This window comes from Hydrogenobaculum sp. Y04AAS1, from assembly GCF_000020785.1.
Lineage (GTDB): Bacteria > Aquificota > Aquificia > Aquificales > Aquificaceae > Hydrogenobaculum.
In genome coordinates this window covers 1,422,212-1,479,882 of sequence record NC_011126.1, presented here as the reverse complement: position 1 = coordinate 1,479,882, position 57,671 = coordinate 1,422,212, and the positions used below count along the sequence as shown (strand labels likewise).

Annotated in this window: 58 protein-coding genes and 2 pseudogenes (2 of these 60 running past the window's edge); 36 read left to right on the top strand and 24 right to left on the bottom strand. The window is 34.3% G+C overall.

The features are described from left to right. Positions 1-775, top strand: partial view of an LptF/LptG family permease gene (locus tag HY04AAS1_RS07905; protein WP_012514603.1) — the 3' portion only. Its footprint begins 95 nt before the window's first position; 775 of the gene's 870 nt are visible here — the last part of the coding sequence; its start codon lies off the left edge, out of view; the stop codon is at positions 773-775. 3 nt (positions 776-778) lie between these two features. On the opposite strand, the gene flgF is transcribed toward HY04AAS1_RS07905, so the two are convergent. Both flgF and HY04AAS1_RS07895 read right to left on the bottom strand, forming a co-directional pair. Further along, positions 779-1,540 carry a flagellar basal-body rod protein FlgF gene (gene flgF, locus HY04AAS1_RS07900; RefSeq protein ID WP_012514602.1) on the bottom strand — a complete coding sequence of 254 codons (762 nt, stop codon included), beginning with the start codon at positions 1,538-1,540 and terminating at the stop codon, positions 779-781. A 3-nt stretch (positions 1,541-1,543) separates the two neighbouring features. Continuing rightward, positions 1,544-3,148, bottom strand: coding sequence for a CTP synthase (locus HY04AAS1_RS07895; protein WP_012514601.1), 1,605 nt, complete (start codon positions 3,146-3,148; stop codon positions 1,544-1,546). A 49-nt stretch (positions 3,149-3,197) separates the two neighbouring features. Here HY04AAS1_RS07895 and HY04AAS1_RS07890 point away from each other — a divergent pair, with 49 nt between their 5' ends. After that, positions 3,198-3,836 carry a hypothetical protein gene (locus HY04AAS1_RS07890; protein WP_012514600.1) on the top strand — a complete coding sequence of 213 codons (639 nt, stop codon included), beginning with the start codon at positions 3,198-3,200 and terminating at the stop codon, positions 3,834-3,836. A gap of 1 nt (position 3,837) precedes the next feature. On the opposite strand, the gene HY04AAS1_RS07885 is transcribed toward HY04AAS1_RS07890, so the two are convergent. Genes HY04AAS1_RS07885 through HY04AAS1_RS07850 form a run of 8 tightly spaced genes read right to left on the bottom strand, consistent with a single transcriptional unit; the run spans position 3,838 to position 9,749 of the window. Continuing rightward, positions 3,838-4,125, bottom strand: a complete 288-nt coding sequence (locus HY04AAS1_RS07885) for a hypothetical protein (protein WP_012514599.1) — start codon at positions 4,123-4,125, stop codon at positions 3,838-3,840. Next, positions 4,122-5,357 carry a tRNA (N(6)-L-threonylcarbamoyladenosine(37)-C(2))-methylthiotransferase MtaB gene (gene mtaB / locus HY04AAS1_RS07880; RefSeq protein WP_012514598.1) on the bottom strand — a complete coding sequence of 412 codons (1,236 nt, stop codon included), beginning with the start codon at positions 5,355-5,357 and terminating at the stop codon, positions 4,122-4,124. The genes HY04AAS1_RS07885 and mtaB overlap by 4 nt, the downstream gene beginning before the upstream one ends. A 12-nt stretch (positions 5,358-5,369) precedes the next feature. Then, on the bottom strand, positions 5,370-6,353 hold the full coding sequence (gene moaA, locus HY04AAS1_RS07875) for a GTP 3',8-cyclase MoaA (protein ID WP_012514597.1): 984 nt from the start codon (positions 6,351-6,353) through the stop codon (positions 5,370-5,372). Then, entirely contained in the window at positions 6,322-6,741 is a 420-nt protein-coding gene (locus tag HY04AAS1_RS07870) for a molybdenum cofactor biosynthesis protein MoaE (RefSeq protein WP_012514596.1), read from the bottom strand. Before HY04AAS1_RS07870 ends, moaA begins: the two co-directional genes overlap by 32 nt. Positions 6,742-6,791: 50 nt before the next feature. Further along, positions 6,792-7,670 carry a F0F1 ATP synthase subunit gamma gene (locus tag HY04AAS1_RS07865; RefSeq protein WP_012514595.1) on the bottom strand — a complete coding sequence of 293 codons (879 nt, stop codon included), beginning with the start codon at positions 7,668-7,670 and terminating at the stop codon, positions 6,792-6,794. A gap of 30 nt (positions 7,671-7,700) precedes the next feature. Further along, a complete protein-coding gene (gene tilS / locus HY04AAS1_RS07860) occupies positions 7,701-8,621 on the bottom strand; it encodes a tRNA lysidine(34) synthetase TilS (RefSeq protein ID WP_012514594.1) in 921 nt (306 codons plus the stop codon). Beyond that, positions 8,621-9,295: a YggS family pyridoxal phosphate-dependent enzyme gene (locus HY04AAS1_RS07855; protein ID WP_012514593.1), complete on the bottom strand. Its 675-nt coding sequence runs from the start codon at positions 9,293-9,295 to the stop codon at positions 8,621-8,623. Before HY04AAS1_RS07855 ends, tilS begins: the two co-directional genes overlap by 1 nt. 1 nt (position 9,296) lies before the next feature. After that, the gene (locus tag HY04AAS1_RS07850; RefSeq protein ID WP_012514592.1) at positions 9,297-9,749 is read right to left on the bottom strand and encodes a hypothetical protein; all 453 of its coding nucleotides are present in this window, start codon (positions 9,747-9,749) and stop codon (positions 9,297-9,299) included. A 59-nt stretch (positions 9,750-9,808) separates the two neighbouring features. On the opposite strand from HY04AAS1_RS07850, the gene HY04AAS1_RS07845 reads away from it, so the two are divergent. The 4 genes from HY04AAS1_RS07845 (at position 9,809) to HY04AAS1_RS07830 (ending at position 13,336) form a co-directional block, all read left to right on the top strand. Next, positions 9,809-10,558, top strand: a complete 750-nt coding sequence (locus HY04AAS1_RS07845) for a dihydroorotate dehydrogenase electron transfer subunit (RefSeq protein ID WP_012514591.1) — start codon at positions 9,809-9,811, stop codon at positions 10,556-10,558. A 10-nt stretch (positions 10,559-10,568) separates the two neighbouring features. Further along, on the top strand, positions 10,569-11,744 hold the full coding sequence (locus HY04AAS1_RS07840; protein ID WP_012514590.1) for an iron-containing alcohol dehydrogenase: 1,176 nt from the start codon (positions 10,569-10,571) through the stop codon (positions 11,742-11,744). A gap of 69 nt (positions 11,745-11,813) precedes the next feature. Further along, positions 11,814-12,611, top strand: coding sequence for an ABC transporter permease (locus HY04AAS1_RS07835; protein WP_012514589.1), 798 nt, complete (start codon positions 11,814-11,816; stop codon positions 12,609-12,611). Further along, a complete protein-coding gene (locus tag HY04AAS1_RS07830; RefSeq protein ID WP_012514588.1) occupies positions 12,608-13,336 on the top strand; it encodes an ABC transporter ATP-binding protein in 729 nt (242 codons plus the stop codon). Before HY04AAS1_RS07835 ends, HY04AAS1_RS07830 begins: the two co-directional genes overlap by 4 nt. Here HY04AAS1_RS07830 and HY04AAS1_RS07825 read toward each other — a convergent pair whose 3' ends face one another. Further along, positions 13,337-15,340: a carbon monoxide dehydrogenase beta subunit family protein gene (locus HY04AAS1_RS07825; RefSeq protein ID WP_012514587.1), complete on the bottom strand. Its 2,004-nt coding sequence runs from the start codon at positions 15,338-15,340 to the stop codon at positions 13,337-13,339. It lies immediately after the preceding gene. A 97-nt stretch (positions 15,341-15,437) separates the two neighbouring features. On the opposite strand from HY04AAS1_RS07825, the gene HY04AAS1_RS07820 reads away from it, so the two are divergent. Further along, on the top strand, positions 15,438-16,973 hold the full coding sequence (locus HY04AAS1_RS07820) for an ATP-binding protein (RefSeq protein WP_012514586.1): 1,536 nt from the start codon (positions 15,438-15,440) through the stop codon (positions 16,971-16,973). A gap of 103 nt (positions 16,974-17,076) precedes the next feature. On the opposite strand, the pseudogene HY04AAS1_RS07815 reads toward HY04AAS1_RS07820, so the two are convergent. The 7 genes and pseudogenes from HY04AAS1_RS07815 to HY04AAS1_RS07785 form a co-directional block, all read right to left on the bottom strand. Beyond that, positions 17,077-17,457 (bottom strand): annotated as a pseudogene (locus tag HY04AAS1_RS07815) (flagellar biosynthesis/type III secretory pathway protein); the annotation flags it as partial. A gap of 65 nt (positions 17,458-17,522) precedes the next feature. Then, on the bottom strand, positions 17,523-17,774 hold the full coding sequence (locus HY04AAS1_RS07810; protein ID WP_012514584.1) for a Txe/YoeB family addiction module toxin: 252 nt from the start codon (positions 17,772-17,774) through the stop codon (positions 17,523-17,525). A 31-nt stretch (positions 17,775-17,805) separates the two neighbouring features. After that, positions 17,806-18,006 carry a hypothetical protein gene (locus HY04AAS1_RS08505; protein ID WP_012514583.1) on the bottom strand — a complete coding sequence of 67 codons (201 nt, stop codon included), beginning with the start codon at positions 18,004-18,006 and terminating at the stop codon, positions 17,806-17,808. A 522-nt stretch (positions 18,007-18,528) separates the two neighbouring features. Beyond that, positions 18,529-19,389: a hypothetical protein gene (locus HY04AAS1_RS07800; RefSeq protein WP_012514582.1), complete on the bottom strand. Its 861-nt coding sequence runs from the start codon at positions 19,387-19,389 to the stop codon at positions 18,529-18,531. An 86-nt stretch (positions 19,390-19,475) separates the two neighbouring features. Then, positions 19,476-20,447 (bottom strand): Rpn family recombination-promoting nuclease/putative transposase, encoded by a 972-nt coding sequence (locus HY04AAS1_RS07795; protein WP_012514581.1) that lies wholly within the window; start codon positions 20,445-20,447, stop codon positions 19,476-19,478. A 183-nt stretch (positions 20,448-20,630) separates the two neighbouring features. Beyond that, positions 20,631-20,881: pseudogene (locus HY04AAS1_RS07790) on the bottom strand (flagellar biosynthesis/type III secretory pathway protein); the annotation flags it as partial. A 410-nt stretch (positions 20,882-21,291) separates the two neighbouring features. Beyond that, positions 21,292-21,969 carry an ABC transporter ATP-binding protein gene (locus HY04AAS1_RS07785; RefSeq protein ID WP_012514580.1) on the bottom strand — a complete coding sequence of 226 codons (678 nt, stop codon included), beginning with the start codon at positions 21,967-21,969 and terminating at the stop codon, positions 21,292-21,294. Between the two features lie 31 nt (positions 21,970-22,000). On the opposite strand from HY04AAS1_RS07785, the gene rfbA reads away from it, so the two are divergent. The 5 genes from rfbA to alaS are packed head-to-tail and all read left to right on the top strand — an operon-like array spanning position 22,001 to position 27,887. Further along, entirely contained in the window at positions 22,001-22,885 is an 885-nt protein-coding gene (rfbA, locus tag HY04AAS1_RS07780; RefSeq protein ID WP_012514579.1) for a glucose-1-phosphate thymidylyltransferase RfbA, read from the top strand. Continuing rightward, a complete protein-coding gene (gene rfbC, locus HY04AAS1_RS07775) occupies positions 22,875-23,447 on the top strand; it encodes a dTDP-4-dehydrorhamnose 3,5-epimerase (protein ID WP_012514578.1) in 573 nt (190 codons plus the stop codon). The genes rfbA and rfbC overlap by 11 nt, the downstream gene beginning before the upstream one ends. Before the next feature lie 3 nt (positions 23,448-23,450). Next, positions 23,451-24,461: a dTDP-glucose 4,6-dehydratase gene (rfbB, locus tag HY04AAS1_RS07770; RefSeq protein WP_012514577.1), complete on the top strand. Its 1,011-nt coding sequence runs from the start codon at positions 23,451-23,453 to the stop codon at positions 24,459-24,461. Next, entirely contained in the window at positions 24,458-25,285 is an 828-nt protein-coding gene (gene rfbD, locus HY04AAS1_RS07765) for a dTDP-4-dehydrorhamnose reductase (protein WP_012514576.1), read from the top strand. Before rfbB ends, rfbD begins: the two co-directional genes overlap by 4 nt. Before the next feature lie 31 nt (positions 25,286-25,316). Continuing rightward, the gene (gene alaS, locus HY04AAS1_RS07760; RefSeq protein WP_012514575.1) at positions 25,317-27,887 is read left to right on the top strand and encodes an alanine--tRNA ligase; all 2,571 of its coding nucleotides are present in this window, start codon (positions 25,317-25,319) and stop codon (positions 27,885-27,887) included. 106 nt (positions 27,888-27,993) lie between these two features. Here the strand turns inward: alaS and HY04AAS1_RS07755 are convergent, their stop codons facing one another. The 3 genes from HY04AAS1_RS07755 to petA are packed head-to-tail and all read right to left on the bottom strand — an operon-like array spanning position 27,994 to position 30,473. Beyond that, positions 27,994-28,704, bottom strand: coding sequence for a cytochrome c1 (locus tag HY04AAS1_RS07755; RefSeq protein ID WP_012514574.1), 711 nt, complete (start codon positions 28,702-28,704; stop codon positions 27,994-27,996). Continuing rightward, a complete protein-coding gene (locus HY04AAS1_RS07750; protein ID WP_012514573.1) occupies positions 28,701-29,903 on the bottom strand; it encodes a cytochrome bc complex cytochrome b subunit in 1,203 nt (400 codons plus the stop codon). The genes HY04AAS1_RS07755 and HY04AAS1_RS07750 overlap by 4 nt, the downstream gene beginning before the upstream one ends. A gap of 18 nt (positions 29,904-29,921) precedes the next feature. Continuing rightward, on the bottom strand, positions 29,922-30,473 hold the full coding sequence (gene petA / locus HY04AAS1_RS07745; protein WP_012514572.1) for a ubiquinol-cytochrome c reductase iron-sulfur subunit: 552 nt from the start codon (positions 30,471-30,473) through the stop codon (positions 29,922-29,924). A gap of 156 nt (positions 30,474-30,629) precedes the next feature. Between petA and HY04AAS1_RS07740 the strand changes: the two genes are divergently transcribed. The 14 genes from HY04AAS1_RS07740 (at position 30,630) to HY04AAS1_RS07680 (ending at position 47,753) form a co-directional block, all read left to right on the top strand. After that, positions 30,630-33,398 carry an AAA family ATPase gene (locus HY04AAS1_RS07740; protein WP_012514571.1) on the top strand — a complete coding sequence of 923 codons (2,769 nt, stop codon included), beginning with the start codon at positions 30,630-30,632 and terminating at the stop codon, positions 33,396-33,398. 45 nt (positions 33,399-33,443) lie between these two features. Further along, the gene (gene dnaG / locus HY04AAS1_RS07735; RefSeq protein WP_012514570.1) at positions 33,444-35,051 is read left to right on the top strand and encodes a DNA primase; all 1,608 of its coding nucleotides are present in this window, start codon (positions 33,444-33,446) and stop codon (positions 35,049-35,051) included. A gap of 43 nt (positions 35,052-35,094) precedes the next feature. Beyond that, complete coding sequence (rpoD, locus tag HY04AAS1_RS07730) at positions 35,095-36,831, top strand: RNA polymerase sigma factor RpoD (RefSeq protein WP_012514569.1); 1,737 nt, start codon at positions 35,095-35,097, stop codon at positions 36,829-36,831. Beyond that, a complete protein-coding gene (locus HY04AAS1_RS07725) occupies positions 36,828-37,673 on the top strand; it encodes a zinc metalloprotease HtpX (protein ID WP_012514568.1) in 846 nt (281 codons plus the stop codon). The genes rpoD and HY04AAS1_RS07725 overlap by 4 nt, the downstream gene beginning before the upstream one ends. 14 nt (positions 37,674-37,687) lie before the next feature. Then, positions 37,688-37,978: a 2Fe-2S iron-sulfur cluster-binding protein gene (locus HY04AAS1_RS07720; protein ID WP_012514567.1), complete on the top strand. Its 291-nt coding sequence runs from the start codon at positions 37,688-37,690 to the stop codon at positions 37,976-37,978. A gap of 1 nt (position 37,979) precedes the next feature. Continuing rightward, positions 37,980-39,428 carry a GspE/PulE family protein gene (locus HY04AAS1_RS07715; RefSeq protein WP_012514566.1) on the top strand — a complete coding sequence of 483 codons (1,449 nt, stop codon included), beginning with the start codon at positions 37,980-37,982 and terminating at the stop codon, positions 39,426-39,428. Positions 39,429-39,558: 130 nt separating this feature from the next. Then, complete coding sequence (locus tag HY04AAS1_RS07710) at positions 39,559-41,232, top strand: transposase (RefSeq protein ID WP_012514565.1); 1,674 nt, start codon at positions 39,559-39,561, stop codon at positions 41,230-41,232. 21 nt (positions 41,233-41,253) lie between these two features. Next, positions 41,254-42,375, top strand: a complete 1,122-nt coding sequence (gene coaBC, locus HY04AAS1_RS07705) for a bifunctional phosphopantothenoylcysteine decarboxylase/phosphopantothenate--cysteine ligase CoaBC (RefSeq protein WP_012514564.1) — start codon at positions 41,254-41,256, stop codon at positions 42,373-42,375. A gap of 62 nt (positions 42,376-42,437) precedes the next feature. After that, positions 42,438-43,007, top strand: coding sequence for a sulfurtransferase TusA family protein (locus HY04AAS1_RS07700; RefSeq protein WP_012514563.1), 570 nt, complete (start codon positions 42,438-42,440; stop codon positions 43,005-43,007). Positions 43,008-43,026: 19 nt separating this feature from the next. After that, positions 43,027-43,770, top strand: coding sequence for a 2,3-diphosphoglycerate-dependent phosphoglycerate mutase (gene gpmA, locus HY04AAS1_RS07695; RefSeq protein WP_012514562.1), 744 nt, complete (start codon positions 43,027-43,029; stop codon positions 43,768-43,770). After that, positions 43,767-44,018: a hypothetical protein gene (locus HY04AAS1_RS07690; RefSeq protein WP_012514561.1), complete on the top strand. Its 252-nt coding sequence runs from the start codon at positions 43,767-43,769 to the stop codon at positions 44,016-44,018. The genes gpmA and HY04AAS1_RS07690 overlap by 4 nt, the downstream gene beginning before the upstream one ends. After that, complete coding sequence (locus tag HY04AAS1_RS08500) at positions 44,015-44,182, top strand: hypothetical protein (RefSeq protein ID WP_012514560.1); 168 nt, start codon at positions 44,015-44,017, stop codon at positions 44,180-44,182. The genes HY04AAS1_RS07690 and HY04AAS1_RS08500 overlap by 4 nt, the downstream gene beginning before the upstream one ends. Further along, complete coding sequence (locus HY04AAS1_RS07685; RefSeq protein WP_012514559.1) at positions 44,157-45,083, top strand: RluA family pseudouridine synthase; 927 nt, start codon at positions 44,157-44,159, stop codon at positions 45,081-45,083. Before HY04AAS1_RS08500 ends, HY04AAS1_RS07685 begins: the two co-directional genes overlap by 26 nt. Positions 45,084-45,104: 21 nt before the next feature. Continuing rightward, positions 45,105-47,753 (top strand): BamA/TamA family outer membrane protein, encoded by a 2,649-nt coding sequence (locus HY04AAS1_RS07680; RefSeq protein WP_012514558.1) that lies wholly within the window; start codon positions 45,105-45,107, stop codon positions 47,751-47,753. 1 nt (position 47,754) lies between these two features. Here the strand turns inward: HY04AAS1_RS07680 and HY04AAS1_RS07675 are convergent, their stop codons facing one another. After that, complete coding sequence (locus HY04AAS1_RS07675; RefSeq protein WP_337954073.1) at positions 47,755-49,200, bottom strand: glycosyltransferase family 39 protein; 1,446 nt, start codon at positions 49,198-49,200, stop codon at positions 47,755-47,757. Between the two features lie 111 nt (positions 49,201-49,311). Here HY04AAS1_RS07675 and HY04AAS1_RS07670 point away from each other — a divergent pair, with 111 nt between their 5' ends. Next, the gene (locus HY04AAS1_RS07670) at positions 49,312-50,493 is read left to right on the top strand and encodes an FAD-dependent oxidoreductase (RefSeq protein WP_012514556.1); all 1,182 of its coding nucleotides are present in this window, start codon (positions 49,312-49,314) and stop codon (positions 50,491-50,493) included. 3 nt (positions 50,494-50,496) lie between these two features. Here HY04AAS1_RS07670 and murD read toward each other — a convergent pair whose 3' ends face one another. Then, on the bottom strand, positions 50,497-51,732 hold the full coding sequence (murD, locus tag HY04AAS1_RS07665) for a UDP-N-acetylmuramoyl-L-alanine--D-glutamate ligase (RefSeq protein WP_012514555.1): 1,236 nt from the start codon (positions 51,730-51,732) through the stop codon (positions 50,497-50,499). A gap of 6 nt (positions 51,733-51,738) precedes the next feature. Then, on the bottom strand, positions 51,739-51,978 hold the full coding sequence (locus tag HY04AAS1_RS07660) for a hypothetical protein (protein ID WP_012514554.1): 240 nt from the start codon (positions 51,976-51,978) through the stop codon (positions 51,739-51,741). 108 nt (positions 51,979-52,086) lie between these two features. Between HY04AAS1_RS07660 and HY04AAS1_RS07655 the strand changes: the two genes are divergently transcribed. The 9 genes from HY04AAS1_RS07655 to HY04AAS1_RS07615 all read left to right on the top strand — a co-directional run. Then, positions 52,087-52,698, top strand: a complete 612-nt coding sequence (locus HY04AAS1_RS07655) for a methylthioribulose 1-phosphate dehydratase (RefSeq protein WP_012514553.1) — start codon at positions 52,087-52,089, stop codon at positions 52,696-52,698. Beyond that, positions 52,695-53,246, top strand: a complete 552-nt coding sequence (locus HY04AAS1_RS07650) for an acireductone dioxygenase (RefSeq protein WP_012514552.1) — start codon at positions 52,695-52,697, stop codon at positions 53,244-53,246. Before HY04AAS1_RS07655 ends, HY04AAS1_RS07650 begins: the two co-directional genes overlap by 4 nt. After that, positions 53,243-53,908 carry an acireductone synthase gene (mtnC, locus tag HY04AAS1_RS07645; RefSeq protein WP_012514551.1) on the top strand — a complete coding sequence of 222 codons (666 nt, stop codon included), beginning with the start codon at positions 53,243-53,245 and terminating at the stop codon, positions 53,906-53,908. Before HY04AAS1_RS07650 ends, mtnC begins: the two co-directional genes overlap by 4 nt. A gap of 38 nt (positions 53,909-53,946) precedes the next feature. Next, complete coding sequence (locus tag HY04AAS1_RS07640; protein ID WP_012514550.1) at positions 53,947-55,140, top strand: TRC40/GET3/ArsA family transport-energizing ATPase; 1,194 nt, start codon at positions 53,947-53,949, stop codon at positions 55,138-55,140. A gap of 30 nt (positions 55,141-55,170) precedes the next feature. Further along, complete coding sequence (locus HY04AAS1_RS07635) at positions 55,171-56,373, top strand: type III PLP-dependent enzyme (protein WP_012514549.1); 1,203 nt, start codon at positions 55,171-55,173, stop codon at positions 56,371-56,373. Between the two features lie 115 nt (positions 56,374-56,488). Continuing rightward, positions 56,489-56,677 (top strand): CDGSH iron-sulfur domain-containing protein, encoded by a 189-nt coding sequence (locus HY04AAS1_RS07630; RefSeq protein ID WP_012514548.1) that lies wholly within the window; start codon positions 56,489-56,491, stop codon positions 56,675-56,677. 10 nt (positions 56,678-56,687) lie between these two features. Continuing rightward, positions 56,688-56,909, top strand: a complete 222-nt coding sequence (locus HY04AAS1_RS07625) for a hypothetical protein (protein WP_012514547.1) — start codon at positions 56,688-56,690, stop codon at positions 56,907-56,909. 61 nt (positions 56,910-56,970) lie between these two features. Next, a complete protein-coding gene (cmk, locus tag HY04AAS1_RS07620) occupies positions 56,971-57,600 on the top strand; it encodes a (d)CMP kinase (RefSeq protein WP_012514546.1) in 630 nt (209 codons plus the stop codon). Next, positions 57,597-57,671: the beginning of a UbiX family flavin prenyltransferase gene (locus tag HY04AAS1_RS07615; RefSeq protein WP_012514545.1), read on the top strand. Its footprint extends 489 nt past the window's final position; the window shows 75 of its 564 coding nt (coding positions 1-75); it begins with the start codon at positions 57,597-57,599; its stop codon lies off the right edge, out of view. The genes cmk and HY04AAS1_RS07615 overlap by 4 nt, the downstream gene beginning before the upstream one ends.

The window sequence follows — 57,671 nt, the reverse complement described above, 5'->3', positions numbered from 1 at the left end:
TTCTTTGGTTTATGTGCTTAGTTATGTTAATGGTTTAACCGCTCTGGGTTTTTTAGCCTCTTGGTTTTCTTATTATTTTATATACTTTTTACCGTTAGGTGTTATTATAAGCGTTTTTTCTTTTTTTTATAAGCTTTTTAGCCAAAATAAAATTCAAGCTTTTTATATATTTGGGGTAAGTCCTCTTTATATATTAAGGCAAAGCCTTTACGCAGTGGCTATACCTCTTTTCTTAGGGTTTTCGTTTTCATTTTTCATTACAAACGAAGATATCACTTACGCTAAAAACTATCTTATGGAAGAGTTTGCCAAAAGGGTTATAGAAGCAATACCTCCAAAGACCTTTGAACATGTAGGGGATTATGCAGTTTATTTTGACAACAAATCGAAGGATTCCTTTGAAAATATGTTTGTATCGCAAGACGGCAAATACATATATATGAAAAAAGCCTACTACAAAGAGGGTGTTCTTTATGCAGAAGATGGTGAGGTTGTATCAGAAGAGAATTCAAAAGACTACGTGGTAGATTTTAAAAGCCTCAAAATACAGATTTATAAGCTAACATCTTCTACTATCTCCAAGAAGATCGTTAAAAAAGACATACTTTTTGATGTATTAAATATTTTGCTGACACCCTTTTTTATTTTATTGGGATTTTACTTCATATCAAATATCAAAATGTCCTCTGGTATATTTTACACGTTTTTGGCTTTTTTTATAATAATCCATGAAGCCATAATAACCGTTATAAAAACCTTTATCTTAAAATCCTAAAAACTAACCAAAGTTGTTTGAGACTTTAGACTGCGTGGTTTCTAGGCCTTTCACAAGGTTTCCATAGACTTGATAGGCTTTTGAAAGGTCGATAAGCTGTACCATCTCCCTTACTGGATTTACGTTGGAGCCTTCCAAAGCCCCTTGTATGAGGGTAGATGTGGTGTCTGGAGTGGCGTTTTGGGCTGTATAAAGGTCGTTACCAGCTTTTTCTGGGTTTGTGAGGTCTACTAAGCCTATGGTACCTACTTGAGAAGGTGTTTCGTTGGTACCTTGGGTGGTAATAAACACGTTTCCTTGGGGTGAAATGTGTATAGATGTGGCAATAGGTGGTATTTGGATGGGTTGGTTTTTGGGTCCCAATACCTTCATACCGTAATGGTTTACGAGATAACCATTTTTATCCAGTTGAAAATCTCCTCTTCTTTGATAAAATATTTCGCCTTTATCGTTCATAACTTTGAAAAAACCTTTACCGTTTATGGCTAAATCAAGAGGATTGTCGGTTTTCTTTATAGGTCCTTCTGTGTAGTTTGTGTATATTTTTTCCATAATAGGATATACATAGTTGTTGGAAGGGTTATCTGGGGCGTTGCCGGGTTCTTTGGTAGCATCTGGCGTGTAGTAGGCTAAAGCCGATAGGAAATCTTTTTTAAAACCAGGTGTATCTGCATTGGCTATGTTGTTGGCTACTACATCTAGCCTTCTTTGTTCTAAACTCATCCCGCTGGCAAGCACATACATCGGTTGATAATCCAAAGCCATATCTTAACTCCTTTCCTTTTTATAAATATATGCATTTTCTATAAAAGATGCAAACAATTTATGAGCTTTAAAGGGCTTACTTTTGAATTCCGGATGAAACTGACAACCTATATACCATCTATGGTTTTGAAGCTCTATTATCTCCACCAAAGATTTTTTAGGGTATATGCCAGAAGCTATAAAACCATGTTTTTCAAAATGTTCCTTGTATTTGTTGTTGAATTCGTATCTATGCCTATGTCTTTCGTATATGAGGTTTTCTTTGTAAATCTCATAAGCTTTTGTATTTTCTTTTATAAGGCATTCGTAAGCTCCAAGTCTCATAGTCCCGCCCAAGTTTTCTATGCCCTTTTGTTCTTCCATTATATCTATAACAGGGTTTGATGTATTTGGATCAAACTCCGTAGAGTTTGCATCTTTAAAGCCTAAAACGTTTCTGGCAAACTCCACAGCCATAAGCTGCATACCAAGACATATACCAAATGTTGGTATGTTTTTGGTTCTGCCGTAGTTAAGAGCTCTTATCTTCCCCTCTATTCCTCTTTCGCCAAAACCACCTGGAATCAAAATACCATCTACATGTTCTAAATCTTTTTCATTTAAATTTTCAGAATCAACCCATATCATATTTACTTTTAACTTATGTTCAATGCCTCCATGTATGAGAGCTTCTATAAGACTTTTGTAAGCATCTTTTAGTTTTATATACTTTCCCACTATGGCTATATCTACAGAATCTTTTAGATGTTCTAAGCTTGATACTATGTTTTCCCACTTTGTAAGATTTGGTTCTTTGTTTTCTAATCTAAAAGCATCAATGATGATTTTATCTAAGTTTTGAGCTTTTAAAATAAGAGGTATTTTATAGATGTAATCCACATCGTAGGCAGATATTACATTTTCTGGTTTTACGTTGCAAAACATCGCTATTTTTGATTTTACATCTTGAGGAAGCTCTACTTCGGAGCGACATATTATGATATCTGGTTGTATACCTATTGCCCTTAACTCTTTTACGGAGTGCTGGGTTGGTTTTGTTTTTAACTCACCAGCCACAGAGATGTAGGGGACATAGGTTAAGTGTATGAAAAGCGTGTTTTCTTTTCCTATTTCAAGCTGAAGCTGTCTTATAGCCTCTAAAAACGGTAAACTCTCTATATCTCCAACGGTGCCACCTATTTCCACTATAGCTATATCTTTGTCTTTTGATGCTTTTAGTATCATAGATTTTATTTCGTCGGTTACATGGGGTATCACCTGTACGGTAGAACCAAGGTACGCACCTTTTCTCTCTTTTTCCAAAACACTGTTGTATATTTTTCCAGCGGTTATGTTGTTTAGTTTAGATAAGTTTGTATTGGTAAATCTTTCGTAATGCCCAAGATCAAGGTCTGTTTCGGCACCATCTTCTGTTACAAATACCTCGCCGTGTTGATATGGATTCATGGTCCCAGGGTCTACATTTAAATAAGGATCTAACTTCTGAAGGGTTATACTAAGCCCCAAACCTTCAAGCAGAGCTCCAATAGAAGCTGAAGCCACACCTTTACCAAGAGAAGATAAAACACCACCTGTGACAAAGATAAATTTGCTATTTGAAACGTGCATTCTTTATTATATCATGCTATTTAGTTTGAGAAATTGCTATAATAAAATCATGAAAACTTTTAAACTCTTAATTTTTGTTTTGGGTTTTTGTGCGTTGTCTTATGCTTATCCAGATATAAAGATTATGATAGGAGATAGTAAAAGTATTACGCCTAGCGTTTATAAGCTTGATATAGAGATAAATTATAGCGCCCAAAATAGTGCTGATGTGATAGCCTACCTTGGCAAAGTCGATCATTTGATTAGAGGTTTAAATATACCTTACAAAGGCGGTAGTTTTAGGATTTTAAGAAACTGCTTTTATTCTAAAAATAAATATGTATGCGAGGGTTATAAAGGTATAAACGATTATAGTTTTTATATGAAAAGCCCAAAAAACCAAACAAAAATATTAAACGCTTTAAAGGGTATAAACTACGAGATAACATATACTGGTTTTATAGTACCAAAAAAAGATATAGATGCTACAAAGAACTATCTTATAAAGGATTTGGCCAAAAAATCTTTGGTTTACGCCTCAAACTTTTCTAAGATTTTTCAAAAAGAGTGTTTTGTGAAAAGCATTTCTTATGCCCAAAACCATCCGGTGCTACCGATGAGATTTGCTATGGCAAAGGCTTTACCAACACCTGTAAAGTCTAAAGAAAATATAAGCATGCGGGCTTTTGTTGATATATCTTGTAGATAATTTATTTAGAGACAGCCTCTTCTGGTACGTTTGATATATATACAATCTCTTTTTTATCTGTTAAACCAAACTTATCTTGAAACTTATCTTTGTAGCCTTTTTCGTTGTTTATAAAACGCTCTAAGGTTTTTGGTTCGTTGTGGGCTCTCATGATATATTCTTTTGTGGTACCGTTTGAAAACGTTATCAAAACTTTAAGGCAGTAAAACTTAGAGTTTTCACCGTCTTTACAGCGCTCTATCTTTGCATCTAAGGGCTCTACCTTTACACTTCTTGCCAGTATCTTCATAAGCGTATCATTATTATATCATTTATTTTTTCAAATTTATCTATATTTAAGTCTTTTGGGGTTAGTTCTATATAGTTTTCTGTAAGGGCTTTATCATGGGATATGGTGACGGCTCTTAGGGTTTTACCTTTCATAGATGCTCTAAAGTGCTCCCTTTTTTCTTGATCAAGGTTATGAAGAAGCTTTGAGCGCTCTTTTTTGGTGTTTGAATCTACTTTTGGCGTTAATTTTTGGGCTTTTGTAAGGGGCCTATCGGAATATGTAAATATATGAAGGTAAGCAAAAGGGAAATCTTTTAAAAAAATGTAGGTGATATTGAAATCTTCGTGGTTTTCTGTGGGAAAACCTACTATTATATCTGTACCAATTGCACTTATTGGTCTTTTTTTAATTATATAACTTACCACTTCTTCATACTCTTTTAGTGTGTATTCTCTTCTCATGGCTTTTAATAGCTTATCGCTGGCGCTTTGAAGAGAAAGGTGAAAATGCGGCATAATATTTGGCTCTTCTGTTATAAGATCTAAAAGCTCTTTATCTGTTTTAATCTCATTTACATTCATAGAAGAAAGCCTTATAAACATTGGTATTTTTAAAAGTTTTTTTAAAAGCTTATAAAGTGAAGTGCCTTTATCCTGTCCATATTGGCTTAGTTGTGTGCCGGTAAGGACTACCTCTTTATAGCCTTTTTCGTATAGGTTTTGTACGCTTTTGATAATAAGCTCTTCATCTACGCTTCTTGATTTACCTCTGGCAAAAGGTATTATACAAAAACTGCAAAAACTGTTACATCCTTCTTGGATTTTCAAAAAAGGCCTGTGGTTTTCAAATATAATATCCTCTTGAAAGGCTATATCATTTTGTCTAAAGATATTATCTACGTGAGAGAGTTTTTGTTTTGTGTCCAAATGGTTTTTTATAGCTTCTAATATATCTGTTCTGTTGGCGTTTCCAAGTACTATATCCACTTCTTTTATTTTTTCCAAAGCCTCTTTTTGAGTTTGGGCATAGCAGCCTGTGGCTATTACTATAGCGTTTGGATTTTCTTTTTTGGCTTGGTAAATGGCTTGTCTTGAGCTTCTATCGGCTTGAGAGGTAACGCTGCAGGTGTTTATGATATAAATATCTGGTATTTCTGATTTTTCATAACCATGTTTTAAAAGCCAAGAGCTTATGAAATCCCCATCAAACTGATTCATCCTACAGCCTAAGTTTATAACTTTAAACTTCATCAGTTACCTATTTTATCCACCTATTGATGTCATGGCTCTGTTGCAATCCAAAAAACTATAATCGTTGTTTATAATGTATTCGTTGGATATATTTTTTTGTCTTATGATATCTGGCATTAGTTTTCTAAAAGCTTCTAAACCCTCTTCTCTTATAATCTTTTTTATATTTATACCGCTGTTTGTCCTAAGACAATACATGATAGTACCCTCTGGAGTGAGTCTTAGCTTTGAACACCCATCGCAAAAAGGACTTGATATTGGACTTATAAAACCCACTTCTGTGTTTATAGACTCTATTAAAAACCTTTTGGCGCTTTTAGAACCATCTGGTGCTAATGCCGTTAATTTTCCGTAGGTCTTTTCTAAAAGCTTAAAAACCTCATCATTGTAAAATATCTTTGATCTATTGAAAAAATCAAGCTTTCCCACTGGCATTAGTTCTATAAACCTTATCCTTGCTCTTACATCCTTTGCAAACTCCACAAGGGGTATTATTTCAGAGTCGTTGAAATTCCTTATCAAAACTGTATTTAATTTTATGTTAAAACCCAAAGATGAAGACTCATAAATGCCTTCTAAAACGGATTTTATATCGCTTTTGGTGACATGTTTAAACTTGTTTTCATCTAATGTATCTAAACTTATATTTATAGTATCAAGACCAGCTTCTTTTAGAAGCTTTGCATATTCTTTTAGATATGTGCCGTTGGTGGTCATTGAAATAGATTCTAAGTTTGTGGCTTTTAATAAAGATACAAGATTCCACACTTGAGGTCTTACGAGGGGTTCTCCACCTGTGATTCTTACTTTTTTAAGTCCAAAATCCTTCATTACAAAAACTATATCTCTTATCTCTTCGTAAGATAGCATATCTTTGTGGGATATATAATCTATATTGATAGGTCTACAGTAAGAGCATTTCATATTGCATTTGTCGGTGATAGATATCCGAAGATATGTTATCTCATGCACCCATGACCCATTTTGAGCTTCCATCCTTGAAAACCTCCTTTTTCCATATAGGTGCTTCTTTTTTTACCTCATCCACAATAAACCTTGAACCTTTGTAAACCTCATCTCGGTGAGATCCAAGCACCAGCACAAAAAAAGACACCTCTCCTACTTTTACACTACCTATCTTATGATAGATATAGGCGTCTATAAGAGAAAAATCCTTTATGGCTTTTAATCTTATATCGTGAAAAATTTTTAAAGCCATGGGTTCATGGGCTTCATAGAAAAGCTCTACGATATCCCCATCTTCTTTTGAAGCTCTTGCTATACCAAGAAACGTCAAAGAAGCCCCTACTTCTTTTGGGACAGACTTTAGTATATCTTCTTCGCTAGCTATAAACTCTACACCTATAGATACCTTAGGAATCATCAAAATTTAATATACTTAAAAGCTTATAAACTTCTATGCAATAAATTAGCTTAGTCCATAGCTTCTGCTGCTGTTACTATGTCTATTAGCTCTGCGGTGATGGACTCTTGACGGGCTTTGTTGAAGATAAGTGTCCATTTTTTGATAAGGTCGGATGCGTTTCTGGTGGCATTGTCCATGGCTACCATACGGGCAAAGTGCTCGGCGGCGTTTGATTCTAACATAGCCCTATAAAGCTGATAGTTCATGTATATGCTTATGATGCCATCAAGTATATCCGTTTCGTTGCCTTCTATGTTGTATATGGTATTGTGATCTAACTTTGGTTCTTGGATGTGGACATCTTCGTAAGTGATAGGTAAAAACCTCCTTTCTTTTGGGGCGTATGTGGCTTTTGTTATCATCTCGTTGTTAAAAAGCACTATATGATCTGTCTCTTCCTCTTTGTATCTTGATATAAGTTTAGCGCCAAGCTCTTTTACTATATCAAAGTTTATTTCTTTTTTAAATACATCTTGATAAGAGCTAACTATGTGGTAAGATCTTTTGGAATAATACTGATTGGCTTTTTTACCTACTATATGAAGGTTTATACGTTGGCTTGGGCAAGATTTTAGATAGCTATCCACTTTCTTAAATAGATTTGTGTTGAAAGCCCCAGCCAAACCTCTGTCTGCACTTATTATTACAAGATCTACGTTTTTTAACTCTCTTCTTTTAAAAAGCGGATGCGAATACGTATCTATATGGGCAAAAAGGTGTGCCATTAGTTCATAAAGCTTATCGGAGTATGGCCTTGCTTTGAATATAGCCTCTTGGGCTTTTCTTAGCTTAGCGGCAGAAACCACCTTCATGGCGTTTGTAATACGCATCGTATTTTTTATACCAGCGATCTTACTCTTTATATCCCTTGGCGATAATTTTGGCATAAATCTTCCACCTCTATCTTCAAATAATTATTATATTTTATCATAAATCTCTTTAATTTTCCCATGTTTTACTACGAGACTTTTATCCTTTGAAAGCTTTATTTTTTTTGCATTTTCTAAAAGCCTTAAAACCAATTCTGTTTTTTGGAAGGTTTTTGTGCCAAAGGTTTTTCTTACAATGCGTCTTTGTATAGCTCTTGGCTCTTGTTTTAGGCTTTTAACATCAAAAACATCTATATTTTTTATAACATGCTCTGTATAATCTTCCAAAAACGCCTCCTCATCTTGAAGGATTATAGACTCTTGTAGCACTGTAGATAAGAAATTTGGATTTATGGTTTTTAAAATAGGTATTACCTTGTGCCTTATGAGGTTTCTTGATATAGTTTCATCGTAGTTTGTATAATCTTCTTTCCAGTTCAAATGCTGCTCTTTTGCAAAGGCTCTAATCTCATCTTTCGTGGCGGTGATAAGTGGTCTTATTATATTTTCTTTATAAGCCTTAAAACCAGATAGACCTTTTAGTCCTCCGCCTCTTACAAACCAAAGGATCATCGTTTCTGCCAAATCATCAAGATGATGGGCTGTAGCTATCTTATTGTAGCCTTCTTTTTTTGAAGTCTTTTGTAGAAACTCATAGCGCTTTTTACGGGCGTTTTCTTCTATATTGCCTTTTAAAGATTTTATATCAAAGCTCTCTACATATATAGGTAATTTTAGGCTTTTAGCAAAATCTATACAAAAAGCCTCATCTTCATCGGCATCTTCTCTTAGATGGTGGTTAAAGTGAGCCAGTCCAATCTCAATACCAAGAGCGTCTTTTAATTTATACATAAGACAAGATAGCACCATAGAATCCACACCACCAGAAAAACCAATGAGTATTTTATCGCCTTTTTCTATTAGATTAAAAAGCTTGTTGGCTTCAAAAATCTTTCTTGCAAGGTTCATTATGTGTATTGTCTTTGGCCAAAGAGATATGTGCCTATTCTTATTATTGTGGCACCTTCTTCTATAGCTAATTCAAAATCATGGGACATGCCCATAGATAGTTCAGGTAGTTTTATATTAAATGTCTTTTCTAAATCTTCTTTTAAGTTTCTTAGCTTTGCAAAAAAAGGACGTACTTTTTCTGTATCTTCAAAATAAGGTGGTATACACATAAGTCCTTTTAAGTTTATGTTTGGTTTTGAAAGTACGTATTCGGTTAGCTCTTTAAGGTGATTTTCTTCTACACCAGATTTTGAACTCTCTTGACCTACGTTTACCTCTATAAGAATATCAATATGCTCCATTCGTTTTGAAATCTCATCCACAATGGCTTTTCTATCCACTGAGTGTATAAGTTTTACTTTATTTTTTAGATACTTTACCTTGTTGGTCTGAATAGCTCCTATAAAATGCCATTCTATATCAAGGTCTTTTAAAGCTTCGTATTTTCTTAAAAACTCTTGGACTTTGTTTTCTCCAAAAAGCCTAATACCAAGGCTGTAAGCCTCTTTTATAACATCTTCAGGTACCGTTTTTGTAACAGCTAAAAGCTTTATGTCCTCTTTTTTACGAGAAGCCCTCAAAGCGGCTTTTTCTATTTTTTCATAAACCTCTTCAATACGCTCTTTTAGCATATTACTTAAATATATTACCCAATATTTTTGCTATAAACTCCAAAGAGTTTTGATTTAGCACCACCATCAAAGCTCCCAAAAAGAAAATCCACATTTTTAGGACTTTTATCTCTCCTTTTAGTTCCTGTCTTAGTGCTTCAATCTCTCCTTTTACTTCTTGCCTTAGTGCTTCAATCTCGCCTTTTAGCTCTTGCCTTAAAGATTCAATCTCTCCTTTTAGCTCCTGCCTTACTGTTTCTATCTCCTGTCTTACAAGCAGTATATCTTCTTTTGTAGCTAGCTCTTTTCTTAGCTCATCCCTTAGCTCTATCTTTCTTTTTTTAGTTTCTTCTACTACTTTTTCTTCTAAATAGTCTTGGGTATCTTCAATAAGTTCTGCAATTTCAACGGCAGTCTCTTTACCAAACTTTTCTACCAACTTATCGTAAATAGCCATTGGTATGTTTATACCCATTTGTTTCCTCCAATAATAATATAACACCTTGTTGGGGTTTTAGACAGTATAATATTTTTATGGAAGATGTAAGGTTAAAAATCCTAAAAAATGAAAAAGTGGGAATGCATACATATTTGATGGTGCTAAAGCTAAACCATAGCTACGATATAAAACCGGGGCATTTTGTTATGATAAAACCAAACGATAGTTTTGATCCTTTAAATAGAAGGGCATTTGCTATAGCAGATGTAGAAGAAGATGCTATTTATATATACTACGATGTAATAGGAAAAGGGACTACCGTTATGAGCACTTTGAGGGAAGGGGAGTTTGTGGATGTGCTGATGCCTCTTGGAAATGGGCTTTTTGAAGCCTCAAGGGATAAGTTAAACGTTGTATTGGCTGGTGGTATTGGTATATCTGGGGTTAGTTTGTTTTGTAGGCTTTTAAAAGAAAAAAACTTAGATTTTAAAGTATACTACGGAGCAAGGTCAAAGGAGTATCTTGTTATGCTTGATTGGTTTTCAAAATACTCTATTCCTATAGAGGTTTACACAGACGATGGGAGTTTTGGTAAAAAAGGTTTTGTGACGGATGCTCTAAAGGATATAGAAAATGCCAACGTATATGCCTGCGGGCCAAGTCCTATGTTAAAAGCTGTTCAAAATATTTCAAAACAAAAAGGGTTTGATGCTTATCTTTCTTTGGAAAATCCTATGGCTTGCGGGTACGGGGTTTGTCTTGGGTGTGTGGTAAAAACCAGCGATGGTTATGTGAGAACTTGCGTAGAAGGTCCTGTTTTTAAAAGCGATGAAATAATACTTTAAGAGGTGGTTTATGGTGTTTAATTATTACATGCCTGTGGATATACATTTTGGATACGGTAGTTTGTCAAAAGTAGGTGAAGTGGCAAGAAGGTTTGGTTTTAAAGGGCTTATTGTAACAGGTAAGTCTTCTAAAAAGCATGGATACTTAGACAAGGTTATATCAAACCTCATTTTAAACAATATAAGAGATGTCATTATATACGATGAGATAGAACCAAACCCCACAGATATAAGTGTAAATAAAGGAGCAAAAATAGCTGCTGAGAACAAAGTAGATTTTATCATGGGTCTTGGGGGCGGTTCTATATTAGATGCGGCTAAAGCTATAGCCATAGTATCTTCTAACGAAGGTTTTGCCTGGGAATACGTGTTTTACCCAGAGGGTCCAAAATCAATCCCCTATTACACAAGACCTGTTATAGCTATACCAACTACTGCCGGTACTGGCTCTGAAGTAAACAAATACTCTGTAATATCAAACCCCAATAGAAAAGAAAAGCTTGCGATAGCCCATTCTCTAAACTATCCAAAGGTGGCTATAGTAGACCCAGAACTTACCATGAGTATGGATAAAGATCTTACCGCCACCACAGGTATGGATGCTTTTTACCATGCTTTAGAATCTTATACCAACAAGCTAAACAACCGCCTTGCAGAAGACTTGGATGTCATAGCTTTAAAGTTTATACTAAAATGGCTTGAAATAGCCTATGAAGACGGCACCAACAAAGAAGCTAGAGAAAACATGAGCTACGGAGCTATGCTTGCAGGTATAGCAATAGATCAAAAAAGGGCTGGTATTATCCACACTATGGAACATCCTATATCTGGTAGATACCCTCAAGTGGCCCATGCAAAAGGCTTATCGGCTTTAGGATATTATGTGACCCTTTACAATATAAAAAGAGCGCCTGAAAAATATAGAAAACTTGCCGTAGAGCTTGGTTTAAAAGATGAGTATCATCTTCTTGAAACGCTGAAAAACCTTACTAAAAGGCTAAATCTTCCTCTTAGCCTCAAAGAGCTTGGTATAGTCCCAGATGAAGATCTTCCTCGTATTCTTGCAGAGGATGTGTACTTTACCGGTAGGAACGCTTTTAATATAAACCCCGCTGAGATTACAGAAAAAGAGATAGAGCTTATATACAAAGCTTCCTTGTTTGAAGACGAAAGCCTTGTGCCTTAGTATAAAACATATTTTTCATAAATAAACTTATAACATACAACTTATACAGATGCTTTGAGTTATAATAGTATGGAAATGAAGCAAAATGCTTTGATATATCCGTTTTACCTTCTTTATAAGTATCACTACCTCATATACGTTTTGGCTTTAAAAGAGCTAAAAATAAGGTATAGGGGCTCTATTTTTGGTTTTTTGTGGAGTATGCTAAACCCTCTTTTAAATCTTTTGGTTTATACATTTTTGTTTGTGGTGATATTTAAAAATACTGCAAAAAATTATCCAGTTTATTTTTTTAGCGGTATATTGCCCTGGAATTGGTTTTCCTCTTCTGTGATGGAGGCCACCGATTCTGTGGTTTCTGCTGGGGCTTTGATAACAAAATCTACGCTACCTGCTGAGATAGTGGTAATCACAAAAGTAGTTTCTAACCTTATAAACTATCTTTTATCGATACCTGTACTGTTTTTATTTTTAATATTTTTCCATGTTAAGATAAGTTTTATAGTGCTTTTCCTTCCGGTGGTGGTAATAATACAATTTTTTCTCACAGCAGGTGTAGCGTTTTTCCCAGCCACATGGAACGTATTTTATAGAGATGTTAGACAGATTATGCAGACCATTATACAGCTTTTGTTTTTTTGTATGCCGGTTATGTATTTTGATACACAAATACCTTCTAAATACCAAAAGCTAATATACCTAAACCCAGTAGCTTATCTTATAAAGGTATACCACGATATTTTTTATAACAACCTAATGCCAAGACCCGAGCTTTTGATATTGTTATTTTTTATATCCATAGTAGTTTATATAATAGGGTTTAACTATTTTCACTCTAAAAAGGATGTTTTCGCAGAGTATATATGAGTGTTGTGATAGAGGTAAAAAATGTTACAAAGATCTTTAAAAGACATACGAAAAAATATTTTTCCATAAAGTCTGCTTTTGTGGATTTTATAAAACACGGTAGACCCCAAAAGCAGATAGTAAAAGCCCTTGATAATATAAGCTTTGATATGGTATCTGGAAGCACTTTGGGTATAATAGGAAAAAACGGTGCTGGTAAATCTACCCTTCTTAAAATAATATCTGGCATCATAAAACCCACCTCTGGAAGCGTAAAGGTAAAAGGAAGCTTAGTGCCTCTTTTGGAGCTTGGCACTGGTTTTCATCCGGAGCTCACCGGTAGAGAAAACATCATCATAAGCGGTCTTATCCTTGGGCTTTCCAAAAAAGAAATATACAAGAAAATAGATGAGATAATAGAGTTTGCAGAGTTAAAAGATGTGATAGATGAACCTGTAAGGACTTACTCTTCTGGTATGTATTCAAGGCTTGCTTTTTCTACGGCTTTTAGTATAGACCCAGATATTATAATCTTGGATGAGATACTATCGGTAGGTGATATATCTTTTATGAAAAAAAGCAAAGAAAAGGTAAAAGAGTTTAAAAGAAAAAACAAAACGATATTGTTTGTAAGCCATGATATGACAAGTGTAAAAGAGATGTGCGATGAAGCTATTTATATAGACAAAGGTAGGTTGATCCAAAGAGGGGAGGTAGATACTGTAGTGAGTTTATGCGGTGTATAATCAAAGCATATCTAAAAGCTCTTTTAGTTTGTTAGCATCTGTAAAGCTTGTAGACAAATCCGCCTCTGGATGCCCATAAAGCCCACACAAAGCTACCACCTTGGTGGGGGTATGTTTTTTTAGAAGCCTTATCACAAAATCTGTCCTGTAGCAGTGCGTTCCTATCAGAATGGTGATATCGTGATTGCCATGAAGTATGGCTTCATGGGGGTTTGGTGGGTCCATCTCGACGTTTGGATCGTAGTTTTTTAGTTTTGGTCTATAATCTGGTAGTATCTTCACATTGGCATTTATCTTTTCTATCAAGAGCCTTGTGATATAGGCTTTTTCTTGGAGGTCTTTTTCGTTAAAATCCCAAAATAAAAGAGGTCCTACTACTACCGTTGGGTTTTTTGAGCTCTTAATAAGGCTTGCAAGCTCTTTAAATGCTTCTTTGTAAGAGACTACGCTGTCTTTGATGGTGGCCTCACCTTTGAAGACATCTATTTGCATGGCGCTTCTTGTTCTATCTTCTTCTGGGGTCGGCACTGCTTTTGGTTTTTTGTAGTAAGGGGGTTTAAAGTCTAAAAAGTATTTTGAAAAATCAAAGCTCTGATGAGATTTGCTAAATTCTTTTTCATCTTCTTTAAAAGCCAAAGACTTAGTAAGATCGTCTTTTATGAGATCAAGCTCTACACTAAACTCACCATGATAAGCTTTTTCTTCTTCTTCCACACCAAGACTATAGCAAGTGGTACCTACTATATCAAAAAGCACTCCATTTGCTCCAAACATAGAGGCCTTTTGAAAAGCCTCGTAGCGCTTTTCGTAAAACTCATAACAGCAATGCCCTATATAAGTATAACCATTATCAGCACACCAAAGAAGCGTATCTCTTAAAAGCTCAAACGATGTAATGGTAATAGGTATCATACCCTTTTGGTAGGCAAGCCTATAGGCATCTCCTACCGTGCATCCACCGCACTCCCCGCAATCATCAAGATGCCTATAATCACACCATCTTGGTTTGGCGCAGTAAGGAAGCAGCATCACCTTTGCCTTTTGAAGGTTTTCTTTTAAATCTCCTCCTATACTTGCAATAAGTGCATCTTCGTTTAAACCAAAATCTTTTGCATCAAGTTTTCTTATTGTAAACAAAACCGCTTCTTTTATATCTTCTTTTGATATATCTATGCTTTTAAAAGCTCTAGACTCTAAAAATAAATCAAGCTCATCTTTTATAATGTCTATCTTTTTACCTTTTAAGAAGTTTTCTAAGCTTTTAATATAATCTTTTGGTGATATTATATAATCTCCGTTTATAAAAATATCTTCTAAAACACCCTCTGATGCTTTTATATAAACTCTAAAAGTACCACCTTTGCATCTATAAAGCCCATATGTATAGCCCTCTTTTGGCTTTGCATTTTCAAAGATAAAGTTTTTATCTGTCTCAAAATAAACATGTTCTTCTTCTTTTATATCAAAAGCCCCAAACTCATCGTAAAAGCTGTTCAGAAGCATATTGATAAACTCTTCTTTTGATATGTCTTTTTCTATAGATTTTCTTACGCTTGTAAGCCTATCATCCGCTGCTTTTATACCGTAAGAGGTGAGTTTCTCCACCGGCATATGTATACTCTTTAGCGTTTTTTCTATATTTAAAGAAAAGGGCAAAAATATCTCAAACGCACCATCCTCAATATCCCCATGAACCACTGAAAGCCTTTTTTGACCTACTTTCAATTGAGTGCCTTCTATATTTACATCCTTTATTATATTTTTAAAAGCTTTTAAAAACCTCTCATAAAAAAGCTCTTTGGTGCCTTTTACTCTTACCCCAATAGTCTCTTCATCCACATAAACCGCTTGACCTGAAAGCCTACTTTTTAGAAGTTCTATGTTGTTTTTTTCTATATAATCAAGCCTTATCTCTTTCTCAGGGTCTTGATGATAGCCAATTATCACATATTCTTTATCAAAACTATATATATTTATGCTTCCATTTTCTAGTAAAATTTTCATATCAAAAATCTCTTACAGAGTAAAAAAAATACAATGATAAAATTTATGATGAAGTATATCACGATTTAAATTCTTAAGGCTGTGGTATAATTACATTATGAAGCTTTTACCAATAGGCATACAAACATTTGAGAAAATAAGAAACAACAACTATTATTATGTAGACAAGACAGTGTTTGTTAAAAAATTAGAAAACGGTGGATATTACTTTCTATCTCGTCCCAGAAGATTTGGAAAATCTCTTTTTCTTGATACACTAAAAGAAGCGTTTTCTGGTAACAAAGAATTATTTAAAGGGCTTTATCTGTATGATAATTGGGATTGGGAGAAAAGGTATCCAGTGATAAAGTTTGATTTAAGTCAAGCTTATCCAGATACGGAGGAAAATCTCTTAGAGTCTTTAAAATCGTTTTTAGATGATACAGCAAAACTACACCATATAAAACTCACCAAAAGACTCATACCTCTAAAGTTTCAAGAGCTCATCCAAAAATTATACGAAAAATACAATCAAAAAGTAGTGGTACTTATAGATGAATACGATAAACCAATACTTGATGTAATAGAAGACATAGAAAAAGCAAGAAGAAATAGAGATATACTAAAAAAGTTTTTTGAGATACTAAAACCCTCTGATCCTTATCTTAAACTTGTATTTCTTACAGGGGTATCGAGGTTTTCAAAAGTATCTATATTTAGCGGGTTAAACCAGCTAAACGATATTACCGTAGATAGAAACTTTTCTACAGTATGTGGATATACCCAATCTGAGCTTGAAAGTGTTTTTGAAGATAGATTGAAAGATTTTGATAAAGAGAAGATAAAAGAGTGGTATAACGGTTATAGTTGGCTTGGAGAGAGTGTTTACAATCCTTTTGACATACTGCTGTTGTTTGATAAGAAAATGTTTAAACCTTACTGGTTTGAAACAGCAACGCCTACATTTCTTATTAAGATGTTTATGAAAAACAGATACTACATACCAGAGCTTGAGAACCTTGAAGTAGGAGATGAGATACTATCAAATCTTGATGTGGATAATATAAGAGTAGAAAATCTTCTGTTTCAATCTGGTTATCTTACAATAAAAGATTTTAAAGAAAAATACGGAATATACATATTGTCCTATCCAAACTTAGAAGTGAGAAAAAGCTTCAATAGTTATTTTCTAACCTATATAATAGAAGATATCTCAGCAAAATATAAAACTGATATAGGTCTAATAGAGGCTTTTGAGACAAAACAAGTAGAAAAACTAAAAGACATTTTACATAGATTTTTTGCAAGCATACCCCACGATTGGTATAGGAAAAACGACATAGACTCCTATGAGGGATTTTATGCATCTATCGTATATGCGCTTTTTAACGGAGCAGGGCTAAATGTGATAGCAGAAGACAACACCAACAAAGGCCAGATAGATTTAAGTGTCTTTAACCAGGACAGCGTTTATATAATAGAGTTTAAGGTAGTAGAGGACAAAGAGGAAGGGAATGCTTTAAAACAGATAAAAGAGAAAAGGTATTATGAGAAGTACATGGGCAAGTACAAAGAGATCTATCTAATAGGGATAGAATTTAGCAAGAAAGATAAAAACATTGTGGGCTTTGAGTGGGAGAAATTTTTATTTTAGTTGCTATCTTTAATCAAAAGTTTTGGAGCCTATCGGCATATTTCTTTAGCCATTTTGGCAAGTAAAAGCTTAAAAACGTTATTGCTTAATGGTTTCAATTAATTTACAAAATCTCTTCAATTTTGCCAGCAAGTATCACCTTCTTAAACATTTCATCCAAAGCTTTTATATCATCCGTACTTTCTATCTTTTCTTCAAGCTCTCTTGGCAGCACTTTAAACTTAATAAGAATAGCACTCTTAACATCATCTTTTTTAGCCTGAACTAATCCTTCTTGCTTACCTTTCAGAGTAGCCTCTTGCTCTAACTGCTCTACGGCTTTTGCTGTAAAAGGTAAATCTTTTAGCTCTTCTATAGTAAAAGGTGGTATCTCTAACATAGGCTCCTCCTTAAGCAATATTTTAAATCCTTCTCTTAATTTAGGTCTTACCTTTAACAATGTCAATATCTTTCCAACCCAGTCAGATCTTTCTTGCTCTGGTAATTCTCCTTAAAGACGGGCTTAATTTGTGAGGCATGTATTCACGCTCTATCTGAACTTATACAATACTAATAGTGATTCCATACACTTACTATCTTTACAATTTTTTGTTCATCATCAATTTCGTAGACTAAACGATGTTTTCTATTTATGCGACATGAGTAATAACCTTCTAAATCTCCAATAAGCTTTTCACACTGAGAAGTATATGGATCTTTTTTGATTTCTTCTACTAATTTTTCGAATTTAGATTTCAAACCGGCGCGGTATATATTCACTAAGTCTTTCTTAGCTTGCTTAGTAATTACAACTTTCCACACTTAAACCGTTTATCTTCCTATTTTGAAAAATTTAGATATGGTTGACTTGATTGTTAGCTTCTTTTGCTATTTCTTCCCAGTTGATATCATCTATGTCTTCACATTCTTCTATGGGCGTTTTTGAGCCTTCTATAATTTTCTCTTTCATACCAGGAATACTAAGAAGATATAAAGTCTCCTTCTTGCTTTTTGTTTCGTCTGTTGAATCTCTAATTGGATACTTAGTTTTCATACATGCCTCCTTCTATTAATATTAATTTTATAAAATAAATTTAGATTGTCAATGTATACAAGTTCACTACATCATGAACACATACTTTTAACAAGGTAGTGTGCTGTAAGCATTTCTCTGAGCTATTGAGTGCATGTGAATGTTCCTTAAATTCGAAACGCGATTGCATCGCTCTAGTGTGCCTTGCGCCGTTCTCTGAGCTCTTGAGATGCTTTGCCTGTTCCTTAGAGTCGAAATGCGATACCATCGCTCTAGTGTGCCTTGCGCCGTTCTCTTAGCTTTGACATGGTAACGCCTGTTCCTTAGCATCGAAACGCGATTGCATCGCTCTAGTGTGCTCATAGCCGTTTTCTGAGCTATTGAGAGGCTGTGAATGTTCCTTAGAGTTGAAATACGATTGCATCGCTCTAGTGTGCTGGAAGCATTTTTTACATCGTATAATAAGTGTCTGTTAAGAAGACGGGCATTTGAAACGTGCTCACGCACTCTGTTCACAGTCTATCTTAACTTATATATATGAGCTTACAAAATCTCTTCAATTTTGCCAGCCAGTATAACCTTTTTAAACATCTCGTCTAAAGCCTGTATATCATCTGTACTTTCTATCTTCTCTTCAAGCTCTTTTGGCAATACTCCAAACTTGATAAGAATAACACTCTTAATGTCATCTTTTTTGGTTTTAAGAGTAGCCTCTTGCTCTAACTGCTCTATAGCTTTTGCTGTGAATGGTAAATCTTTTAGCTCTTCTATAGTAAAAGGTGGTATCTCTAACATAGGCTCCTCCTTAAGCAATATTTTAAATCCTTCTCTTAATTTAGGTCTTACCTTTAACAATGTCAATATCTTTCCAGTCCATTCAGATCTTTCTTGCTCTGGTAATTTTCTTAATTTGGATAGAGCTTTATGAAATAGCTTTTCTCTATTTCTCACGTTGCACAAAAATGCAAAGGTTATATCTGCCATATTATCAGATTCCAACAGATCATCACATTGAAAATCTTTTAGGTCTATCAGCTCATATTCGTAATAAAGCTTTGAATCTTTTAAAGTGTTTTTCATGTTGCATTTGTCTTCACCAAGATATATAAGCTTTTGGTGTATAGTCTTTTCTTTGTATTCCATTTTGATGAGGCTATAGTACTCAAACATCCTATAAAGCATGGTCTTATCGTTTGTTGTCTGGAATTCTATATGAAGAATAGAATCATCTTCTAACTCAAGAAGAAGATCCACTCTTCTTTCTTTTGTTGTTTTAAACACCGAGTCTAACTCCCGCTTATATTTTATACCTATTATATCTCTCATTAGCTTACTTTCCAAAAGAGGAAGTATTATATTCTTTATGGTTATATCTATATGGGGATGACGGTTTTGTTGATCCATTTATATATTATAAAAGACATGCTTAAATTGTGATTAGGATATAGTAAGCTTATATGCTCACAATCTAAGGGAACAAATTATCTAACTTACAAAATCTCTTCAATATTGCCAGCCAGTGCAACCCTTTTTAACATATCATCTAAAATCTGTATATCATCTGTACTTTCTATCTTCTCTTCAAGCTCTTTTGGCAATACTCCAAACTTGATAAGAATAACACTCTTAATGTCATCTTTTTTAGCCTTAATTAATCCTTCTTGCTTACCTTTTTCTAATCCTTCTTGTAAGCCTTCTTGCTTACCTTTTTCCAATCCTTCCATAATCCATTTTTCTATCAGTGTCATAGCTTTCTTATCACCTCCTATAAGTTCTTTCAAGGCGTTTTCTGCCTCTTTGGTATCACCTTTCACATATGAAATATAGTTAAATGAGAAAAATAAACAATGATATCCTTCTTCATCTTCATGAATTTGAACGTATTCCACCAGTGGCCTAAATACTGCTTTAATCTTTTCTATATTCTCATGTACATGCTTCATTGCAATAACAGCAGATGTAAAGCAAAAATCTATGTAGGCTTCATTTATTAGCTCATCATCTGATACTTTGTTTAGATCTATAAGTATATAATTTAGTTTAGATACGTATTTTTCCAAGTTCTGGTCTTCTAATACTGGTAAAGATGTAGGTATGTTCCACTCTCCTTTTCCATGATAAAAAACAATATTGATAATAGGAGGATAATATTCTTTTTCTTTTATAGCCTCTTCCCAGATGGCGGCGTTGTAGTATGAAAGCTGAATAGGTAGTTCTTTATCAAGATAAGATTTATGTTCAAGCACTATCCTTATGTAAGCATCTTGATCTTTTACCTTGCAGCTAAAAAGTAAATCAAGCATAAACTTTTGAGATTTAGAAGAAAACTTTTCTGTATTAACAGGCGTTATAGAATGTATACTTTTAGCTACATCTTTAGCAAAGATATCAAGAAGCGTCTTTACTCTCCTAGGATCAGAAAATATCTGCTTAAAAAATGAATCATGAGGCTGTATATCCATAGATCTATTTTACTACAAATCAAAAGTATTTAAAAGATGCGTTTTCTTCTTCTTGGCCCACATGGTTTATATGGAACAGAGCGATAAAATCGCATTTTAGAAATCGGCGGAGTTGTTAAAAACCACATGGTTTATATGGAACAATTTTAATAGATTTTAGAAGTCATTACTAAATCGGCTAACTTACAAAATCTCTTCAATCTTACTAGCTAGTATAACCTTCTTAAACATCTCGTCCAAAGCTTTTATATCATCTGTGCTTTCTATCTTTTCTTCAAGCTCTTTTGGCAGCACTTTAAACTTAATAAGGATAGCGCTCTTAACGTTATCTTTTTGGCCTGAGCTAATCCTTTCAAAGTAGCCTCTTGTTCTAACTGTTCTATAGCTTTTGCTGTGAATGGTAAATCTTTTAGCTCTTCTATAGTAAAAGGGGGAGTTAAAATATTTATGTACCTTAAACTTAAACATGTTATCAAAAGAGACTTGTCAATAGTTTTGTGTCTTATGACAGAATCTTCTGTTGATTTAATGTAGGAACGGGCTTACTTCACTTATTGAAACATCTATAGACAAGAATATTTATTTAAATAATCGCATCAGAGCACTGTCAGTGCATTTCAGACCTACAAGTATAACACGGTTTCATTATTTGTTAGGTTATAGAACACCTGCTGAAGTAGCTTACAAGTATGCCACGGTTAATGGTAATGGTATAAAGAATTCCGAGGTGGTCCTATGATAATGTGTTATAATTTTTTTGTGGGACAAGTATACCACGGTTTATGTGTTCACGATGTAGTGAACTTATACAAGGTGAGGGCTTCTTGCTATAATTATGTTAAAATCAATAAAAACTCTCTAGCAATTTTTTACCATATTCGCTTTTTGGGCTTTTAAAAAACTCATCTTTTTTAGATATCTCTTGCACTATACCATCTTTTAACACCATCACCTTATCCGCTATATAATAAACCACATCTATATCATGGGTTATGATGATTGAACTAAAATAATCTTTCATGTTCTTAAAAGCGCACAAAACGTCTTTTTGTATCAAAACATCTAAAGAAGATGTAGGCTCATCGGCTATCACCAAGGAAGAGCCTCTTGCCAAAGACATCGCTATCATCACCCTTTGCTTTTGACCCCCTGAAAGCTGATGGGGATATTTTTTCTTTAACTCATTTACATCAAGCCCTACAAGGTTTATAGCTTTATCTACATCTATGCCAGCGTTTTCTTTTATAGCCTCTTTTACCATTTTTATCTGTGAATATACGTTAAAAAGAGGATCCAAATAATTGCCTGGGTCTTGAAATATCATAAATATATCCTTACCCTTATACTCAATAAGCCCTTTATAATCAATAAGTCCCATTATAGCTTTTGCAATGGTGGATTTACCAGAACCAGATTCTCCCACTATAGAAAATATCTCATTTTCTTCTATATCAAAACTAACATCTTTTAAAATATGTTTATTTTTATAAAATACGTTTAAATTTTCTACTTTTAAAAGCATAAAAACTAAGTATATTATATAATAAATCAATATGAAAGCTATTATACTGGCTGGGGGTTCTGGTACAAGGCTATATCCCACTACAGAAGTGTTAAACAAGCATCTTTTGCCTATATACAGTAAACCTATGATATATTATCCGCTGTCGCTGGTGATGCTTCTTGGTATAAGGGATATAGCTATTGTGGTGAACCCACAAGATTTGGAGAGTTTTAAACTCTTGTTAAAAGATGGGTCTCATGTTGGTATAAATATAACTTATATCATTCAAGAAAAACCAAGGGGCTTAGCAGAAGGGCTTATTCTGGCAAAGGATTTTATAAAAGATGATTATGTGCTTTATCTTTTGGGAGACAACATATTCTTTGGACATGATTTGCCCAAGATTGTAAACTTGGCAAAAGAAAGGATTTTAAAAGAAAACGGGGCATCTATATTTTGCTATCATGTAAAAGACCCAGAGCGCTTTGGTATAGCAGAAATATCAGAAGATGGTAAGGTGGTCTCTTTAGAAGAAAAACCAAAGCATCCAAAATCCAATTATGCAGTGGTTGGTATGTACATATACGATAAAGATGCAGTTTATATAGCAAAAGATATAAAACCTTCTCATAGAGGAGAGCTTGAGATTACATCTGTAAACGAAGCTTATTTGAAAGCTAATAAGCTATACGCTTATATACTAGGAAGGGGTTTTGCTTGGTTTGATGCTGGAACCCACGATAGTTTTATGGAAGCCTCTGAGTTTATATCAACAATAGAAAAGCGTACTGGTCTTATGGTAGGATGTATAGAGGAGATAGCCTACAAAAACGGATGGATCACAAAAGAAAAACTTTTAGAACTAGCACACAATTTGAGAAAGACAGATTACGGAAAATACTTGATGGAGATAGCCCAAGATCATGCCTTTTGAGTTTATAAGAACAGATATAAAAGAGGTGATACTGATAAAGCCAAAGGTCTTTAAAGACGAAAGAGGGTTTTTCTTAGAAAGCTATAAAAAATCTGAGTTTGAGAAAAACGGCATAACAGATATCTTTATCCAAGATAATCATTCAAAATCTGTAAAAGGAGTATTAAGGGGCCTTCATTACCAAAAAGAACCAGAAGCTCAAGGAAAGCTTGTAAGATGTATAAAGGGTAAAATATTTGATGTGGCTGTAGATATAAGAAAAAATAGCCCCACTTACGGCAGATGGGTAGGGTATGAGCTCTCAGAAGAAAATAAACTGATGCTTTTTATACCAAAGGGCTTTGCCCATGGGTTTTTGACCCTTTCAGAAGAAGCTGAGATCATATACAAAGTATCTGAGGCCGAGTATTCAAAAGAACACGACAAAGGTATAATATGGAACGATAAAACCATAAACATAAAATGGCCTTTAGAAAATATAAAAGAGGTTATTTTATCTGATAAAGATAAAAATCTACCAACACTAGAACAAGCAGACAACAACTTTTTATACGGAGGATAAATTTTGAAATTACTTGTAACAGGTGGAGCTGGTTTTATAGGCAGTGAGTTTGTAAGAGAAGGCGTAAGAATAGGATATGAGATTGTTGTGGTAGATAAGCTAACATATGCTGGGGATTTGGAAAGACTAAAAGGAGTAGAAAACAATACAAGTCTGTCACGGTTTATAACATTCTACAAAGCAGATATTACCAACAAAGAGTTTATAGAGCATATTTTTAAAACTGAAAAGCCAAAGGTTGTAGTTCATTTTGCAGCAGAATCCCATGTGGATAGAAGTATATTGGATGCAAGCCCTTTTATAAAGACAAATGTAGAAGGCACACAAGTGCTTCTTGATGTAGCAAAAGATATAGGTGTTGATAAATTTATCAACATAGCCACAGATGAGGTTTATGGAGAACTTGGGCAAGAGGGAACGTTCAAAGAAGATTCACCCCTTGTTCCAAACTCCCCTTACTCTTCATCAAAAGCAGCTGCTGATATGCTTGGAAGAGCTTACTATAAAACCTACAAGCTTCCAGTTATCACCGTTAGACCCTCCAACAACTACGGTCCTTGGCAATATCCAGAAAAGCTTATACCTGTTGTCATCTTAAAGGCCCTAAACAACGAAAAGATACCTGTATATGGCACTGGGCAGAATGTAAGAGAGTGGCTTTATGTCTCAGATTGTGCTGAGGCTATATTTGAGATAATGGAAAAAGGCAAAATTGGTGAGATTTACAACGTAGGTAGCAATCAAGAACGAAGAAACATAGATGTGGTAAAAACTATATTAAAACTTTTACATAAAAATGAAGATCTTATAGAGTTTGTAAAGGATAGACCAGGGCATGATTTTAGATACTCTTTAGATACTACAAAGATAAAAAATGAGCTTGGCTGGGAAGCAAAAACTACATTTGAAGAAGGTATAGAAAAAACTGTAAAATGGTATATAGAAAATATGGCATGGGTAGAGAAAAAACTCAAATACCTAAAAGAGTATTGGGATAAGGTATATAGCGTATGAAATACCTTATACTTGGTAAAAATGGACAGCTGGGAAAAGCGTTTTTAAATGCACTTCAGAATGAAGATACGTTGGGGCTTGATAAAGAAGATTGCGATATATCAGATTTTGACAGATTAAAAGAGGTCTTTGATTCCTACAGACCAGATATAGTACTAAACTGTAGTGCTTACAACTTTGTAGATAAAGCCGAGACAGATTTCCCAAATGCCTACAAAACAAACGCCTACGGGGTAAAAAGTTTAGCTTACCTTTGCAAACAATACAACGCTTACTTTATAACATACTCAACAGATTACGTGTTTGATGGAAAAAAAGAAGGACTATACAAAGAAGAAGATATGCCAAATCCGATCAACGAATATGGAAAGAGTAAACTCACCGGTGAAATATGGACTTTGGAGGAAGGTTTAGAAAGCTATTTGATATTTAGGACAAGCTGGGTATATGGGGATGGCACACAAAACTTTGTTTATAAGCTTTTAAACTGGGCTAAAAACAACGATATTTTAAAAATAGCGATAGATGAGTTCTCTGTACCAACGCCTGCAGACTTTTTGGTAGAAAAAACACTAAAGGCGATAGACAAAAACTTAAGCGGTCTATATCATCTTGTCCCAAACGGCTATGCTTCTCGTTACGAATGGGCAAAGTTAATTTTAAAGGTTTACGGCATAAAGAAAATCATAATACCGGTAAGCAAAGAGGTATTTAACTTACCAGCGAGAAGGCCAGATTTTTCAGCCCTCGATTCAAGTAAAATCCAAAAAGATTTAAATGAAAACTTTGAAGAGTGGAATGACTTGTTAAGAAGGTTTTATTGACCAAAGATTAAAACATTGGTAAAATAGATGTATGAAAACAGACGAAATAAGGGAAAAGTTTTTATCTTTTTTTGAAAATAAAGGGCATACCGTTGTGAAAAGTTCTTCCATAGTACCTAAAAGCGATCCTACGCTTCTTTTTGTAAATGCTGGTATGGTACCTTTTAAAAATGTATTCTTAGGGCTTGAAAGTCTTCCTTACAAAAGAGCTACCTCTTGTCAAAAGTGTTTCAGAGTATCAGGCAAGCACAACGACCTTGAAAGCGTAGGAAGAACCACAAGACATCATACGTTTTTTGAAATGCTCGGAAACTTTTCCTTCGGAGATTACTTTAAGAAAGAGGCCATACTTTACGCTTGGGAGTTTGTTACAGAGGTTTTGAGACTACCAAAAGATAAGATATATGTAAGCGTTCATCAAAACGATCAAGAAGCTTACGACATATGGAAAGATATGGTAAAAGTGCCAGAGGACAAAATATGGCGTATGGGGGATGAAGATAACTTTTGGCAAATGGGAGAGACTGGTCCTTGCGGATATTCTTCTGAAATTTACATAGATAGGGGAGAAAAATATTCTCAAGATGAAAGATATCTAGAAATATGGAACCTCGTTTTTATGCAGTTTAACAAAGATGAATCAGGACATATGGAACCTTTAGCCAAACCCTCTATAGACACTGGTATGGGGCTTGAAAGAATAGCATCTGTCATACAGGGCAAAGACTCGAATTTTGAGATAGATATTATAATGCCTATTATACATTTTGTAGAAGATCTTTCTTCTAAACGCTACAAAACCGATGAAGAAACTGATATTGCTATGAGGGTTATAGCCGATCATTCAAGAGCTTGCACCGTAGCCATATCTGAGGGTATTATACCTTCCAACGAAGGAAGAGGCTATGTGGTAAGAAAAGTCTTAAGAAGAGCCGTAAGATTTGGCTATAAGATAGGTATAAAAGAAGAGTTTTTATACAAAAGCATAGATGTGGTGGTGGATACGCTAAAAAACGCATATCCAGAGCTTGAAATGAGCAAAGAGTTTGTTAAAAATATAATAAAAGCTGAAGAATCGAGATTTTTAGAAACTTTGGAAAACTCTTTGGAGCTTTTCGATAGATACATAGCTGAGAACAAGTCAAACGTTATAAGTGGAGATTTTATCTTTAAAGCTTACGATACTTACGGATTTCCTTTAGATATACTTCAAGAGATGACCCATGAAAAAGGTATGACCCTTGATATGAAAGGTTTTTATGAGCTTTTAGAAAAACAAAAAGAAGAATCAAGAAAACACTTCAAAAGCGAAGAAAAGGTGGATGAGGTATACCTTAGCATAAAAGACAAGGCAAGATCAATCTTCACAGGATACACACACACCGAAGAACAAGCAAAAGTCCTTTTCATAATAAAAGATGGTAAAATGACAGAAGAGCTAAAAGAACAAGAAGATGGTATCATCATCCTTAACAAAACACCTTTTTATCCAGAAAAAGGCGGTCAGATAGGAGACAGTGGTATACTTGAAAACAGCGAAGCACTTTTTATAGTAAACGACACCAAAACCCCAACGGATGGGGTAATAGCTCATATAGGAAAAGTAATAAAGGGAAGGCTAAGAGTAGGCACAGACGTACTTGCAAAAATAGATAAAGAAAGAAGAGAGGATATAAAAAGACATCACACCTCTACGCATCTTTTGCATGCAGCTTTGAGAAATATGTTTGGTGAATCTGTAAGACAGGCCGGTTCTTACGTGGGAGATGAGTTTTTAAGGTTTGATTTTACGTTTTATAGAAGCCTAAAACCAGAAGAGTTAGAAGCTTTGGAAGCGATGATAAACGAAGAGATTATGAAAAATGAAGAAATATTTGTAAAAGAGCTTCCATACCAAGAGGCTATAAAAACTGGGGCTATAGCAATATTTGAAGAAAAATACGGTGATGTAGTAAGGGTAATAAGCGCTGGAGATTTTTCCAAAGAGCTTTGCGGCGGAACCCACGTAAAAAGAACCGGAGATATAGGCTATTTTAAACTAATATCAGAATCATCTGTAGGAGCAGGTATAAGGCGTATAATTGCAAAGGCTGGTAGAAAAGCTGTAAGAGAGGCCTATGAAGATAGCAAGCTTTTAAAAACCATATACCAAGAAATAGGTGCCAACAAGCAAAACCTTTTAGAAAGGGTAATAGCTCTAAAAGAAGAGCTAAAAGAAAAAGACAATCAAATTCAAATGTTAAAGTCTAAATTAGTAAGGTTAGAAGCTAAAGCCTCTTTAAACATAGAACAAATAAACGGTATAAAACTATACTGGGGTATATTAGAAGAAGCTTCTTTGGACAATCTTAGAGAGATAGCAGATTCCTATAGACAGCATCCAAACACGGTGGTGTTTTTAGTTTCTAAAAGCCCAAAAAAGAGTATACTCATAGCTAGATCAAAAGATTTAAACTACGATATGAAAGCTATTATAAAAGATATAGCAAAACCAATGGAAGGGTCTGGCGGCGGTAGAGAAGATTTAGCTCAAGGAGGGGTTCAAAAGATAGAAACGTTTAACAGCGCTTTAGAAGTGTTGAAGAGCATTTTAAGTAAATAACGATATAAAATAGATATAAATATCAAAAGTAAGCGAAATTTATAAAGTTTTTAAGATTTTAATAAAAATTTTATATAAACCCTCCCAAAAGGGAGGGTAATTGTTATCAGTGTAAGCCCATTTTATCTAAGAATCTGCCTCTGTATAAGTAAATTGCTATACCAAAGAATATTAGGAAAGCAAGCGTTGCTACGCCCATTTCAAAACGTCTTGTTTGTTCAGCTGGTGTGGGCGTATCCACAGCTCTTAGATAAGCTACCACTTCAGCAGCTTCTTTTGGTTGGCCGTGCAATATAGCTGGCATTGCAGTACCTGGAATGATTTGGCCAGGGTTTTGAACCCAATTAAACAAGTACTCTGGTCCTCTTGCAAGGTACATAGTAGACAAGTCTGGTGGCACTTTACCAAATTGGCTTTTAAGAGTATGAAGCTCTGACACAAAAGCAGCATCGTAGACATCTTGTGGAAGATACATAGCAAAACCTTTGGTTTTTTGATGGAATGGTGCCAAAAGACTATCTGAAGGTATAGGTTTTGCAAATTGTTTTATTATACGAGGAAAGTTTGGATCTGATTTTACAGATAACGGATACACGCCATCATATCTTAAAGAATGACAAGCGGCGCATTGTTGAGTGACTATCTGACGTCCAGCAGCTATTATTTGAGGATTATCGCTGTAAATCATAGCTCTGTAATTTGCTGGGAGTGGATACTCTTGTTCTTGCACAAAAGGATTTTTTACCCATATGATGAAGAAGAATATTGCGACAAAAGCGGTAAAAAATATCGTCTTCAAAATATTACCTAAGCTCATTGTTCACCCCCTTTAGCATAATCTACTTCACCTTTAGCTTTAGCATAACCAAGCTCTATAAATGATATGATTGGCAAAGATATAAAGAACAAGAACAATAGCGCTGTGAAGAATAAACCAACTTTAGCTACTTGAGGTGTGGCTTGAAGTGTACCTATTATTGTAAGACCAGCACCAGCAAATATAAATACAATATACATAGCAAAGAAAAGAGGTCTTCTTCTTGCGCTTCTAATAGGAGAAAAATCAAGCCAGGGTAGAAGAAGTATAAGAGCTAAAACTAAGTTGAAGGTTACAAAACCAATAAATTTGTTAGGTATAGATCTAAATATAGCGTAATAACCTTTTAGGTACCATTCTGGGGCTATTTCAGCTGGTGTTTGGAGTGGGTTAGCTGGTTCCCAGTTTGTGGCTGGTAAGAATTCTTTCATGTAGAAAAACACGAAGAAGAAGAACAAAGCAAGGTAGAACATTGCTACAGCACCTTCTTTTAGAGTGACGTAAGGATGGAATGGCACACCTTCTTTTTTCTTATCGTATGGTTTACCATCTGGGTTTGATATACCAGCAGCTCTAACTAAGAATAGGTGTATACTTACAACACCAAGAAGTATAAGAGGTAATATCAGCACGTGTAAAGCAAAAAATCTACCAATGGCTAAGTTTCCAAGGGTATAACCGCCTCTCATGAGAAGAGATATGGTCTCGCCTATTACACCTGGAATAGCACCTGGGATTTCAACAGTAACCTCTGTGGCCCAGTAAGAGAGCTGACCCCAAGGCAAGACATAACCAGTAAGAGCGGTAAGAAGTAACAAGAAATATATTATAAATCCCATTACCCAAACAAGCTCTCTTGGCTTCTTGTAAGCGTTGTAATATATGCCGGTAAACATGTGAAGATATACAACCGCTAAGAAAAAGTTTGCCCCAGCAGCGTGTATGCTTCTAAATAGCCACCCGTATGGTACAACTTTCCATATGAAAAGAGCGGCACTATCAAAGGCAAGTGTATCATAAGGTTTATAGTACATCAGAAGTATCATTCCAGATACTATTTGCACAGTAAAAGCGATTATCGCCAATACGCCAAAAGCATATGGAAACGTGAGGTTTTTGGGGACTTTGTAGTCCACCATCTGGGACTGAAATATTTCACTCAAATGTGTTCTTTCTTCAATAAATTTAGCAAGACCCATTCCTATTCCTCCTTTTTATCAAGTATAAGGATCCCAGAATTTCTTAACAAAGCCTGGAGTACCTATCTCCAGCGTATTGCCGTTTAAAGCTTGTGGTGGTATACCAAGAGGTAACGGCGCTGGGCCAGATATGTTATCTCCCCAAGGTGTATATATACTACCATGACATGGGCAATGAAATACTGGAACATTGGAAGGATTCATAGCAGAATCACCATCTGGTTTCCACAGAGGAATACAACCAAGGTGAGTGCATTTGCCTATGATAGCGTAAACGTTGTGGTTGCCAAGTATATCCCTGTTGTGGTTTTTGTATTTGTTGTTTCTTTCTGGACCATTCCAGTTAAAAGGTGTTGGCAACATCATAACAAACACCGGAAAACCTTTCCAAGATGTGACCCTCACATCCATCGGTTTTAATTGAGATACATCGTAATCTACCTTTGATTGTAAAGCTGCTGCTGCGTTTGGTCCCAAACTTTTAAGTATGGGATAAGCTGCTCCTACTGCAGCCACAGCACCAAAGGCACCTACAACATATTGCATAAAATCGCGTCTTGACGCTTCCATAAGTACCTCCTATCAATCTAAAATTAACAGTATACCACAAAACATACAGTTTTTAAATATAACTTATATTAGGATTTTCTTATATAAAGAAATTCTTATAATCATTAAAGCTAAAGTTATAACATCAATTATTTTTTTTTATAAATTTATTATGCTATGAAAGGTATATTGGAAAAGCTTTTAGGAAAACAAAAAGAAGAAAACCCAAAAACTAAGTCTCAATCAATATACATAAAGGATATAGAAATTACACCTGGATACTTAGAACAAGACAAAGATGCACGTATAGAAGAGTACTGGGTAGAAACAATGGCCACCTCCGAGGACGGTTATTGGTTTTTGGCAGGTAGAAGACACGGGCTTTTTAGCTTGTACAAATACAACGGGGCTTTGGTAAGACTTCCAGCAAGACCACCATCCCAAGCGGTAGTAAATATCGTATTTAGAGATAGATTTCTTGCAATATCAAGTCCACCTTATGTTTCAGTGCATGAGATGATAGATCCATACAATCCAAAATCCTGGAAAAGCATAAAACTTACCCAAGAGGGTTTAAGACCGGCCGGAGGCTTAGATATAGGAAACGGTCTTCTTATATACGGAAGCTTATCAAATCAGGTAGTAATAGTAGAACTTGATTTTGATAAAGGTGTCATAGAACCAAAAAATATAATAAGACTTCAAGATTTTGATCAAATAAAATTTATAAAAATCCTAATAAATAGAAATATCATCATCTCTGGTCCAAAAAAAACGGTTGTTATCGACGTAAACGGAAACATTTTACAGGAGCTAAACATTCCATCTTCTTGTGCTACTTTTAAAGATGATATTTTATATCTGGTAGGCAACGAGTTGATAGGATACAACGTAGATACAAAAACAGAAGTTTTTAGATACCCACTCTCTTGCAATCCAAACGATATAGATGTGTATGAACATATAGCACTCATAGCCGACAAGGAAGAAAACAGACTAACATTTTTTGATACGAAACTTGGCCAAGAGATGGGAGTATTAGAAGACGGCGGATACTCCGTAGTGAAAGTATCTCCAGATGGTTCTATATATACATCTTTTGTAGATAGGGAAAACAAACTTTACTACCTTAGAAAGTTTGATACAAATTTGCTTGATCTATACTATCCAAAAGAACGCCAAGAAGCTATAAGAAAAAACGCTCAAAAGCTTTATAGAGACTTCAAAAAAAGGTTAAACAACAACGAAACAGAAGATATACCCGAGTTAAAAGAACTTAAGACCTTGATGTCTTATCCTTTTAAAGATATAAGAGAGCTTATAGAAAAAGCTGAAGAAGAGCTTTACCAAAAAATTATAGAGTTAAAATTTGAGGCTTTTAAAAGCCAAATACCAAACATAAACGCAAAAATTTACGAAGAGCTTCAAGAGTTTGGCAAAAACTTAGACGAAAGATATCAAGAGGCTTTTGAAAAACTTCAAAAAGAAGCTTTAGAATCTCTTAAAAATCTTATAGAAAAACATATTAAAGAAGTAGAGCAAGCGATATCAAAAAACTCTATAGCAAGCCAAATAGAAGCGGAGTCTTTGGAAGAGGTAAAAAGGGCAAGAGAGGTTTTTTTAAGTTTACCAAGAGATATACAGCCAGAGGCTTTTGATAGGTTAAGCAAGCTAATACAAAGGTTTATAATAAGTAGAAGGTTAGAAAAGTACAAAATCGAAATAGACAACAACACGGTAAAAATAGCGGATGTAAAGGTAGAGATACCTCAAAACATAAGAAAAAAACTAAGATGGCAACTAAAGTTGGAAGAAAAGCTCGTTATAGAACAGAAACTTTATTCAAAGGTCTCTTTTGTAAGAGAAGATGGTATCACCAGAGAACCAAAAAGATACAACAACTACCTTACTATAGATGAGATGAGGCATAAACCAAAATGGATAGCAAGATATCTATCAAAATTAAATGGGCTTTTTGGCTATCAAGATAGCTCTATCTTAAATCCCACCGTGAGCTTTGAAGACACGCCTTGGTTTGTGCAAAATTTGGCAATGCTATCAAAAGCCCTAAATGAGCAACTAAAATATAACGAAGGAATAGTAATTATAGAAGGGGATGCCGGTGTAGGTAAAAACTTCCTTATAGAGGTTTACTCAGCCCTTACCAGAAGACCTCTTTTTATAATACCTTGTCATTCGAAAATGGAGAAAGAGGATATAACGTTTGTATACGAATACGACCCAAAAATAGGCACAAAAAGGACAAAATCAAACCTTATAAAAGCTTTAGAAACCCCAAACGCCATAATCTTTTTCGATGAGATAAACACACTACCCACATCTCTTGTTAAAGTTTTTAACCCTTTGTTTGACTATAGAAGGTATATGTATTTATCTTACGATAGTATAGTAAAAGCAGAAAAAAATGTGCTTTTTGTGGGAGCTATGAACCCTCAAAACTATTTGGGCGTATCAGAGCTACCTCAGGATATAAAATCAAGGGCAGATATCCTTTACATAGATTATCCACCTTTTGAAGATGAAAAAGGCTTTTACTATCCAGACGAAGCCCTCATACTAAAAGATTATATAACGGGGTTCGAGGGTCTTACAAAAGAAGACTTCATATACCTATGGTACGAAAAAATAAACGGTATAAACCACGATAAAGCAATAAACGTATCTCAAATTACCATAAGGAATCTCTACAAAATTTTTGAGCTTTTAAAGATAGCGTCTTCTATTAGAAAAGCTTACAGAGATTATCAGTCTGGGCAATCTGAAGAAGCCATAGATTTCGTATTTTCTATGAGAGATACCATAAGATGTGCCAGGAAACTAAACGAAAGCGACAACGTAAAAGAGGTAGTAAAAACCACGATACTACCAAAAGTTTCAAATCTCTTTGAGAGAAAAAGCGTAGAAACGCTGATAGATGATACTTAACAAAACATCATTGACAATTTTAAAAGTCGGTTTAGCTTATTTACGATGTTAAACAAAGCTTATATGTTGGAAAAGAACAAAGCTGGCAACATATCAATAGAAGATGCCATAAAAAAGATAGATATAGTAAAAGAAATATCTTCCTACATAGAACTAAAAAGAAGCGGCAGCAACTATTTGGGAAAATGCCCTTTTCACGATGACTCAACACCTTCTTTGTCTGTATCAGAGCAAAAGCAAATTTGGAAGTGCTTTGGGTGTGGTAAAGGTGGGGATGTGGTAAAATTTGTATCTTTGCATGAAAATATCTCCTATATGGAAGCTCTTTCAAAATTAGCCATTAAATACAACCTACCCATCAATATAAAAAGTGAAGAAAAAAACCACAAGATATACGAAGTCATGAGTTTAGTATCTAACTTTTACCACGAAGAACTGACAAAAAGCCCAAAGGCTATGCAATACCTTCAAAAAAGAGAGATAAACCCAAAAACGGTAGAAATCTATGAGATAGGCTATTCACCGAACCATTACAAGGTGTTGGAATTTTTGCAAAATACATCAGAACATTATCTCGAACTTTACAAAAGCACACAAAACCTACACAAATCTTCAAATAGCATAAGGGATATATTTGAAGGAAGGCTTGTAATACCTATAAAAAATGCATCTTCAAACGTTGTGGGATTTGGCGGTAGGATTTTATACGAAGATAAATCTGCCATAAAGTATTTGAACTCGCCAGATTCTTTTATATTTAAAAAATCACAACTTCTATTTGGTATAGACATAGCCCTTCCTTACATAAAAGAAAAGGAAGAGGTAATACTGGTAGAGGGCTATTTTGACGTTATAAGACTTTATCAGATAGGCGTAAGAAACGTGGTAGCTCCCCTTGGAACGGCATTTACCGAAGAGCATGCAAAGACCATATCAAAATACGCCAAGACAGCGTATATAATGTTTGACAACGACAATGCAGGAAAAAACGCAAGTTTAAGAGCCGCCAAATATCTAATAGCCAAAGGTATAAAGGCCTTTTACGTAGAGATAAAAGACGCTAAAGACCCAGACGAATTTGGTATGAAGTTTGGAAAAGACGGCGTTTTGGAGCTTTTAAAAACATCAAAAAACATAATAGATTTAAACATAGAGTCAAAAAACATAGATACAGCCTTAGAGTTGGTTTCTTATCTCAAAGAACCAGAAGACATATTCCAATATAGTCAAAAACTCTTAGCGGTAGGATTGCCAAAACATATAATAGATCAATACGTTGGTAAAAAAAGTTTTGTAGAAAATAAAGAGCAAGGTGATATCTCTTACGAAAAAATACCTATGAAAGATAGGATACTCTTAAAAGCCTTAAAAGAGTGTGATATAGTAGACATAAACCCTTTAGACATAGACTGGCTTGACAAAAACTCCATAATAATAGCAGAAAAAATAAAGTATCAACAAGAACTAAGCGACGAAGAGTTAAAATTGCTTGAATCTGTTGATTACCTTACAAAAGATGCTCTTGAAAAATACCTATTAAAGACTGCCAAAGAACAAAACGCCGTTACCAAAGAAGAACTTATGAACATCAAAAATACACTTAGTAGAAAATCTTATATAAAGAAGTATTATTTTTCTCATGGTAAAAGTTAACTTTTATTTATATTTTAAATAGCTTAGTGTTAAAGGAGGTTGTATGGGAAAAGCCAAAGGCAAAGAGCATCTTTTAGAAATCGGCAAAGAAAAAGGCTACGTAACATACGACGACATAAACGAGTATGTCAGTGAGGACTTGGTAGAGTCCGATGAACTAGAGTCTTTATTCGACATTTTGTCTGAAAAGGGTATACAGATTTTAGAAGATGAAGCTGAAGCCGCTATACACCACGAAACCGATAATGAGATTTTAGAAGAAGACGACGAGATGATAGTATCTGCTAGCATAGTAGAGGCAGATTTAAAGAACAACGATTCCGTAAGATACTATCTAAAAGAGATGGGCAAGATAGCTCTTCTTGGAAGAGCAGATGAAATAGAACATGCAAAATACATAGAAATGGGTAGAAAGCAGCTAAGAAGAGGACTATTAAGGACATCTTTTTTAGTGGATATGGTGCTAAGATATTGGGCTAAAGTCTGCGATGGAAAGATGAGATCTCAAGAGATACTTGATATGCAAGAAGAACACACAGACTACGACGAGTACGAGGAAGCAGAACACGTAGATTCTGTGTTTATAGAAAAGGGCATAGAGCTTGCTAAAAAATATAAAACAGTAATAGAAAAAAGGACATTATTTTTAACATACAAAGATAAGAAAACAAAAGCAGAATACTTAAAGGCTCACGCTGAAATGAATAAAACGTTAAAAAGTATAAACATCAAGTTTTCAAGATACGAGAAAATAGCTGATGAGTTTATAAAACTATGCAAAGACTACAAGAGCAAATTAAATTCTTTAACTATACAAAAAAGAAGGTTTGAAGCCGTACATCCAAATGTGGAAGAACTTTTATCTTACTACGATAAAAACAAAGAACTATTGAATAAAATAGAAAAACACATGCCTTTTCATACTTTTGAGATAAGCAGGTCAAACTACTTAGCCCTTCAAAGAGAAATAGAAGACATAGAAAGACGTTTGGGAGTGTTACCGGAGGAGCTTAACAAAATTATAAACATTATAGAGCAAGGTAGAAAACGCGTAAAAGAATCAAAAGACATGATGGTAAAATCAAACCTAAGGCTTGTAGTATCGATAGCTAAAAAATACATAAACAGAGGCCTTCATTTCTTAGATCTTATACAAGAAGGCAATATGGGACTTATGAAGGCTGTTGATAAATACGATTACAAAAAAGGTTTTAAATTTTCTACATACGCCACATGGTGGATAAAACAAGCTATTACAAGAGCTATAGCTGACCAAGCAAAAACTATACGTATACCAGTGCACATGATAGAAACTATCAACAAAATTTCTAAAGTATCCAAAAAACTATTCCAAGAGTATGGTAGAGAACCATCCCCCGAAGAAATAGCAAAAGCTCTAAACATGTCTCCAGAAAAAGTAAGGAAAATATTGAAGTCCATTCAAGAGCCTATATCTCTTGAAACACCTATAGGAGATGACGAAGATACCCATCTTAAAGATTTCATAGAAGACTCAAGCATATCAAACCCAGAGGAAGCCACAGCCAGAAGACTTCTAAGGGAGCAAATAGAAAAGATTATCAATACACTCTCAGATAAAGAAAGAGAAGTAATTATGTATAGATTTGGATTGGTAGACGGTATAGAGCACACGCTGGAACAAGTAGGGACTATGTTTAATCTTACCAGAGAGCGAATAAGACAGATAGAATCAAAAGCTATAAGAAAGATAAGACATCCAAGTAGAGCAAAGTATTTAAAAGATTTTGAAATAATATGATGTTCAAAACAGCAATATTGCTTGGTATCTTAACAGGCGTATTTTTAGCTGTAGGTTATATGATTGGAGGTCAAATTGGCCTTCTTTTCGCACTTATTTTTTCGGCTTTTACAAACTTTATAAGCTATTATTATTCAGATTCTATAATACTTTCCATGTATGGAGCAAAAGAGCTAACTCCACAAGAAGCACCTACCCTTTTTAACATAGTAAAGAAACTAACCCAAAGGGCAAACTTGCCCATGCCAAGGTTATACATAATAGATATGGATCAACCAAACGCCTTTGCTACTGGAAGAGATGAACATCATAGCGCTGTGGTAGTTACTACGGGGCTTTTAAGGCTTTTGAACGAAGATGAAATAATGGGCGTTTTAGCTCACGAGCTTTCTCATATAAAAAATAGAGACATACTTATAGCAACAATAGCAGCCACTATAGCTGGTGCCATAAGCGCCCTTGTAAATATTTTTCAATTTAGTCTTATATTTGGCATAGGACAAGACAGAGAAAGAAATTCAAACCCTATAGTGGCTTTGCTTCTTATTATCATAACTCCTATCATAGCTTCTATAATACAGTTTGCAATATCAAGATCAAGAGAGTTTGCTGCAGATACAACGGGAGCTCATATATGCGGATGCCCACTTTCTTTAGCAAAAGCCTTAAAGAAAATACATGATTATGTAGAAAGAGTGCCTATAGAAGTAAATCAAGGCACAGCTGCATTATTTATAGAAAATCCAATGGGAAGCATAGGACAGCTTTTCTCTACCCATCCACCCACAGAGGAACGCATAAAAAAACTCGTTGAAATAGCAAAAGAAATGGGACAAATTTAGAAAGGAGATGTATTATGGCGAAACTTATCGTAAATAAAAAGGTTATAGGAAACTTTGACGTAGGAACAAAATTTCAAGATATTCATGACCTTATAGAAAAGGCTGGTGTTGAATTTGGATGCACCGATGGCCAGTGTGGAGTTTGTGTAGCTACGGTATTGCGAGGTCTTGAGGCTTTAAACGAAGTGTCCGAAAAAGAATCAGATACTTTGTGGCGTATAGGAGAATACGACGAGGATAGAAGGCTTACCTGCCAACTTGAAATAGTAAAAGACACAGATGTTATAGAGCTTCAAACAGATTAAGATGCAAGGCTATGTGGAAAATAGCACGTTAGATTTAGCCAAACACTTGAGGTTTATGCCCATAAAAGAAGACCAATACACTCTAACGATAGAGGTATCTAGCAATCAAGATTTGGCTTTTGTAAAAAATATCTTATATTTTTATTTAGACAAAAAGATAAAAACTGCGGTTTTAAACGAAGAAGAGTTCTTAGAACATTGGAACAACTTCTTATCCCAGTCCTATCAAACTTTAGAAGATCAAGATGTGAAGCTGGAGTTTGAAACTATAGACATTGCAAAAGATGAGCTTGAAAGCCCCGCTATTATATTTGTAAACAACATCTTATTAAAAGCCATAAAAACAGGAGCTTCTGATATACATATAGAGCCCTACGAGAAAAACGTTTTGGTGAGAATGAGGATAGATGGCAAGCTGGTGGTAGTGGAGGAGCTTACCAACGGCTTTTATCAAAGTGTACTTTCCCGTATAAAGGTTATAGCAAATATGAACGTAGCCGAAAAAAGATTGCCTCAAGATGCAAGATTTAGAATAAAGATTTCAAAAAAAGAGATAGATATAAGGGTTTCTACGATACCTTCTTTGTTTGGGGAAAGGGTAGTGCTTAGAATATTGGATCAATCAAATACGCCTCTTGATTTGGAAGAAATTGGGCTTTCAAAAGAAGCTTATGAGGATATACTGGACATACTTTCAAGACCATACGGCATAATACTTGTCACAGGACCCACAGGAAGTGGTAAATCCACTAGTTTATACGCTTTTTTAAAGAGATTAAAAAGCCCATCAAAAAATATAATAACCATAGAAGACCCAGTGGAATATCAAGTAGAAGGCATATCACAAATTCAAGTAAATCCGAAAGTTGGTCTTACATTCGCATCTGGGCTTAGGTCTATATTAAGGCAAGACCCGGATATTATTATGATAGGAGAAATAAGGGACAGAGAAACCGCTGAAATAGCTATCCAAGCGGCTCTTACTGGACATTTGGTACTTTCTACCCTTCATACCCAAAACGCTTTATCAAGCGTTACGAGACTTTTTGATATAGGGATAGAACCTTTTCTAATAGCTTCTTCCATAGAAGGACTTATAGCCCAAAGGCTTGTAAGAAAAATATGTCCTTACTGTAAAACTTCTTACAAACCTTCTTACGTAGAGATCAAGGAGTTAGGTTTAAAAGAAGGAGATTATACATTTTACAAGGGGCTTGGTTGCGAACACTGTATGCAGTCTGGCTATAAAGGGCGTATAGGACTTTTTGAAGTGATAAAAGCAGATGATAGACTAAAGAGTCTAATATCTCAAAATCCCTCATGGGAGTATATTAAAAGCCATATACAATACAAAAGTCTGTTGGATGATGGCATAGAAAAAATATTAAATGGTATCACATCCACAGAGGAAGTGCTTCAAGTGTGCAAGATTGAGGCTCCTAACTGTTAGTACTTTCCTTCTTTTTTCTACTCTTTTATGCTTGAAAAAAATTAGATCTTATGCTACATTTAAAGTATGTACAAGATAAGAAAATTTTCTAAGCTTACAGGTATATCGATAACTACATTGAGAAAGTGGGATGAAAAAGAATAGCAAACAATCTCTAGCTCAAAATACCGAGTTAAGAACCTTTTCTATTAGAATAAAGTCTGATAAATTAGAAAAGAAACTAAAGAATATCTTATTCGCATACAAGCACTTTGAAAATATACTGCTAATACTTATCAACCAAAACTACAATCTATATAAAGAAGATAAAGATACAAACGACTTTAATTTGCTAACTTCTCCACAACTTATGAGAAATGCTTTGTATGAGTACAACTCTAAGCACTTAACACAGGTAGAGTATCTCAAAAACAAATACAAAGACAATCAACTTTGGCAAGCATTGAAAGAAACTGCCAAGAAATTAAAATCACATAACTTACTTCATATCATAAACAGAGTAAAAGCAAACTTTAAAACTTATTTTACTAACTTAGAGTTATGCAAACAAAATCCAAGTTTATTTCAAGGAATGCCTAAGCCTCCTAAACCAAAGAAGCTTTCTAAATTAACAAACTATTCCGTAGAATTGGATAAATACTGTTCTTTATCTTTTGCACATTTAGAAAAGAAAAATTTAGTAGGTATTAATTTGTCTAATAGCATAGTTTATATACATATAAATAAAGAGCAGGTTAAAAAGCTAACAGATATAAACAAGTTATACTCAGCAAGAGTTATATACGATAATGGAGATTTGTATCTACAAATTAGTTATTTGAAAGAACTTAAGAAAACACAAACAAAGCAACTTAAATACGCCAGCATAGATATAGGGATAAACAATCTAATGGCAGTGTTTATAGACGATGAAAATACTCCGTCATTAATAGTAGACGGCAAGCCTTTTAAACATTACAATGCAAAGTTTAATAGACTTGTAGCTAAGCTTAATGAATCAAAATCTAAAGAGGTATTAGAATGGGGTGTATCAAAAACAGGAACAAAATATCCTGTTAAATATACAGAGAAAGGTAAGAGAATTGGTAAATTTATTTCGTTCTTATACTCAAAAAGAAATAGGTTTTTTACAGATCAATTTCATAAAATGGCTAAGCGTGTAGTTGAGTATTTACACCTAAATGGAGTATCTGAACTTTTTGAACTTTTTATATCTAAAAACTTAGCACAGCTAAAGAGCAATGGAGAGTGTGAACTAAGTAAAGCTGTAAAACAGAACCTCATTCAAATACCATTTATAAAGCTAATCAGATACATAGAGCAAAAAGCCCAAGAGTATGGTTTGCATTATATAGACGAGAGATACACATCTAAGACAAGTTGTATAAGTGATGATATAAAGAGTATCCAAGTGTGCTCCAAGCATTTCTTAGAGCTAAGGGGTGCTTCTGCCTGTTTATCAGCATCGAAACGCGTTGATAACGCTCTAGATAGTCCTCACTTGACTAATGCTTTCAAAGGAAAGCGTGTTAAGAGAGGTTTATTCTTGGATACTGTTATAAACAAAGTATTCAATGCTGATATTAACGCTGCCGTAAACCATATCAAAATAGGTACTGGTAAATGTTTTGTTTGGTTAAAAGACAAACTATTTAAGCTTTGTAATCCCATTAAAATCAAAAGCGACTACGAATTTTGTGAGCTCTTAAAGAGTTTGCAAAATAGTGTGTCGGGTAAGTCTGTGTTTTATAACACGGAGGCGCCGCAATCTAACAGGTTGGTAGAAAATGTCAGCTTTTGTTAGGTGTAAGTCGGCGGAAAACCAGTGAACATACTAATTGGTATTACCGGCGGAATAGCCTGCTATAAAACCTTAGAACTCATTAGGCTTTTAAAAAAGAAAAATCACAACGTAAAGACCATCATGACAAACTTTGCACAAGAGTTTATAAGCCCTATGATAGTAAAAACCCTATCCCAAGATGAAGTATACACAGACTCAAACTGGAAAGAAAAACCCCTTTGTCATATAGATTTAGCAAGGTGGGCAGATATATTTATGATAGCCCCTTGTACTATAAATACGCTATCAAAGCTAAGATACGGCATAGCCGACAATTTGCTTACTACCACAGCTTTAGCGTATAAAGGTTATATACTTTTGGCTCTATCGGCAAACACGGTAATGTATGAAAAAGATATTACCAAAGAACACATAGACAGTATAAAAAACTACAAGTTTAAAGTCATAGAACCGATCTATGGGCTTCTTGCTTGCAACGAAGAAGGCATAGGCAAAATGGTAGAACCCCAAGAGCTTTTGTTTTATATATACAGTGCCAACGAAGAGCCTATTTTTAAAAACAATCAAGCTTTGGTGATAGGAGGGGCTACAAAAGAGTATATAGATGACGTTAGGTTTATATCAAATGGATCTTCCGGTAAAATGGCAAGATACCTTACAATGGGACTTTTATCTTTGGGTGCTAAAGCAGACTTTTTAGATGTATCAAATATGGATGTGGAAAGAGCCTACCAAAAGATATTGGAGATATTTGATAGGTACGATATTGTTGTAATGAACGCCGCTATCTCAGATTACAAGGTATCATCAAAGCACAACGGGAAAATCAAAAAAACCCAAGATAAAATTGTATTGGAGCTTTTAAAAACAAAAGATATATTAAAAGAGTTGGGGATTAGAAAAAAACCATATCAAAAACTTATAGGCTTTGCTTTAGAGGAAAAAGAACATCTTATAGAAAACGCCAAATCAAAGCTAATAAACAAAAATTTAGACGCAGTAGTGGCAAACCCTATATCCGTTATGGGCTCTGAGGAATTTGAAGGTTATGTAATTACAAAAGATGATGTCAAGAGTATACCAAAAATGCCAAAAGACATTGCCAGTATAGAGATTTTAAAAGCTTTAAGAAGTATTTTATGATGATTTTTATCCTTTTATTTTAAAATTGTATGTTTATATTTGTATATTTGTGAGGTGAGCTTATGGAGACAGTGGATACGAGAGGATTGTTCTGTCCGTTACCTCTTACGATAGTTTCAAGAAAGTTGAAGGATATACCTGTAGGCGAAAAGCTCATGGTTATGGCGGATGACAAAGCTTTCAAAAAAGACATAGAAACGTGGTCTTTTGAAACCGGCAACAAGCTTATAGATTTTAAAGAGGAAAATGGATACTACGTAGCTATAATAGAAAGGGGCAAAGGCTTTAAAGGAGAAAAACTCATAGACAAAATTAAATTTATAGCCCTTGGTGTTAAGCTTCATACAATAAAACATTTTCTTGATATAATACCTTTTGGTAAGCCAAAATATCTAATAACTTTTGTCTCTGTGTCAGAAGGTGTTAGAGCAGACAAATTTTTGCAGGAAAAGAACATGAACTCCTACGTAAAACTACCAGTGCCAAAAGAGATATATCCGCATTGCGGTATTGTATTTGGCTTTTCATCGAAAGAAAAGGCTTTTGAAACTTACAAGTTTCTAAAACAAAACAAATTTGCTGTAGAAGATGTTTTTGCCATAGAAAAAGGCGAATATCCAAAACTTACTTAAAACATAGTATAATATTTTCATGTATACGTTGGTGCTTTTAAGACATGGACAAAGCCTTTGGAATTTAGAGAACAAGTTTACAGGTTGGATAGATGTAGACTTAAGCGATCAAGGTAAAGAAGAAGCTAAGAATGCCGGTAAGGCTATGCTTGAGGCTGGCATAACACCAAAAGCCGCTTTTACGTCTTATCTTAGAAGAGCCATAAATACGTTAAACATAGCCCTTGATACAATGAACCTTCATTATATAGATGTCTTTAAAAGCTGGAGACTAAACGAAAGACATTACGGAGCACTTCAAGGCCTAAACAAAAAAGAAATGGTAAAAATACACGGAGAAGAACAAGTAAACATATGGAGAAGAAACTACGATGTTCCTCCACCTCCACTTCCCAAAGATGACCCAAACCACCCATGCAACGACCCAAGGTATAAGCATATAAGATGTCAAGATTTACCATCCTCAGAATCCTTAAAAGATACCTTAGAAAGAACGCTTCCTTACTTTCAAGATTTTATAGCACCCACTCTTTTTCAAAGAGGATGCGTATTGGTGGCCGCTCACGGAAACTCCCTTAGAGCCATAGTAAAATACATTGAAGATTTGAGCAAAGATGAGATAGTAAAACTAAATATACCCACTGGTATACCACTTGTTTATGTAGTAGATGATAATTTAAATATAAAAAGCAAAAGATACTTAGCAGATGAGGAAACCCTTAAAAAAGCCATAGAATCTGTGGCAAATCAAACAAAAGCATGAATACCAAAGAAAAGGCCGTAGAACTATCTAAAGAAGTCATAAAAAAGATATTAGAATGCGGTACAGACATAGATGAGTTTTATAGGCTTTTTAGAGAATTAAGAATTTTAGAAGATGAAAGCCCAAACTTTGCAAAGGCTATTTTAAATGTAGAACACGGCTTTTTTATGACTATCCAATCTTTAAACGTTTTAAAAGAACAGCTTCAGCTTCTTAGCGTAGCAGCCAAAAAAGAAGAGATTATATGATAGAACTTGAGATAAACGATAAGAAAATACGCTTGAAAGAGTTTCCATCAAAGGCTTTAGAAAGCACAATAATAGGTTTTATAAAAGCCCTAAACTTAGAAGAAGAACCGCATGAGATAAAAATCCTTATCAAAAAAGATGCCGCAGATAAAAATAACCCCTGATATAGCCGGTGAACGTATAGACGTTTTAATATCAAACATATATAAAGATATATCAAGGGAGTATATAAAAAGGATAATAAAAGAAAACGGTGTTTTGATAAACGGTGAAAAGGTTTTTAAAAGCTCAAAAAAGGTTTTTGAAAACGATGTATTAGAGTTTGAAATACCTCCTCCAAAAAAATTAGATGTAAAAGCCCAAGATATACATATAGATATACTCTATGAAGATAACGATTTGGCTGTGGTGGTAAAACCCTCTGGCATGCCTTCTCATACAGGACCAGGACACGATGAAAACACGTTAGTAAACGCTTTACTTGCTAAGTTTGGAGATTTGTCTGTAATAGGTGGGGTAGAAAGACCGGGCATTGTGCATAGGCTTGATAGATATACTCATGGGCTTATGGTAATAGCAAAAAACGATGTCAGCCATCAAAAGCTATCTTTGATGTTTAAAAATAAAGAGGTAGATAAACACTATAAAGCTATAGTATATGGTATATCAAGGTTTAAAGAGCAAACCATAGAAACTTTTATAAGAAGACATCCAACCAACAGATTAAAATTTGAAGTGGCAAACGAGGGAAAACTGGCTATAACAAAATACAGCTTAGAAAAACCTTTGAAAAATGCAAGCTTGCTAGACATAAAAATATACACTGGAAGAACCCATCAAATAAGAGTCCACATGTCTTACATAGGACATCCTATCGTTGGGGATACGCTTTATGGCTACAAGCACTCTTATTTTGATAAAACCCTTGAACATATGATAGGTAAAAGGTTTTTGCTGGTGGCTTACAAGCTAAGCTTTCTTCATCCTAAAAGCCAAAAACCAATGGAATTTGAGATAGATATGCCAGATTATTTTAAAAACGTTTTAAAATATTTAGAATCCTAAATTTTTATTATAATTAAAAAGATGAAAAAAATAATGTTAATAGTTATTTTACTTTTAATAAACAAAGCTTTTGGAGAAGCTATTATAACATCAAATTATCCTTTGGCAAAAAATAACTTCTCAAAAGTTATCACAAAAGAGAATCTAAAAAGAATGATAGGTATTATAAAAAATATAGATTATGTAAAAGATGTAAAAGTTTTGGGCTTTAAAGAAGATAAACCTATTTTATACATAGAAAGATATCCAATAATAAAGCATGTAAAAATAACCGGCAACACCTTTTACCATGCTATAGACCTCATACCGATAGCAAATATAAGACCTGGCACACCTGTAAAAGAGTCTATTGGAAAAAAAGAAAAGCTAATAAAAGAGTTTTTAGAGGAGTTTTACAAAGATCATGGGTTTTTGAAAGCAAAGGTAAAAGACAAAATAACAGAAAGCAAAGATGGATATTTAAATGTATATATCAACATAAAAGAGGGAAATCTCTACTTTATAAAGGATGTTTTTGTAAATGGAAAAAAGTTCAAAAATGATAATCTTCCAATAGGTGATATAGCAAACATCAAAAACCTAAACAAAATATACAACATAGTAAGAAAACACTTTGGTAAAAACGCGAGGGTTTTTGTATATCAAGAAAAGCTAAAAACGCTTATCACAAAAAGACCTTTTAAGGCTATCTTTGGAGCACAAAATATAAAACATAACATATTTCATATAGTGGGGGTTTTTGTAAACGATATCTCAAAATTTTTAAACTATCCAATACCTTTTACAAAAGTAGCCCTTGGAGAAGGTGGTGTAGTAGATATTTATTACAAAGTCTATCAAAGACCTTTAGGGAGTATCTCTTTTGAAGGCAACAAAGCTTTTAACGATAAAATCTTAAAAAAGGTGGCAAATATAAGCGATATAGATATATTTACACTACAACAAGCAAAAGGAAACATCTTAAGATTTTACAAAGATATGGGTTATCTTGATGCAAAAATCCACTACAAGGTAAACAAAGAGTATACAAACGCCATATTTTACATAGAAGAGGGTCAAAGGTACAAACTAAACAATATATCTTCCAACTGCAAAGCTTTGGAAGATTTTATAAAAAAGCACTATAAAGTTAAAGATAATTATTTGGATTTATTTAAAATAAAAGCTCTCGTAAAAGAATATCACAAAAAACTTAAAAAAGAAGGATACATATATGGATTTTCCTACAAATACAACGTAGAGAAGTTGCCAAACTATCAAGCAAACATAAATATAAACATAAACAAAGGTTATAAGATTATATTAGGCCGTATCATAGTAAAAGGCACTAAAAACAGACACATCCTAGATATTTTTAAAAGCTATAAAACTCCAAGAGAATACAATGCAAAAGACATAGAAGACCTTTACAAAGATAGTATCTTAACCGCTAAGAAATACGGATATTTTGACGTAAAAATAAAGCCAGTGGCACAGGTAAAAACTATAGGCAAACATTATTACAAATACATATATACGTTTGATATAAACTTAGGTAAAAGATACGAAAACGGAAACACGGTGATATATGGCTACAACCACACATTAGAGCATAGCATCCAATATATGGCAGCATTACCAAAGTATTACTCCTTAGAGGACGAAAGAAGGGCGATAAAAAATCTACAAGAAAGCTCAATATTTAGTGCAGTAAACTTAGAAACGTTTTTAAATAAAAAACAAAAGAAAGTGGATAGACTCATAGAACTCCAAGAGGGTAAAAGAGGGTTTTTTAGAGTAAAAGCAGGTTACAACACAGAACAAAGGTTGATATTAGATAGTTCCTTGATGTGGGCAGATTTATTTGGCACACCGGCGATGGCGATATTCAACTACAACATATCCAGCTTAAACACCACTTACAAACTTGGTATATCTGACAAATTTTTATTTTCTAAAAATTACTTAGGGGATATTTTCTATCAAAGGGATTTTGAAATACACAACAGCTATTACTTTTTATCAAAAGGCATAAACCTTGATATAGGAAGAAGGATAGGAAATTATTATACCTTTAGCATAGGCTATTCCAGGACAAGAGACTATGTTTACAACGCTCCTATTCAAGACAACGGATATTCAAATCAAGAAACCGTTAGCTTCAACCTCACAAGAGATTACAAAAATAGATCCATAAACCCCACAAAAATAGGCTATGACAACGTTAGTTTCACCAAAAGCCTACAAACCGGTTACAACAGTTTTAATATAAATACATACTATCTTATACATATAATAGATAAGATATTTTATAGTTTTAAATTTGGGTTTGGAGCAGAAAACGACGGCCTTATATACCAAAGGTTTTTCTTAGGTGGTCTTAAGGATATGATGGGTTATAACTTTGAAGATATAGGTTCTCCAGAAGGCGGAAAATATTACGGGTTTTTAAGAAACGAGATAGATTTTCCCATCAAAAGCCCCTTTAACTTGGCACTTTTCACAGATGTCGGCAACGTAGCCAACAACATATCTGGTATTACAAAAAATATAAAACAAGATGTTGGTGCTGGTGTATTTGTATATACACCGATTGGCCCTGTAAGATTTGATGTAGCAAAACCCATCACAAAAATACCAAACATAAACTCTTCTATAAAATACTATATATCAATAGGATATTTTTATTGATTTAATAACTACGTGTCTTTACCTGTTTTATATGCCCGTTGTAATCTTTTAATACATATATATAGTAGGTTTCTACAGGTTTAGATCTCCAGTAAACGGTGTAAGTGGTTTGATATATTATTTTTTTAAAGCCAGATAAAACTTTGTCATCTATCGGATGAACGCTTACAAAGATCCCATCGTGCCCTATATCGTTTTTCATAAGAGGTTGCCATAGATAAAACTCATTCATCCTTGTACCTAAATTTATACAAAACACTTCAGGATGGTCTTTCATATAAAAAGCAAGCTCCCCAGCTATTTGATAGTAATCGCTAAACACCAAATCCCCAGGTTTGTAAAATCTTGATACAAAAGCACCAAGCTTATCCCAGCCTGCCAAAAATTTTGTAGGATCGTGAATGGGTTTTAAAATATTACCAAGACCTATTAAATCAAGAATTGGTGTAAACATCACAAGTATTGTTATAAGCATAGAAAAACCTATATAAAGTATCTTTTTTCTAAAAGCCTCAAAATATTTTGATATTAAAATAAACGCACTAAAGTAAGCAAAATCTGGCCAATTGGCTTGTACGTTTGTATTTATACTAAGAATAGCAAAAAATAGCAAAATAGGCCAAGATAAAATGATAAAATACATATCATTGTGGTCTTTTTGTTTTAGGCTTTTAAAAGAAGCGTATAAAAATACAAAAAACCAGACTATTGATAACACTCCAATTTGCCCTCCTAGGAAATTCAAAACCCTTAGGGCTTTAACACTAGCATCATCTTCTATTCCCGCCAAAGCCCCCACATGCTTAAACCCATCGAAGTGATGAAAAGCATTCCATATTATCACTTGAATGCCAAGTACTGTAGCTATTAACATTGAAAGATAAGGTTTAAAGCTTTTAAGAACATCTTTTTTATATATAAAAGCATAAATAAAACCAAGCACCAAAAAAACAGCGGTATACTTTGCTAAAAAAGCAAGTCCTGCAAATATGCCAAGGTATATGTAGTCTCTTAATTTATTCTTATGAAGGGCTTCGTACATTGCTATGACACTAAGTCCCCAGAAAAACAAAAAAGGCGCATCGGTGGTCATCAGTATTGCGTTTATGTTAAAGCCTATGACGGTGTTTGGTATAACAGAAGACCAGAAGGCAGCAGATGGACCATATATTTTTTTAACAAAAAAATAAGAAAAGTTTAACATTATAAAAGCAAACAAAATGGGCCATATTCTAACAGCTAAATTGTTTATACCAAAAAGATGCATCGAGACAAAGTTTAAATATGCCACCAAAGGAGGTTTTGAGTAGTAGCTAAAATCTATATGTCTAGCCCAGTCCCAATACTGAACTTCTTCTGGGTCCAAGGATATAGGGTAAAAAAGCACGTACGTTATCCTAAAGATCAGAAAAAACACATTTATTAAGAAGACATTTTTAAAGTTCATCAAAACTATTATATTGCAATAAGACTGATTTAATTGTGAAATCATATAGGGATTTAGTTTTATGGCTTTTGGCATAGAAAATAATACAAAGTAAGAGTATATTAACTTAATATGAAAAAGGTATTGGTATTAGGCGGTGGTATAGCTGGTGTAGAGGTAGCTTCTTTGCTTAGTGAATATGGTTTTGACGTAACGCTTGTTTCAAATAGAGATTACTACTATATATATCCACTGGCTATATGGATACCTGTAGAGAGGATAAAATTTAACGATATAAAGATGAATCTAAACAACTTAGCCTTAATACATAACTTTAGATTTATCAAAGATGAAGTTTTGTCTATAAAAGCCAAAGAAAAGGAAGTAGTACTAAAAGAGAATGGTAGTTTAAAAGATTTTGATTATCTTGTGATAGCCCTTGGGGGATCTAAAGTAAATCCAAAAGGCATGGAATACGCTTACTCTATATGCTCAGAACCCACTCAAGCATTAGAACTAAGAGAAGCAATCCAAAAGCTTGTTTTAAAAGGTTCTGGTAAAATAGCTATAGGTTTTGGTGGCAATCCAAAAGACCCATCTGGTGTAAGAGGAGGACCTGCTTTTGAGCTTTTATTAAACTTAGACGATTACCTTAGAAAACTAAATCTAAGAGAGAACTTTGAAATAACATTTTTTGCGCCGATGGATAAACCAGGTATTAGACTTGGAGAAAAAGCTTACAACAGCGCCATGGATATGCTCAAAAAACTAAATATAAACATAAAAACCGGTAAGAAGATAAAAGAGTTTCAAAAAGATGGCGTAGTGTTAGAAGATGGTGAAAAGATAGAAGCAGATGTTATAGCCTTTATACCAGCCACTGATGGGCATAAAGCTATAAAAGAATCCGATTTACCACAAAACGAAGCTGGGTTTATAAAAATAGACGATACCACAAAAGTAATTGATTTTGATTATGTATACGCTATAGGTGATTCCGCCGCTTTAGAAGGACCAGATTGGAAAGCCAAACAAGGACATCTTGCCGAAGCAATGGCAAGAGTTTGCGCTTTTAATATAGCTCTAAAAGAAGATAAAGCTAAAGGAGCACCAAAAAGCTATAAAGAGCATATGAGTATAATATGCCTTATGGACATGGGCACAAAAGGAGCCGGGCTTGTTTATAGAAACGATAAAAAAGCAATATTCTTACCTATGCCTGTGATAGGGCATTACCTCAAAAAACTTTGGGGTATGCACTTTAAATTGGTGAAAATGAAAAAAGTACCAAAGCTTCCATACATCAACTATTAAAATTCAACTATTAAAATGCTTTTTTACAAGCTCGTTAAAAACCTCACCTCTATGCTTATAACTTTCAAACATATCAAAAGAAGCGCAAGCTGGAGAAAAAAGTATAGTATCACCTTTTCTTGCCTGCTCTTTGACCTTTAGAAGAGCGCTTTCCAAATCCTCCAATACATACACTTTTAAAAAATGCTCAATTTGATCTTTTATTAGATTTTTATCTTTTCCATACAAAAATACGGCTTTAATCTTATCTTTGTAAGCCTCAATAGAAGAAAAATCCCCTCCTTTATCTATACCACCAGCTATAAGAAGAATAGGGGCTTTGGTAGATTCTAAAGCGCTCATAAGGGCATTTACCGTTGTGGATTTAGAATCGTTGCATATATCGATACCTTCAAAGTTTCCTAAGTATTGGTATCTAAAAGGAAGTGCTTCGAAGGTTTCTAAGTTCTTTTTTATCTCTTCTAAACTTATACCCATACTAAAAGCCACAAAACTAGCAACCGCAATATTATAAAGATTGTGAAGACCTTTTAAAGAAGGATGAGATATATTCTCTATCAAAAGTTCATCTTTGTAATATACATCACTTCCCACAACTTTCAAATCCCCATTTTCACCAAAAAATATCTTTTTAGCTAAAGAAGGAGTATCGCATACTGGTTTTTGGGCATTTAATATCAATATATCTTCTTGTGTTTGATTTTTAAATATCTTCTGTTTTGACAAAAGATAGTCTTCTAAGCTTGGATGCCAATCAAGGTGATCTTTCGAAAAGTTTAAAAATACACCTACGTTTGGTCTAAACGTATCCAAGGTTTTCCCTTGAAAAGAAGATGCTTCTAGCGCTACATTCTCTTTATCGTTATCAAGGACTATTTCGCTAAAAGGTGTGCCGAAGTTACCTCCTTCTTTAAAAGAGGTGAAATGATGTATAAGATGCACAGTGGTAGATTTGCCATCGGTACCTGTTACTGCTATTATATTTTTACCTTTGTAAAATCTATAAGCTAATTCGGTTTCTCCTATTACTTCTTTTGAAGATTTTATAGCCTCTTTCCAAAGAGGATGAAAAGGTGGTATACCAGGCGATAAAACTACTGTGTCTATCTCATTCCAGACATCTTGCCAAAGATTTTTATCTTCTTTATCGTCCCCTATATAAGCCTTAAAACCTTTTGCTTTTAAAAGGTTAAAAGCCGCTAAACCGCTTCTTCCTTTTCCCCAAACAAGATACGCCACTAAGCTTTATCTATAAAGGTTCAATACAGTTGCTGTAAGCTGTGGGTTATTTTGAAGGTTCTGATTATTTTGCTGTTCTTGAGTATTTTGATTTTTAACTTGATTGCTTTTGCTAATAGCTGCAGTTTGAGCTGTATTTTGAGCCGTGTTTTGATTGTTAGCTTGCTCGTTTACCTTATTATGGTGATTTGCACCGTAAGCGTTATAAGCACCAATAACATTTACATTAGCATTTACATTTGCCATATTTCATCCTCCTTAAAAATAAATATAATAAATTTTTGATTTTTTGCAAGATATTTATGCACTCACTTGACAATCCCTAAAACAAAGAATATACTATAACTTTTAATTATGGAAGAAAAAGTAGCTGATGTTATAAAGATTGCAAAGGAGTTTCACACAAGAGGATGGCTTCCAGCTACCGCCGGTAATTTGTCATTTAGAATTGACGATAAGAAAATATGTATTACAGCCTCTGGAACTCACAAAGGATATATAAACGAGAAAGATTTTGTCATTGTGGATTACGAAGGCAAAACCATAGATGGCAAGAAAAAACCTTCGGCTGAAACGCTCCTTCATATTGTAGTATATAAAAATTTTCCTGATATAAACGCAGTTTTCCATGTTCATACTATAAACGCTACTTTGATATCAAGGTTATTAAAAGACAAGGTTTTACTTAAAGATTATGAGCTTTTAAAAGCTTTTGACGGAATAGATACCCACGAGACTGTTGTGGAAATACCCATTTTTGACAACATGCAAGACATGAAGAAGCTATCAGATATTGTAAAAAAAGCCATAGAAAAAGGTGAAGTAAAATATGGATTTTTATTAAAATCTCACGGCATTTACGCTTGGGGTAAAGATACAATGGATGCTTACGTAAAACTTGAAGCCCTTGATTTTTTGTTTGATTGCGAGTTAAAAAGTATGCATTTGCAAAGAGGTGCCCTATGAGTCATCTTGTGATTTACAATGAAGAAGGTAGCGTTTTAGAGCTTATAAAAGAATATGAGGCAGTATCAAAGAGATTGGCAGCATTGGGTGTAAGGTTTGAAAGGTGGAAAGCCGACAATGAACTTTCCTGGGATGCTGGTCAAAAAGAGGTAATAAAAGCTTATGAAGAGGATATAAATAGAATAATAAAAGAGTTTGGGTTTAAATCTTTGGATGTAGTAAGCCTAATACCAGAAAATCCTAAAAAAGATGAGTTAAGAAACGTGTTTTTAAAAGAACATACGCACTCTGATTTTGAAGTGAGGTTTTTTGTAGATGGGTCAGGTACTTTTTATCTTCATATAGATGATAAAGTTTATGTGGCTTTTTGTGAAAAAGGGGACTTTATAAGTGTACCAGCTTATACAAAACATTGGTTTGATATGGGTTCAAAGCCTTTTTTCAAAGCTATAAGATTTTTCTTGATACCTGAGGGTTGGGTAGCAGATTTTACAGGCTCTGATATATCTTTAAAGATTCCAAGCCATGATGACATAGCCTCTCTATGATAAAAGCTATTCTTACAGATATTGAGGGCACCACATCTTCTATAAACTACGTAAAAGATGTGATGTTTGGATACTCAAAAAAACGCTTAAAAGACTATTTACAAACACACTGGGAAGAAGAACACGTAAAAAATATTGTAAAATCCTTATCTCAAAAGCTTGAAAAAAACATAGATTTACAAACAGCCGTTTTAGTTTTCAAAGATTTTATTGAAAAAGATATAAAAGATACACTTTTAAAAGAGCTACAAGGGCATATATGGGAAGAGGGGTTTAAAAGTGGTGAGCTAAAAGGCCATATATACGAAGATGCTTATATCAAACTAAAAGAGTTAAAAGAAAAAGGATACAAAATTTTTGCTTATTCTTCTGGGTCTATAAAAGCCCAAAAACTATTTTTTGGATATTCAGTATACGGGGATATAACAAACTTTTTTGACGGATTTTTTGATACAACAATGGGTTCTAAAAAAGATAAAAACTCTTATATAAAGATAGCTTCAGCTACCGAAATAGATCCACAAATGTTTTTATTTTTATCCGATGTTAAAGAAGAAATAAACGCGTCAAAAGAAGCAGGCATGAACGCTATTTTAGTATCAAGGGATAGACCCTGCGAAGAAAAAGACTGTATAAGGGATTTTACTGAGATAAACCTTTAAAAGGTTGATTTTTAATGTCTATATATTAAATTTTGTATATGCGAATAATACTTTTTTCTGGAAAAGGCGGTGTAGGTAAAACTACGGTATCAGCAGCCACTGGTTATAAGCTTTCCAAGATGGGCTACAAGACGATTGTGGTTTCTTTAGACCCAGCCCACAGCTTAGGGGATTCTTTCGATATACCAGATGAGCAAAAATACGCCGTTAAAGGTCTTCCAATTCAGATAAATGAAAATCTTTATATTCAAGAGATAGATATTCAAGAAGAAATAGATAGATATTGGGGAGATGTCTATAGATTTTTAGAGCTTCTTTTTAACACCACAGGGCTTGACGGTGTTTTATCTGAAGAACTCGCCATACTACCTGGCATGGAAGAAGTTACAAGCTTACTTTATGTAAACAAATATTACAAAGACAGAGAGTTTGATGTATTGATACTAGACTTACCACCCACTGGAGAATCTCTGAGATTTGTCTCGATGCCTACGGTTTTGAAATGGTATATGAAAAGGATATTTAAAACAGAACGTATGATTTTTAAAATGGCAAGACCTGTGGCTAAAAGGCTTACAGATGTCCCAATCCCAGACGATAACTATTTTCAAGCTTTAGAAAACTTTTATGAAAAGCTAAAAGGTGTGGATGAAATACTTATAGACCCAGATACCACCTCAGTTAGGATAGTAGCAAATCCAGAAAAGATGGTGGTAAAAGAAAGTCAAAGGGCTTATATGTATTTTAATCTGTTTGGTGTAAACGTCGATGCTGTGATAGTAAACAAAGTCCTTCCAAAAGACAAAGTGGCGGATTGTGAGTTTTTCAAAGAATGGGTAAAATCTCAGCAAAGTTATCTTGAAGAGATAAAATCTTTGTTTACACCTACTCCTATATTTGATGTACCCACTATGCAAGAAGAAGTATGCGGTTTACAAAAGCTAGAAATATTATCTGATTTAATATACAAAGATAAAAATCCTGCAGATATACTCTTTAAAGATAAGCCTTTTGAGTTTTTACAATCAAACGGCAACTATATGTTGAGATTAAGAGCCCCCTATATAAGAAAAGACGCTATATCTGTGGTAAAAGGAGAGGATGAGATCATAGTAAGGGCCGGCAACTTCAAATCCCACGTAATGCTTCCAAGAAAACTAAGAGATTACGAACCAATCAAAGCTAAATACGATACTCCTTATCTATATATAGACTTAGCAAAAAATAATTGAAATTTAATAAAAAGGTATTATACTAATCTTATGCCAGAAAAAGTTTTGGAAGCTGAAGAGGTGCCGGATGTATATCCTTTGCAGTATAAGTTTGCGAAGCAGTATTTTGATAGCATAGTATTAAGAAAACCCTTTATATTGGATGTTCTTAAAAACGTAAAAACCCCGACTCTAGTCATAAACTTAGACAGAATAAAAGAGAGGTTTATAGAACTACAAGAGGCTTTAAAAGAAGCAAAGATATATTATGCGGTAAAAGCAAACGATCATCAAGAAATATTGGCTTTGCTAAATGACCTTGGCAGTGGTTATGAAGTGGCTTCTTCCTGGGAACTGGAAAAAGTCTTAAGACTTGGAGTAGATGGTTCAAGAATTATATCTAGCAACCCGGTAAAACCATTAGATTTTATAGATTACGCTTATAAATCTGGTATTAAAGCTTTTAGCATAGATTCATACAAAGAAATAGATAAGTTAAAAAAGATAGCTCCAAGATCAAGAGTATACATAAGGCTAATAGTACCAAACGAAGGAAGCGATTGGCCTCTTACCAACAAATTTGGCGTTGATGTAGATACCGCTTTAGATATTCTTGAGTATGCAAAATACCAAGGATTTGTACCTTATGGTATAACATTTCATGTAGGTTCCCAGTGCAACAACCTAAGAAATTGGTTTATAGGTATAAAAAAAGCTTGGGAGCTTTGGGAAAAAGCCATATACAAAGATATAAAACTTACAATGCTAAATTTAGGGGGTGGTATCCCCGTAAACTATCAATACGAATCCCTTAGTATAAGAGATATTGGTTCTTACATAGAGGCGCTTTTGCAAAAGTATTTCCTTATAAAGCCTATGGAAGTACAAATAGAACCAGGAAGAGGACTTGTAGGAGATGCTGGAGTGTTGGTTAGCTCTGTGATAGGCAAAACCACAAAATATATAAACGGTGAAGAATCTTACTGGATTTACTTAGATACTGGGGTATTTAACGGGCTTGCTGAAGTTTTAGGGGGCATAAGCTATCCTATGTATGCTGAGCAAAAAGGCGAGATAAAACCATACACCATAGCTGGGGTTAGTTGCGACAGCATGGATATAATATCAAATTTCACATATCTTCCAGAGGTGGACATAGGCGATAGAGTGTATATAATGGCAACGGGTGCTTACACTACAGTTTACGCTGCCAATTTCAACGGCTTTGGCATACCGGAAACTGTTTTTGTATAAAGCTTTTATTTTTAAGTATACCTTTATATACTTACTCACTATAAAGTGCCTACTTGACAAGATAAACTATACACTTTAATATAAAACTATCAAAAAACCAAAGGAGGTTTAACCTATGGCAAGACTTGTCAAGTTAAGCGGCAAAGGACCTGTACAGGTAAAAGCCCAAGAAGAAAAATGGGTTTGCACGTGTGGGCTGTCAAAGGGTTTCCCATTTTGCGATGGATCTCACAAAAAGACCCAAGACGAAGCTGAAGGAAAGCTTTATATATATAGTGAAAACGAAAGGATAGAGTTAACATAAGGAGAAGTCTATGGATCAAGAGTTTGACAGACAAAAGGTCAAAGCTTATATAGAAGGTTTGAAGATTTTAAAAGCCAAAAACGATGAGCTTCTAAAAGAAATTGAAGCTGTGGCAAAGCATGCTCCAGTGGAAGGCTGTGAGCGTTTTATGAAGGCAATGTATGATAACCTAAAACAAAATTCTGAAAACATATCTGGTGCCATCGAATACTGGGAAGGCGAGTTAAAATAAACATGCAAGGCCCGGCTTAGGGCCTTTTTATTAAACATAAGCTTTAATGTATAATATTTAGGTGAACTATAAAATTATAGCTATAGATGGACCAGCTTCCAGTGGTAAATCAAGCGTATCGCGGGAGCTTTCTAAGATTTTGGGATATATTTATTTCAATACAGGTCTTGTTTATAGAGCCATTGGTTTTTTAAAATCAAAAAATATAGATTTTTTTGATGCTGTAGAAAAAAATAGACTTGTTTTTGAGCTTTTAATAGGACAAACAAAAGTAATTTTTGATCATGATGATATAACAAAAGAACTTACAAAAGAATATGTAGGGGCTTTGGCGTCAGAGGTGGCAAAAGAACCAAGTTTAAGGGAAAAGATAATCGTGTTTCAAAGATCTTTGGTAAAAGATAACGCCGTTGTAGAAGGAAGGGATGTTGGTACTCACATATTTAAAGATGCCACGATAAAGTTTTTTATAGATGCAGATCCAAAAGAAAGAGCATTGAGAAGGTATTTGGAAGAAGGTGGGTCTTATGAGGATATTTTAAATAAAATCCTAAAACGAGATGAAACCGATAAAAACAGAAAAGATTATCCTTTTAGAAAAGCAGAAGATGCCATACAAATAGATACCACTTGTATGACAAAAGAAGAGGTAATAAATCTTTGCATGGAGTATATTAAAAAGGTTTTATGAAAGAATCCATTGCCCTTCTTATCACCGGTGCCAGTGGAAGCATTTACGCTGTTAGGACTTTTGAAGTGCTA

Excerpts from the sequence above, each read along its gene's own strand:
- flgF (WP_012514602.1), bottom strand. The coding sequence starts at position 1,540 with ATGGCTTTGGATTATCAACCGATGTATGTGCTTGCCAGCGGGATGAGT.
- HY04AAS1_RS07895 (WP_012514601.1), bottom strand. The coding sequence starts at position 3,148 with ATGCACGTTTCAAATAGCAAATTTATCTTTGTCACAGGTGGTGTTTTA.
- HY04AAS1_RS07890 (WP_012514600.1), top strand. The coding sequence starts at position 3,198 with ATGAAAACTTTTAAACTCTTAATTTTTGTTTTGGGTTTTTGTGCGTTG.
- HY04AAS1_RS07885 (WP_012514599.1), bottom strand. The coding sequence starts at position 4,125 with ATGAAGATACTGGCAAGAAGTGTAAAGGTAGAGCCCTTAGATGCAAAG.
- mtaB (WP_012514598.1), bottom strand. The coding sequence starts at position 5,357 with ATGAAGTTTAAAGTTATAAACTTAGGCTGTAGGATGAATCAGTTTGAT.
- moaA (WP_012514597.1), bottom strand. The coding sequence starts at position 6,353 with ATGGAAGCTCAAAATGGGTCATGGGTGCATGAGATAACATATCTTCGG.
- HY04AAS1_RS07870 (WP_012514596.1), bottom strand. The coding sequence starts at position 6,741 with ATGATTCCTAAGGTATCTATAGGTGTAGAGTTTATAGCTAGCGAAGAA.
- HY04AAS1_RS07865 (WP_012514595.1), bottom strand. The coding sequence starts at position 7,670 with ATGCCAAAATTATCGCCAAGGGATATAAAGAGTAAGATCGCTGGTATA.
- tilS (WP_012514594.1), bottom strand. The coding sequence starts at position 8,621 with ATGAACCTTGCAAGAAAGATTTTTGAAGCCAACAAGCTTTTTAATCTA.
- HY04AAS1_RS07855 (WP_012514593.1), bottom strand. The coding sequence starts at position 9,295 with ATGCTAAAAGAGCGTATTGAAGAGGTTTATGAAAAAATAGAAAAAGCC.
- HY04AAS1_RS07850 (WP_012514592.1), bottom strand. The coding sequence starts at position 9,749 with ATGGGTATAAACATACCAATGGCTATTTACGATAAGTTGGTAGAAAAG.
- HY04AAS1_RS07845 (WP_012514591.1), top strand. The coding sequence starts at position 9,809 with ATGGAAGATGTAAGGTTAAAAATCCTAAAAAATGAAAAAGTGGGAATG.
- HY04AAS1_RS07840 (WP_012514590.1), top strand. The coding sequence starts at position 10,569 with ATGGTGTTTAATTATTACATGCCTGTGGATATACATTTTGGATACGGT.
- HY04AAS1_RS07835 (WP_012514589.1), top strand. The coding sequence starts at position 11,814 with ATGGAAATGAAGCAAAATGCTTTGATATATCCGTTTTACCTTCTTTAT.
- HY04AAS1_RS07830 (WP_012514588.1), top strand. The coding sequence starts at position 12,608 with ATGAGTGTTGTGATAGAGGTAAAAAATGTTACAAAGATCTTTAAAAGA.
- HY04AAS1_RS07825 (WP_012514587.1), bottom strand. The coding sequence starts at position 15,340 with ATGAAAATTTTACTAGAAAATGGAAGCATAAATATATATAGTTTTGAT.
- HY04AAS1_RS07820 (WP_012514586.1), top strand. The coding sequence starts at position 15,438 with ATGAAGCTTTTACCAATAGGCATACAAACATTTGAGAAAATAAGAAAC.
- HY04AAS1_RS08505 (WP_012514583.1), bottom strand. The coding sequence starts at position 18,006 with ATGAAAACTAAGTATCCAATTAGAGATTCAACAGACGAAACAAAAAGC.
- HY04AAS1_RS07800 (WP_012514582.1), bottom strand. The coding sequence starts at position 19,389 with ATGGATCAACAAAACCGTCATCCCCATATAGATATAACCATAAAGAAT.
- HY04AAS1_RS07795 (WP_012514581.1), bottom strand. The coding sequence starts at position 20,447 with ATGGATATACAGCCTCATGATTCATTTTTTAAGCAGATATTTTCTGAT.
- HY04AAS1_RS07785 (WP_012514580.1), bottom strand. The coding sequence starts at position 21,969 with ATGCTTTTAAAAGTAGAAAATTTAAACGTATTTTATAAAAATAAACAT.
- rfbA (WP_012514579.1), top strand. The coding sequence starts at position 22,001 with ATGAAAGCTATTATACTGGCTGGGGGTTCTGGTACAAGGCTATATCCC.
- rfbC (WP_012514578.1), top strand. The coding sequence starts at position 22,875 with ATGCCTTTTGAGTTTATAAGAACAGATATAAAAGAGGTGATACTGATA.
- rfbD (WP_012514576.1), top strand. The coding sequence starts at position 24,458 with ATGAAATACCTTATACTTGGTAAAAATGGACAGCTGGGAAAAGCGTTT.
- alaS (WP_012514575.1), top strand. The coding sequence starts at position 25,317 with ATGAAAACAGACGAAATAAGGGAAAAGTTTTTATCTTTTTTTGAAAAT.
- HY04AAS1_RS07755 (WP_012514574.1), bottom strand. The coding sequence starts at position 28,704 with ATGAGCTTAGGTAATATTTTGAAGACGATATTTTTTACCGCTTTTGTC.
- HY04AAS1_RS07750 (WP_012514573.1), bottom strand. The coding sequence starts at position 29,903 with ATGGGTCTTGCTAAATTTATTGAAGAAAGAACACATTTGAGTGAAATA.
- petA (WP_012514572.1), bottom strand. The coding sequence starts at position 30,473 with ATGGAAGCGTCAAGACGCGATTTTATGCAATATGTTGTAGGTGCCTTT.
- HY04AAS1_RS07740 (WP_012514571.1), top strand. The coding sequence starts at position 30,630 with ATGAAAGGTATATTGGAAAAGCTTTTAGGAAAACAAAAAGAAGAAAAC.
- dnaG (WP_012514570.1), top strand. The coding sequence starts at position 33,444 with ATGTTAAACAAAGCTTATATGTTGGAAAAGAACAAAGCTGGCAACATA.
- rpoD (WP_012514569.1), top strand. The coding sequence starts at position 35,095 with ATGGGAAAAGCCAAAGGCAAAGAGCATCTTTTAGAAATCGGCAAAGAA.
- HY04AAS1_RS07725 (WP_012514568.1), top strand. The coding sequence starts at position 36,828 with ATGATGTTCAAAACAGCAATATTGCTTGGTATCTTAACAGGCGTATTT.
- HY04AAS1_RS07720 (WP_012514567.1), top strand. The coding sequence starts at position 37,688 with ATGGCGAAACTTATCGTAAATAAAAAGGTTATAGGAAACTTTGACGTA.
- HY04AAS1_RS07715 (WP_012514566.1), top strand. The coding sequence starts at position 37,980 with ATGCAAGGCTATGTGGAAAATAGCACGTTAGATTTAGCCAAACACTTG.
- HY04AAS1_RS07710 (WP_012514565.1), top strand. The coding sequence starts at position 39,559 with ATGAAAAAGAATAGCAAACAATCTCTAGCTCAAAATACCGAGTTAAGA.
- HY04AAS1_RS07700 (WP_012514563.1), top strand. The coding sequence starts at position 42,438 with ATGGAGACAGTGGATACGAGAGGATTGTTCTGTCCGTTACCTCTTACG.
- gpmA (WP_012514562.1), top strand. The coding sequence starts at position 43,027 with ATGTATACGTTGGTGCTTTTAAGACATGGACAAAGCCTTTGGAATTTA.
- HY04AAS1_RS07690 (WP_012514561.1), top strand. The coding sequence starts at position 43,767 with ATGAATACCAAAGAAAAGGCCGTAGAACTATCTAAAGAAGTCATAAAA.
- HY04AAS1_RS08500 (WP_012514560.1), top strand. The coding sequence starts at position 44,015 with ATGATAGAACTTGAGATAAACGATAAGAAAATACGCTTGAAAGAGTTT.
- HY04AAS1_RS07685 (WP_012514559.1), top strand. The coding sequence starts at position 44,157 with ATGCCGCAGATAAAAATAACCCCTGATATAGCCGGTGAACGTATAGAC.
- HY04AAS1_RS07680 (WP_012514558.1), top strand. The coding sequence starts at position 45,105 with ATGAAAAAAATAATGTTAATAGTTATTTTACTTTTAATAAACAAAGCT.
- HY04AAS1_RS07675 (WP_337954073.1), bottom strand. The coding sequence starts at position 49,200 with ATGAACTTTAAAAATGTCTTCTTAATAAATGTGTTTTTTCTGATCTTT.
- HY04AAS1_RS07670 (WP_012514556.1), top strand. The coding sequence starts at position 49,312 with ATGAAAAAGGTATTGGTATTAGGCGGTGGTATAGCTGGTGTAGAGGTA.
- HY04AAS1_RS07660 (WP_012514554.1), bottom strand. The coding sequence starts at position 51,978 with ATGGCAAATGTAAATGCTAATGTAAATGTTATTGGTGCTTATAACGCT.
- HY04AAS1_RS07655 (WP_012514553.1), top strand. The coding sequence starts at position 52,087 with ATGGAAGAAAAAGTAGCTGATGTTATAAAGATTGCAAAGGAGTTTCAC.
- HY04AAS1_RS07650 (WP_012514552.1), top strand. The coding sequence starts at position 52,695 with ATGAGTCATCTTGTGATTTACAATGAAGAAGGTAGCGTTTTAGAGCTT.
- mtnC (WP_012514551.1), top strand. The coding sequence starts at position 53,243 with ATGATAAAAGCTATTCTTACAGATATTGAGGGCACCACATCTTCTATA.
- HY04AAS1_RS07640 (WP_012514550.1), top strand. The coding sequence starts at position 53,947 with ATGCGAATAATACTTTTTTCTGGAAAAGGCGGTGTAGGTAAAACTACG.
- HY04AAS1_RS07635 (WP_012514549.1), top strand. The coding sequence starts at position 55,171 with ATGCCAGAAAAAGTTTTGGAAGCTGAAGAGGTGCCGGATGTATATCCT.
- HY04AAS1_RS07630 (WP_012514548.1), top strand. The coding sequence starts at position 56,489 with ATGGCAAGACTTGTCAAGTTAAGCGGCAAAGGACCTGTACAGGTAAAA.
- HY04AAS1_RS07625 (WP_012514547.1), top strand. The coding sequence starts at position 56,688 with ATGGATCAAGAGTTTGACAGACAAAAGGTCAAAGCTTATATAGAAGGT.